This is a genomic window from Pseudomonas sp. SWRI179, from assembly GCF_014268705.1.
GTDB lineage: Bacteria > Pseudomonadota > Gammaproteobacteria > Pseudomonadales > Pseudomonadaceae > Aquipseudomonas > Aquipseudomonas zanjanensis.
On record NZ_JABWRA010000029.1, the window covers coordinates 1 to 57,671 of the forward strand.

48 protein-coding genes (1 of these 48 running past the window's edge) are annotated in these 57,671 nt (G+C 62.2%); 28 read left to right on the forward strand and 20 right to left on the reverse strand.

What is annotated here, in order from left to right; translation table 11 throughout:
* The first annotated feature begins 373 nt into the window (after window positions 1–373).
* Window positions 374–718 carry a DUF6124 family protein gene (locus tag HU767_RS17130; RefSeq protein ID WP_186730063.1) on the forward strand — a complete coding sequence of 115 codons (345 nt, stop codon included), beginning with the start codon at window positions 374–376 and terminating at the stop codon, window positions 716–718.
* Window positions 719–940: 222 nt separating this feature from the next.
* Here HU767_RS17130 and HU767_RS17135 read toward each other — a convergent pair whose 3' ends face one another.
* A complete protein-coding gene (locus tag HU767_RS17135; RefSeq protein ID WP_186730064.1) occupies window positions 941–2,179 on the reverse strand; it encodes a M20/M25/M40 family metallo-hydrolase in 1,239 nt (412 codons plus the stop codon).
* An 85-nt stretch (window positions 2,180–2,264) separates the two neighbouring features.
* A complete protein-coding gene (locus HU767_RS17140) occupies window positions 2,265–3,350 on the reverse strand; it encodes a diguanylate cyclase (protein ID WP_186730065.1) in 1,086 nt (361 codons plus the stop codon).
* A gap of 268 nt (window positions 3,351–3,618) precedes the next feature.
* On the opposite strand from HU767_RS17140, the gene HU767_RS17145 reads away from it, so the two are divergent.
* The 3 genes from HU767_RS17145 (at window position 3,619) to HU767_RS17155 (ending at window position 6,898) form a co-directional block, all read left to right on the forward strand.
* Window positions 3,619–4,548 (forward strand): alpha/beta fold hydrolase, encoded by a 930-nt coding sequence (locus tag HU767_RS17145; protein WP_186708660.1) that lies wholly within the window; start codon window positions 3,619–3,621, stop codon window positions 4,546–4,548.
* A 144-nt stretch (window positions 4,549–4,692) separates the two neighbouring features.
* Window positions 4,693–6,081, forward strand: coding sequence for a VOC family protein (locus HU767_RS17150; RefSeq protein ID WP_186730066.1), 1,389 nt, complete (start codon window positions 4,693–4,695; stop codon window positions 6,079–6,081).
* A gap of 298 nt (window positions 6,082–6,379) precedes the next feature.
* The gene (locus HU767_RS17155) at window positions 6,380–6,898 is read left to right on the forward strand and encodes an Hcp family type VI secretion system effector (protein WP_186708650.1); all 519 of its coding nucleotides are present in this window, start codon (window positions 6,380–6,382) and stop codon (window positions 6,896–6,898) included.
* Window positions 6,899–7,399: 501 nt separating this feature from the next.
* On the opposite strand, the gene HU767_RS17160 is transcribed toward HU767_RS17155, so the two are convergent.
* The 6 genes from HU767_RS17160 to HU767_RS17185 form a co-directional block, all read right to left on the reverse strand.
* Window positions 7,400–7,573, reverse strand: a complete 174-nt coding sequence (locus HU767_RS17160) for a hypothetical protein (RefSeq protein ID WP_186708648.1) — start codon at window positions 7,571–7,573, stop codon at window positions 7,400–7,402.
* A gap of 26 nt (window positions 7,574–7,599) precedes the next feature.
* The gene (locus HU767_RS17165; protein ID WP_186730067.1) at window positions 7,600–7,842 is read right to left on the reverse strand and encodes a hypothetical protein; all 243 of its coding nucleotides are present in this window, start codon (window positions 7,840–7,842) and stop codon (window positions 7,600–7,602) included.
* A 65-nt stretch (window positions 7,843–7,907) separates the two neighbouring features.
* On the reverse strand, window positions 7,908–8,978 hold the full coding sequence (locus HU767_RS17170) for a lipocalin-like domain-containing protein (RefSeq protein ID WP_186708644.1): 1,071 nt from the start codon (window positions 8,976–8,978) through the stop codon (window positions 7,908–7,910).
* Window positions 8,968–11,436, reverse strand: coding sequence for an FtsX-like permease family protein (locus HU767_RS17175; RefSeq protein WP_186708665.1), 2,469 nt, complete (start codon window positions 11,434–11,436; stop codon window positions 8,968–8,970). The genes HU767_RS17170 and HU767_RS17175 overlap by 11 nt, the downstream gene beginning before the upstream one ends.
* Window positions 11,436–12,104, reverse strand: coding sequence for an ABC transporter ATP-binding protein (locus tag HU767_RS17180; RefSeq protein ID WP_186708642.1), 669 nt, complete (start codon window positions 12,102–12,104; stop codon window positions 11,436–11,438). Before HU767_RS17180 ends, HU767_RS17175 begins: the two co-directional genes overlap by 1 nt.
* A gap of 352 nt (window positions 12,105–12,456) precedes the next feature.
* Window positions 12,457–14,154, reverse strand: a complete 1,698-nt coding sequence (locus tag HU767_RS17185; protein ID WP_186708640.1) for a sulfatase-like hydrolase/transferase — start codon at window positions 14,152–14,154, stop codon at window positions 12,457–12,459.
* A 374-nt stretch (window positions 14,155–14,528) separates the two neighbouring features.
* On the opposite strand from HU767_RS17185, the gene HU767_RS17190 reads away from it, so the two are divergent.
* The 16 genes from HU767_RS17190 (at window position 14,529) to HU767_RS17265 (ending at window position 32,700) form a co-directional block, all read left to right on the forward strand.
* Window positions 14,529–15,893 carry a UDP-glucose/GDP-mannose dehydrogenase family protein gene (locus HU767_RS17190; protein ID WP_186708632.1) on the forward strand — a complete coding sequence of 455 codons (1,365 nt, stop codon included), beginning with the start codon at window positions 14,529–14,531 and terminating at the stop codon, window positions 15,891–15,893.
* Window positions 15,890–16,945, forward strand: a complete 1,056-nt coding sequence (locus HU767_RS17195) for an NAD-dependent epimerase (RefSeq protein WP_186730068.1) — start codon at window positions 15,890–15,892, stop codon at window positions 16,943–16,945. The genes HU767_RS17190 and HU767_RS17195 overlap by 4 nt, the downstream gene beginning before the upstream one ends.
* Window positions 16,942–17,688 (forward strand): sugar transferase, encoded by a 747-nt coding sequence (locus HU767_RS17200; protein WP_186708628.1) that lies wholly within the window; start codon window positions 16,942–16,944, stop codon window positions 17,686–17,688. The genes HU767_RS17195 and HU767_RS17200 overlap by 4 nt, the downstream gene beginning before the upstream one ends.
* Window positions 17,689–18,333 carry a CpsD/CapB family tyrosine-protein kinase gene (locus HU767_RS17205; protein WP_186708626.1) on the forward strand — a complete coding sequence of 215 codons (645 nt, stop codon included), beginning with the start codon at window positions 17,689–17,691 and terminating at the stop codon, window positions 18,331–18,333.
* A gap of 20 nt (window positions 18,334–18,353) precedes the next feature.
* A complete protein-coding gene (locus HU767_RS17210) occupies window positions 18,354–19,376 on the forward strand; it encodes a polysaccharide biosynthesis/export family protein (RefSeq protein WP_186708624.1) in 1,023 nt (340 codons plus the stop codon).
* 15 nt (window positions 19,377–19,391) lie between these two features.
* Entirely contained in the window at window positions 19,392–20,984 is a 1,593-nt protein-coding gene (locus tag HU767_RS17215) for a Wzz/FepE/Etk N-terminal domain-containing protein (RefSeq protein WP_186708622.1), read from the forward strand.
* Window positions 20,981–22,084 (forward strand): glycosyltransferase family 4 protein, encoded by a 1,104-nt coding sequence (locus tag HU767_RS17220; protein WP_186708620.1) that lies wholly within the window; start codon window positions 20,981–20,983, stop codon window positions 22,082–22,084. The genes HU767_RS17215 and HU767_RS17220 overlap by 4 nt, the downstream gene beginning before the upstream one ends.
* Window positions 22,081–23,451 carry an O-antigen ligase family protein gene (locus HU767_RS17225; RefSeq protein ID WP_186730069.1) on the forward strand — a complete coding sequence of 457 codons (1,371 nt, stop codon included), beginning with the start codon at window positions 22,081–22,083 and terminating at the stop codon, window positions 23,449–23,451. The genes HU767_RS17220 and HU767_RS17225 overlap by 4 nt, the downstream gene beginning before the upstream one ends.
* Complete coding sequence (locus tag HU767_RS17230) at window positions 23,448–24,407, forward strand: glycosyltransferase (protein WP_186730070.1); 960 nt, start codon at window positions 23,448–23,450, stop codon at window positions 24,405–24,407. The genes HU767_RS17225 and HU767_RS17230 overlap by 4 nt, the downstream gene beginning before the upstream one ends.
* Window positions 24,400–25,536: a glycosyltransferase gene (locus HU767_RS17235; RefSeq protein ID WP_186730071.1), complete on the forward strand. Its 1,137-nt coding sequence runs from the start codon at window positions 24,400–24,402 to the stop codon at window positions 25,534–25,536. The genes HU767_RS17230 and HU767_RS17235 overlap by 8 nt, the downstream gene beginning before the upstream one ends.
* A gap of 12 nt (window positions 25,537–25,548) precedes the next feature.
* Complete coding sequence (locus HU767_RS17240; protein WP_186708612.1) at window positions 25,549–26,553, forward strand: polysaccharide deacetylase family protein; 1,005 nt, start codon at window positions 25,549–25,551, stop codon at window positions 26,551–26,553.
* The gene (locus HU767_RS17245) at window positions 26,550–27,854 is read left to right on the forward strand and encodes an oligosaccharide flippase family protein (RefSeq protein ID WP_186708605.1); all 1,305 of its coding nucleotides are present in this window, start codon (window positions 26,550–26,552) and stop codon (window positions 27,852–27,854) included. The genes HU767_RS17240 and HU767_RS17245 overlap by 4 nt, the downstream gene beginning before the upstream one ends.
* 263 nt (window positions 27,855–28,117) lie before the next feature.
* Window positions 28,118–30,067 (forward strand): hypothetical protein, encoded by a 1,950-nt coding sequence (locus HU767_RS17250; protein WP_186730096.1) that lies wholly within the window; start codon window positions 28,118–28,120, stop codon window positions 30,065–30,067.
* Window positions 30,064–30,753, forward strand: a complete 690-nt coding sequence (locus tag HU767_RS17255; RefSeq protein WP_186708603.1) for an N-acetyltransferase — start codon at window positions 30,064–30,066, stop codon at window positions 30,751–30,753. The genes HU767_RS17250 and HU767_RS17255 overlap by 4 nt, the downstream gene beginning before the upstream one ends.
* Window positions 30,754–30,758: 5 nt before the next feature.
* A complete protein-coding gene (locus tag HU767_RS17260) occupies window positions 30,759–31,934 on the forward strand; it encodes a GNAT family N-acetyltransferase (protein ID WP_186730072.1) in 1,176 nt (391 codons plus the stop codon).
* Window positions 31,906–32,700, forward strand: a complete 795-nt coding sequence (locus HU767_RS17265) for a ChbG/HpnK family deacetylase (RefSeq protein WP_186730073.1) — start codon at window positions 31,906–31,908, stop codon at window positions 32,698–32,700. The genes HU767_RS17260 and HU767_RS17265 overlap by 29 nt, the downstream gene beginning before the upstream one ends.
* 139 nt (window positions 32,701–32,839) lie before the next feature.
* Here the strand turns inward: HU767_RS17265 and HU767_RS17270 are convergent, their stop codons facing one another.
* Window positions 32,840–33,382 (reverse strand): hypothetical protein, encoded by a 543-nt coding sequence (locus HU767_RS17270; protein ID WP_186730074.1) that lies wholly within the window; start codon window positions 33,380–33,382, stop codon window positions 32,840–32,842.
* A 161-nt stretch (window positions 33,383–33,543) separates the two neighbouring features.
* On the opposite strand from HU767_RS17270, the gene HU767_RS17275 reads away from it, so the two are divergent.
* Entirely contained in the window at window positions 33,544–34,482 is a 939-nt protein-coding gene (locus tag HU767_RS17275; protein ID WP_186730075.1) for an alpha/beta hydrolase, read from the forward strand.
* A gap of 324 nt (window positions 34,483–34,806) precedes the next feature.
* On the opposite strand, the gene HU767_RS17280 is transcribed toward HU767_RS17275, so the two are convergent.
* Window positions 34,807–35,520, reverse strand: a complete 714-nt coding sequence (locus tag HU767_RS17280) for a FadR/GntR family transcriptional regulator (RefSeq protein ID WP_186708587.1) — start codon at window positions 35,518–35,520, stop codon at window positions 34,807–34,809.
* Between the two features lie 300 nt (window positions 35,521–35,820).
* Here HU767_RS17280 and gudD point away from each other — a divergent pair, with 300 nt between their 5' ends.
* A complete protein-coding gene (gene gudD, locus HU767_RS17285; RefSeq protein WP_186708585.1) occupies window positions 35,821–37,164 on the forward strand; it encodes a glucarate dehydratase in 1,344 nt (447 codons plus the stop codon).
* Between the two features lie 134 nt (window positions 37,165–37,298).
* Here gudD and glgB read toward each other — a convergent pair whose 3' ends face one another.
* From glgB to HU767_RS17300, 3 genes are all read right to left on the reverse strand, one after another.
* Window positions 37,299–39,533 carry a 1,4-alpha-glucan branching protein GlgB gene (glgB, locus tag HU767_RS17290; RefSeq protein ID WP_186708576.1) on the reverse strand — a complete coding sequence of 745 codons (2,235 nt, stop codon included), beginning with the start codon at window positions 39,531–39,533 and terminating at the stop codon, window positions 37,299–37,301.
* An 11-nt stretch (window positions 39,534–39,544) separates the two neighbouring features.
* A complete protein-coding gene (gene treS, locus HU767_RS17295; protein ID WP_186730076.1) occupies window positions 39,545–42,889 on the reverse strand; it encodes a maltose alpha-D-glucosyltransferase in 3,345 nt (1,114 codons plus the stop codon).
* Between the two features lie 229 nt (window positions 42,890–43,118).
* Window positions 43,119–45,116, reverse strand: a complete 1,998-nt coding sequence (locus HU767_RS17300) for an alpha-1,4-glucan--maltose-1-phosphate maltosyltransferase (protein ID WP_186730077.1) — start codon at window positions 45,114–45,116, stop codon at window positions 43,119–43,121.
* A 212-nt stretch (window positions 45,117–45,328) separates the two neighbouring features.
* Here HU767_RS17300 and HU767_RS17305 point away from each other — a divergent pair, with 212 nt between their 5' ends.
* The gene (locus HU767_RS17305) at window positions 45,329–45,493 is read left to right on the forward strand and encodes a hypothetical protein (RefSeq protein WP_186730078.1); all 165 of its coding nucleotides are present in this window, start codon (window positions 45,329–45,331) and stop codon (window positions 45,491–45,493) included.
* 160 nt (window positions 45,494–45,653) lie between these two features.
* Here the strand turns inward: HU767_RS17305 and HU767_RS17310 are convergent, their stop codons facing one another.
* A complete protein-coding gene (locus HU767_RS17310; RefSeq protein WP_186708554.1) occupies window positions 45,654–46,154 on the reverse strand; it encodes an MgtC/SapB family protein in 501 nt (166 codons plus the stop codon).
* Window positions 46,155–46,289: 135 nt separating this feature from the next.
* Here HU767_RS17310 and HU767_RS17315 point away from each other — a divergent pair, with 135 nt between their 5' ends.
* The 3 genes from HU767_RS17315 to mapR all read left to right on the forward strand — a co-directional run bounded on the left by HU767_RS17315 (window position 46,290) and on the right by mapR (window position 49,967).
* A complete protein-coding gene (locus HU767_RS17315; protein ID WP_186730079.1) occupies window positions 46,290–46,526 on the forward strand; it encodes a DUF3203 family protein in 237 nt (78 codons plus the stop codon).
* Window positions 46,527–46,946: 420 nt separating this feature from the next.
* The gene (gene ccoG, locus HU767_RS17320) at window positions 46,947–48,359 is read left to right on the forward strand and encodes a cytochrome c oxidase accessory protein CcoG (RefSeq protein WP_186708550.1); all 1,413 of its coding nucleotides are present in this window, start codon (window positions 46,947–46,949) and stop codon (window positions 48,357–48,359) included.
* Window positions 48,360–48,557: 198 nt separating this feature from the next.
* Window positions 48,558–49,967 carry a GntR family transcriptional regulator MpaR gene (gene mapR, locus HU767_RS17325; RefSeq protein WP_186730080.1) on the forward strand — a complete coding sequence of 470 codons (1,410 nt, stop codon included), beginning with the start codon at window positions 48,558–48,560 and terminating at the stop codon, window positions 49,965–49,967.
* Window positions 49,968–50,116: 149 nt separating this feature from the next.
* Here mapR and HU767_RS17330 read toward each other — a convergent pair whose 3' ends face one another.
* On the reverse strand, window positions 50,117–50,863 hold the full coding sequence (locus HU767_RS17330; protein WP_186708540.1) for an SDR family oxidoreductase: 747 nt from the start codon (window positions 50,861–50,863) through the stop codon (window positions 50,117–50,119).
* 78 nt (window positions 50,864–50,941) lie between these two features.
* Window positions 50,942–51,820 (reverse strand): Dyp-type peroxidase, encoded by an 879-nt coding sequence (locus HU767_RS17335; RefSeq protein ID WP_186708538.1) that lies wholly within the window; start codon window positions 51,818–51,820, stop codon window positions 50,942–50,944.
* Between the two features lie 226 nt (window positions 51,821–52,046).
* Here HU767_RS17335 and ampC point away from each other — a divergent pair, with 226 nt between their 5' ends.
* Window positions 52,047–53,195: a class C beta-lactamase gene (gene ampC, locus HU767_RS17340; protein WP_186730081.1), complete on the forward strand. Its 1,149-nt coding sequence runs from the start codon at window positions 52,047–52,049 to the stop codon at window positions 53,193–53,195.
* Between the two features lie 177 nt (window positions 53,196–53,372).
* On the opposite strand, the gene HU767_RS17345 is transcribed toward ampC, so the two are convergent.
* The 4 genes from HU767_RS17345 to HU767_RS17360 all read right to left on the reverse strand — a co-directional run bounded on the left by HU767_RS17345 (window position 53,373) and on the right by HU767_RS17360 (window position 57,082).
* Entirely contained in the window at window positions 53,373–53,921 is a 549-nt protein-coding gene (locus HU767_RS17345; protein ID WP_186730082.1) for a DUF4174 domain-containing protein, read from the reverse strand.
* Window positions 53,922–54,057: 136 nt separating this feature from the next.
* Entirely contained in the window at window positions 54,058–55,416 is a 1,359-nt protein-coding gene (locus HU767_RS17350; protein WP_186730083.1) for an erythromycin esterase family protein, read from the reverse strand.
* Between the two features lie 69 nt (window positions 55,417–55,485).
* Window positions 55,486–56,271, reverse strand: coding sequence for a sulfite exporter TauE/SafE family protein (locus HU767_RS17355; RefSeq protein ID WP_186708523.1), 786 nt, complete (start codon window positions 56,269–56,271; stop codon window positions 55,486–55,488).
* A gap of 106 nt (window positions 56,272–56,377) precedes the next feature.
* Entirely contained in the window at window positions 56,378–57,082 is a 705-nt protein-coding gene (locus tag HU767_RS17360; RefSeq protein WP_238349492.1) for a hypothetical protein, read from the reverse strand.
* A gap of 341 nt (window positions 57,083–57,423) precedes the next feature.
* Here HU767_RS17360 and HU767_RS17365 point away from each other — a divergent pair, with 341 nt between their 5' ends.
* A protein-coding gene (locus HU767_RS17365; protein WP_186730085.1) for an aldose epimerase family protein crosses the window boundary here: on the forward strand, window positions 57,424–57,671 show its beginning. The gene runs 901 nt beyond the window's last position; the window shows 248 of its 1,149 coding nt (coding positions 1–248); it begins with the start codon at window positions 57,424–57,426; its stop codon lies off the right edge, out of view.

Consider the following 57,671-nt stretch of genomic DNA (forward strand, 5'->3'; position numbering starts at 1 on the left):
CCAGCGGGAGCAAGCTCCCTCGCCACAAAAGCCTTATGTTTATCGCATTAATCTCGGCGTAAGACCGAACGACCTCACCTTGCGCCATTGCCTACAACTACGCCAGAATCCGCCGGCTTGTGCGCCTTGAGGGCGGGCTTTACTGTTTCCGGGTCGCTGAAAATCAGCGATCGGGTTTGGTAGCCCGGTTTCCTGGCGCACGTGCATCCTGATGCAAGGGACTTCTACGTCCTCTGTTTTATGGTGGTCATGCGCAGGGCGTTCTCGGACGCGCCGGGTTGCCAGGTAACCGGTCTACCAACCTTCGTATGGCCACCACCCTTCGTTTGGTAGCGAGAGTGATGGCTCCAATTTCTTATCTGGAGTTTCATCTATGTTCAAACCAACACCCAACCCGCCGGACACCGATCCAGCCCACTCAAAAGCGTTCGACAAAGCCGCCGACCGCGCCCTCGACTACTACCTCAAGCCCAAACCCAGCAAACCCGAGGCTGATGAAGGCCAACTCTTCACGGTCGCCAACGGTGTCGACACCGAAACCCTGCTCGCCAACCTCAGCGAAAACCTGGCCTCGGCCAACGCCATGCTCAACGACCTGGCCTTCGACCTGGAAGGCTCAAGGCGCCACATTGCCCTGGGCATCCACCAATTGATCGAATTGAGTGGACAGCTGGCAGACCGAGCGCTGGACAACGTCGAAGCCCGTCCCTCGACATAGCGCATCCCCCCGTGGCGAGGGAGCTTGCTCCCGCTGGGTCTGTAGGAGCTGTGTAGGAGCTGTCGAGTGCAACGAGGCTGCGATCTTCCCCCAAACACTTGAGTCTCAAGCGAAAGATCAAAAGATCGCAGCCTCGCTCCGCTCGACAGCTCCTACAGCGCCGAGCGGGAGCAAGCTCCCTCGCCACAAGAGCATGTGTGTCATGACTGAACGAGCGGCCTGTTACCGCCCCGCCAACTCCATGATCATCCGCGACAACAGATAAATCCTTGGCACCACGCTCTCGACTTCGGCGTACTCCTCCGGCGTGTGGATATTGCCACCCACGATGCCAAACCCATCCAGCGTCGGCGTACCGACCCCGGCTGACAGACTGGCGTCCGCCGCGCCGCCACTGCCTTCTTCGGTCAGTTTGCGCCCCAGTTCGCCATAGATGCCCTGGGCCATGGCCATCAATCGGTCCGACTCCGCCGTCTGCGGCATTGGCGGCAGGCCGCGCTTGAGGCTGGTGGTGACTTCGGTATCGGCGATCAGCTTGTCCTGTGAAACACGGGCCAGGTCTTTTTCGATACGGTCGAATTCTTCCGGTACCGCCGCGCGTACATCGGCCTTGGCGCTCGCCTGGTCGGGGATCACGTTGGTCCGGTCACCGGCCTTGAGTACCGTGAAGTTGATGGTGGTTTTCTTTTCCGCGTCGCCGAGCTTGCCCAATTGCAGAATCTGGTGCGCGGCTTCCATCGCCGCATTGCGCCCCAGTTCCGGCGCGACACCGGCGTGGGACGCCTTGCCCTTGACCTCCACCAGCGCCGTGGCACTGCCCTTGCGCCACACCACCAGGCCGTCGGCCGGGCGACCCGGCTCGAGGTTGAGGGTCACGTCGTGGGCCTTGGCGGTTTTCTTGATCAGGTCGGTGGCCACGTCCGAGCCGGTTTCCTCGCTGGCGTCGAGCAGGAAGGTGATTTGCGCGTAATTCTTGAAATCGAGATTCTTGAGCACTTTCAAGGCGTAGATCCCGGCGACGATGCCGCCCTTGTCATCCATCACCCCCGGCCCGTAGGCGCGGCCATCCTTGATGTGGAACGGGCGTTCGGCCGCCGAGCCCTCCTTGAACACCGTGTCCATGTGGGCCATGAGCAGGATTTTTGCTTTACCGGTGCCCTTGAGGGTCGCCAGGATGTGCTGACTACCGTCCGAATTGGGCACCTTCTCGATGGTGGCGCCCAACTGCTTCAATTCATCGATGGCAATGTCACCGACCTGGGTCAGCCCCGGTACATAGCCGGAGCCGGAATCGATGTTCACCAGCCGCTCCAGCAGCTTCAGGGCCTCGCCCTTGTACTGCTGCGCATCGGTCAGGATTTGTTGATGGGGTTGCGCCAAGGCCATGGAGGTAAAGGCGCCAAGGGCCAGGCTCAGGCCGAGGCTGACGGCCAGGCGGGAGCGAACAGCGGTCATCGTCATGATTTCATCCTTGTTCCGTATCGAAAGAGTGCCATAGGCACCCTACCCGACAATGAACCAAGGCTCTAGACAGCAGGTGGCCATCTCAAAGGGAAACGGCCGACGTTTCCAGCACCGGCCGATGCCGGTGGCAAGTGACCCGGTTGCGCCCGCTGGTCTTGGCTTCATACAACGCCTGGTCTGCATCGTTGAGCCAAAGCGTTGCGTCGCCATACGCCGGGTTGAACACCGCCAGGCCAATACTCAGGCTCACTTTAAGCGCCGGATCCTGCTCGTAGCTGAGGGTCGCGAAGCGCTCACGCAAACCATCCATTGCCTGCACAGCGTTATGCAGGGTCAGGTCCGGCAAGACGACGCAAAACTCGTCGCCACCATAACGCCCGACAATGTCGGCTGCGCGCAGGTTCTGCCTGAGCAGCTTGCCGAGCCGGCGCAGCACGACGTCGCCGGCGCCGTGGCCATAGGTGTCATTGATGGCTTTGAAATGGTCGATGTCGATCAGCGCAATCGCGCCATGGATCGTCCCGTCCGCAGGATGGCGCCCGCAACGCTGGAACTCCTCGTTGAGGCGGTCTTTCCAGGCGCCATGGTTGAGCAACCCGGTCAGGCTGTCGGTACGACTCAGGGCCAGCAACTCACGTTTCTGCCGCCCCAGGGTGTAGGCCTGGCGAAAGCAGATCCAACCCAGTGCCATCGGATACAGGCACAGCAGCGGCAGACAAGCATAGATCTGCGTCGGGCTGGTCATGGGCACGCCGGTCAACGGGAAGATCACCATGCCCACGGCGATGCCCGCCACTTGGGCCACAACCCCGACGAGCAGGAAACGCAGACCACCGATGGCGACGTTGTTCATCGCCATCATCGCCAGCGTGACGGCCGTGGGCAGCGGGTTGAATTGCATCGCCACGACCCAGAAGCCGCCGAGAAAGGCATCGATCAGCAAATTGCGGTGTTCAGCGTGGTACGGCACCGCGCATCGGCGGGCCCACCAATAGGACAGGTGCGGCCAGAGCAGGCCATTGAACAGCATGAAGCCCCAGACCCAGGGCGGCGGATCGAGGGGATAAAGCGCGGCGCTGACCAGCAGCAACCCCAGCGTCAGGCCCAGGATGCGCGATACGTAGAGCCTCCTGGCCAACGACAGTCCCTTTTTTCCCGTCTTTTGCATAGACGCCTCTGCACCGCGGGTTTCCCGAATCATCGGGATGGGCTTGCCTGGAGTCTATCAGGGCGGCATCAAATAGCCACCACTGAATGCAGGGGTATTTTCTTCGTCAAAATGCGGGGCTCTGCTCGGATTTTGGCTATATATGACAAGGAAGTCCGTGACACCTCGCAAAGCAGGTTCCTGGGCAACGATGTTCCCGGGTTAAGCTTCACTGAACACCGCCTGATCCGTTTGATTACATTCTGTCGCAGCCCATGGAGGGCAAAACATGCTGGTGTTGTTCGTGGTTATTGCTGTACTTATCGCCTGGAGTTGGTTGACCTATCCCGGCATTGGCCATGTGATCTACGACATGAGCATGGCCTTGGAAGCACGCCTTTACCGGTTGCGCAAAATCACCGTGCCCATCAGTGAAATGACCGTGTCGACCTGGCAGGGCGGGCCTTATGAAGCGTCCGCCAGCATTCTGATGCTGCACGGCTACAGCGGCGACAAGAATCTCTGGCTGCGGGTTGCCCGACATTTTGTCGGTGATTACCGAGTGGTGATCCCCGACCTCCCCGGCCATGGCGAAACCGGCTTCAAGGCCGGCGGCGGCTACGACATCCCGACCCAGGCCCGGCGAATCATCGAATTGCTCGACGCCTGCGGCCTGGACAAGGTCCATGTGATCGGCAATTCCATGGGTGGGCATCTCGCCGCGTGGCTGGCAGCCACTTCGCCTGACCGCGTGCTGACCCTGGCGCTGCTCAATCCGGCCGGTGTCACCTCCCCCCAGCCCAGCGACATGGACCGCCAATTGGCCGCCGGTCACAACCCGTCCCTCGTGCATTCGCGGGAGGAGTTCATGCCGTTCTACGCAATGACCATGGCCTCGCCGCCCTGGGTACCCGGCATGGTCATGGCCGCGGTGGCCGAGCGTTATGTACAGCAACGCGAAGAACTGGCGGAGATCTACACCGACTTTCGCGCCAGCCCGCCAATGGAGCCCCACTTGGCCGCCATTCGTGCCCCTTCGCTGCTGCTCTGGGGTCGCCAGGACCGGGTGATCGACGTCAGCAGCGTACCCGCATGGAGCAAGGGCATCGCGGACTTGCGTGTGGAAATCTGGGACGGGATCGGCCACCTGCCCATGATCGAACAACCAGGGAAAACCGCGGCGCTGTACCGTGACTTTCTCAAGGGATTGGGGCAGTGATCATGATGCAAGCAACGCCCGGTGGTGAATCGGTGGGTCAGTCCCTGGCAGAATGAAGTCCTGAAGATTCTTCGTTTGCCGGGACCGGCGAAGGCTGCGATCTTTCGTCCAACTTTCCCACAGCCCTCGCCAGGAATTCCCACGATGAGCTTCGTCAGCCCCGACCTGATCCGCCAACGCTTCTCCAAAGCGATGTCCGACATGTACCGCGACGAGGTGCCGTTGTATGGCGCACTGATGGAGCTGGTGGAAGCCACCAACGCCCAGGTCCTGAGCGAACAGCCGGAACTGGCCGCCCACCTGCGCAACACGGGCGAACTCGAGCGCCTGGACCTGGAACGCCACGGCGCGATCCGCGTCGGCACCGCCGCCGAGCTGGCGACCCTGGGGCGACTGTTCGCGGTCATGGGCATGCAGCCGGTGGGCTACTACGACCTCACGCCAGCCGGTGTACCGGTGCATTCCACCGCGTTTCGCGCCGTGCATGAAAGCGCCTTGCAGGTCAGCCCGTTCCGGGTGTTTACCTCGCTGCTGCGCCTGGAACTGATCGAGAATGCCGAGCTTCGGGCCTTTGCCGAATCGGTGTTGGCCAAACGGCAGATCTTCACCCCCGGCGCCCTTGAGCTCATTGACCTGGCCGAACGCCAGGGCGGCCTGAGCGAAACCCAAGCCGAGGACTTTGTCCTACAGGCCCTGGAAACCTTTCGCTGGCACCACAGCGCCACCGTCACGGCCGAACAGTATCGGCAACTGAGTGCCCAGCATCGCCTGATCGCCGACGTGGTGGCGTTCAAGGGCCCGCACATCAACCACCTGACGCCGCGCACCCTGGACATCGACATCGTCCAGGCGCGGATGCCCACGCATGGCATCACGCCCAAGGCTGTGATCGAAGGCCCACCCCGTCGCCAATGCCCGATCCTGCTGCGCCAGACCAGTTTCAAGGCGCTCGATGAACCCGTTGCCTTCACCGACCAGCCCCAAACCCGGACACAGCCCCAAGGCAGCCATAGCGCCCGCTTCGGCGAAATCGAACAACGCGGCGCCGCGCTCACACCCAAAGGCCGTGCGCTTTATGACCAATTGCTGAACGCCGCGCGCGATGCGCTGGGGGAATTCCCCAACGAAGCCAACGCCGGGCGCTACAACGTGCTGATGGCCGAACACTTCGGCGCATTCCCGGATAACCACGATGAGCTGCGCCAACAGGCGTTGGCGTATTTCCGTTATGTCCCGACGCCCAAGGGCCTCGCCGCCAAGGGCACCCTCGAGGCAGCGACCACCCTGGAACACTTGCTCGAACAGCAATACCTGCGGGCCGAGCCCTTGGTGTACGAAGACTTCCTACCCGTCAGCGCCGCCGGCATCTTCCAGTCGAACCTCGGCGACGCCGCCCAGAGCCATTACGCCGGGCAATCCAACCGCCAGGCTTTCGAGGCGGCGCTGGGGCGAGGGACCATCGACGAGTTGGGGCTGTATGCCCAGACGCAACAGCGCTCCATCGATGAGTGCAGGGCTGCGTTGGGCGTCTAGGAACATGCTGAAGGATCAAATGGCAAGAAGTTGCCTGACAGGCGCGCAGTATGGCGCGCCTTCCTTGGTGATTCTGCTTGGGTAGCACGGCGTCCGGGTGGGCCGCGAATATCTGCGATGTACTGGGCAAGGGTTTGTGCGTTTTGTTGCTTGCCTGAAGGGAGCAGTTGCCTTACATCAAATCAACTTATTGATATATATAGTTTTTTTGAAAGTGGCACAGCTCTTGATAACCGTCAGGCCACCTCGGGGCGATTCCCGTCCCAGGCCCTTAGTTATCCAGGAAGGAGAGCATCCCTTGGCTACCCCCGCATATATGGCCATCGTCGGCAGCAAACAAGGCCTGATTACCTCCGGTGCGTTTACCGCCGACTCGGTGGGCAATACCTATCAGGAAGGTCACGAAGACCAGATCATGGTGCAGGGATTCCAGCACCAAGTGATCATCCCGCGCGACGCTCAATCCGGCCAGCCAACCGGCCAGCGCATACACAAACCCTTGGTCATCACCAAGGTGTTCGACAAAGCCTCACCGCTGTTGCTGGCCGCCCTGACCAGCGGTGAGCTCATGGAAGAGGTTTCGATCCAATGGTTCCGCACTTCGAAGCTAGGCGCTCAGGAGCACTACTTCACGACCACGTTGTACGACGCGATCATCGTGGAAATCAAGGACTACATGTTCAACTGCCAGGACCCGGCGAACGCGCACTTCACCCATCTGGAAGACGTGCATTTCACGTACCGCAAAATCACTTGGACCCACGAAGTCAGTGGCACTTCGGGTTCCGATGACTGGCGTTCACCCATAGTCGGCTAATGTTCGAGCGCAACCACTCACGCATGGGCCACCGCTGTTGGCCAATGTGCAAACAAATAATTGAAAGTCATTGATTCAGGACGGTGTTCGCCCAGTGCGACGGCCTCGGCAATCCATGCACTGGTAAAGAGCCTGACACTGGGCGAACGGGGACAATAATAATGGAACTTTCAGACTATGTCCGGGAGACTGTTTAAATAATTGTTTATCTTTGATCGTAACTGCCGCCGATTGATCATGACTCGCACAGTTACATTGTGACCGAACCGCGGAACCTGTGGCGAGGGAGCTTGCTCCCGCTCGGGCGCGCAGCGGCCGCTTTTGGGGCTGCCTCGCATCCCAGCGGGAGCAAGCTCCCTCGCCACAGTATTGAATGGCAACTCCTGCACTAGCCGTACAACCGGTTATACAAGACATGGACAAATACAAAAAAGTTATCCATGAATAAAAATTAAACAACCATTAAAAACTCTTTTTTAATACCCGTCGGCATGACGCACTTCATCCACGCCGTCCGGTTTTTTGCGCATCGGTATCCCCCGCATCAGGGTCACCGTGTTGCTGTTTGCGCTTGGCCGGGTCATTGGGCCGCAAGGCATCGTTATCGCGTTCCACTTCGCCGGGCAATGCTGGCGCGTCCGGGTTGGGCCGGGTTTGATCGGGGCTGTGGTTCATGGCGAACTCCTGGGGTCATTCGGGATTCAGGCATCGGGGTCGGCGACTTCTTCGGCGACATTGGCATCCGGGGAGCGCTGGTGCAGTTGCTCGGCCTGGGTCTTCAAATCCTGCCAGCGTGCCAGATCGATGGCGCCGCGGCCGAACAGGTCATTGGCCACCTGCATCAACTCAGTGAAATGAGCATCGGGGGACTGCTGCCGGTAGGCCTTGTCGTCGAACAGTCGCTGCCAATCGGCCAGCGACGGAAGCTTGAGGTCATCGCCCATGACGGACTCCTGCGAGACATTCATTGGTTATGAGGGTCGGCGTTCGCGGGGAGTTCCAGTGATTTTCAGTAGCCGGTCATTTCCAGGTATCCCGTGCCGCCCTGGTTGCCACTCAGACGCACCGGGCCTTCCCAATAGGGAATGCGCAAGTCCATCCAGGCCTTGGGATTGAGTGCCTGGGTGATGATGTCGAGTTGCTTGCCGGGGATCTTGATGGCCCAGCGTACCGGCATCGAGCGCCCGGCGACCTTGGCCGTGTCCAATGGCGCGAGACTGATCTCCTCGGCGCGCAGGGTTTGCGCCCGGCCCTGGGCATCGATCCAGGTGCCCGTGAGGTAAGGCGCGCCGTGCTTGTGGCGCATGCGATAGAGCATCAGGTGCTGGCCATTGTCCAGATGCAGGGAGAACCAGTCCCAGCCGGTCTGGTTGGCGGTCAGGGGCTGGCTGCTCCATTCGCGATCGAGCCAGGCCGGGCCACTGACCGTGTAGCGCTGGCCGTCGATTTCCAGTTCACCGTCGGCCTGGAAAAACGGCTGGCTGTAGTAGTACGACGCCTGGCCCTGTTCGGATTTCTGGCTGAAACCTTGATCGCCCTGCAACACCAACGGACGGTTCGACGTCAGCCGTAAGGCATAGCTGAAGCGTCGGTCGCGAGCCTTCAATTGCATGTCCGCCAACGGCTCGGCCGCTGAGGCCTGGGTGCCGAATTGCCAGTCGTCGATCCAGGCCTCGAAGGGCTGCACTTGCACCCCGGCCTGCCCCACCCCACCTCGCGCATAACGCTCGGCGGCATAGTGCACGCTGTCGGAAGTGACCGCCGCATGACCGAGCCAGATTGCCTGGTTGCGCCAACCGCTGGCTTGGGGTGCGGCATCCAAGGCGCTGCGAAACAGCGTCCATTGCACGCCGAACTCCCGGCCTTGGGAATCCTTGAGGTTGGCGGTGACGTACCACCATTCGATGCGAAAACCGTCATGCATACCGTGGTCGGCCGGGAAACTGAACACCCGCCCAGGCACGACCGGCGTGAACGCGACAGCCTGGTCACCGAGGCCGGCGAAGCCCTTTTGCGTCGGCGCCGAGTCATCACAGCCGCTGAGCAACGCCAGCAGCAACAGGCCGGCTTTAATCTTCATGGGCAAAGGTCCTCAGCAAATCCGCCGGCTGCGAGCGGTACAACGCATACAGCGGCCAGGCCGATGCCAGGAGCGTGGCGAGCATCGCCAGGGCCAGCAGTTGCGCCAACTGCAATGGGAACACCCGCAACGGCAGGCGCCAGCCGAAAGCCTGCACATTGATCACCGCGTCCAGGCACCAGGCCAGGGCAATGCCCAGCGGCAAGGCCAGGACCAGGGTCAGCAGCGCCAGTAGCCAGGTCTGGCCGAGGTTGAGCAACATCAACTGCCGACGCGTCACCCCCAGCGCCCACAGCGGCGCCAACTGGCCGAGACGACTCTGGCTCTGGGTCAGCAGGCTGATGAACAACGCCACCCCGGCTACCGCCAGGGTCAGGCTGTTGAGGGCGGCGGTGGCGGCGAAGGTACGTTCGAACACCTGGGTCGACCAGCCCTTGAGCCGGGCCTGGTCGACGATGCGGCTGTCATCCAGGCCGAACCGGTCCTGCAATGCCGTCACCAGCGCCGGAATCGCCGGCGGTTCAATGCGCAAGTTGAAACGGTTCGGCGTCAGGTTCGGCCAGTGCGCCAGCAAGTGCTCGACGTTGACCAGCACATGGCCCTTGGGATTGCCATAGTCGGCGTAGATGCCGACGATGCGTAGTGCCCAAGGTCCCTGCGGCGTCGGCAAGGTCAACTGATCGCCGATCCTCACCTTGAGGCGTCGGGCCAGTTGTTCGCTGAGCATGAGGGTGTCGGCGGCGGCCAACTGCTCCCACGGCTTGTCGCCGGACGATTCCAGCAGCGGCCAATGCTGGCGATAGTGAGGGTGATCGAGGATGCCGTGGATATCCGTCGGCCAGCCCTGCAACGGGAGCGAGACTTGCCAGAGGGGCACAACGGCAGTGATCGCTGGTTGCTGCTTGAGCCAGGTATGCAGTTCTTCGGCCTGGGCCGGGGTTTGCGGGTTGATATACAACTCGGCGCTCAGCCGTTGTTCGAGCCAGTTGCTGAACGTCTGGCGAAAGCCGGCGGTCATGCTGCCGGCGCCGATGTTCGCCGCCAATGCCAACAGCAGGGCCATCAGCGCGAGGCTCAGGGTCGGCAGTTGTTGGCGACAATCGGCGAGAAACCATTGCCCGAGCACCGAGCGGCTGCGGCGCAACAACCACGTCAGCATGCCGCTGAGCAACACCGGCAAGGCCAGCGCCGCGCCCAGCAACAAGGCGGTCATCAGGACAAAACCGCTGACCAGGCTGTCGCCCCAGACCAACGCCGATGCGGCAATCAACGCCGCCACCGTCGCCACCCAACCCTGGCGTCGCAGCCAACGCCCATGGGCTTGATGCCAGGCTTGGGAATTGGCCAGCGCCAGCAAGGGCAGGCGCGCCGCCCGCAACAGGCTGTCGGCGCCGGCCAGCAGCGCGCCAAGCAAGCTCAGGCCGACACCGCTGAGCCACCACGCCGGGCTGAGGTTCAAGTGCCCGGCCACCTCGGCGCCGTACAAACCCCGCAGGCTCGCCGCGACATCGGGCAATAACAGGCTCGCCAGCCAATAGCCGCTGAGCACCCCGGCGATCCCACCGAGCAAGGCCAACCCGCCCAGCTCAACCACCAGGCTGGTGACCAGTACCCGCGCACTGACGCCACAGGCCCGCAGGGTTCGCAACAGACTGCGGCGCTGTTCGAGCGCCAGGCCGATGGCCGCGTGAACGATGAACAGCCCCACCACGAAGGATAAAATGCCCAGGGCGTCGAGGTTCAGGTGGAAACTTTCGGTCAGGCGCGAGAGGTTGTTTTCTTCATCGGCGCGCTTGAATTGCAGTCGATCGCCGAACGCCTCCGGCAGCGCGGCGCTGAACGTCGCGGGCAACAGCAGCCGCGACAGCTGGTCCGGCATTCCGAGTACCGCTTGGGCAAACCCGATGTCCATCAACAGCATGCCCGGCGCCATGTCCATTTGGACATGCAGCGGCGGCAGGGGTCGTCCATCGGCGGTTTGGGGCTGGTCGCCCTCACCCAGCCCCAGGGCCTGCAAAGTCTGCGGGGCGATCCAGGTACGACCGGGACTGGTAAAGAACTCCACCACCTCGCCCATCTCCCGCGCCTGTCCCGCCAACGCCGCACCGGGCGGCATCGACACCGGGTCGATGCCCATCAGTTGCAGACGCTGGTCCTCGTGCCCCTTGAGCACCACCCGGGCCTGCAACACCGGCGACACCGGCCAGCCCTGGCGCCGCAAATCGACAAACCATTGTTGAGGGAAGGTGCCGCCGCCGGGTGCAGTGAGGCTGGCCTGGGGTTCGCCGCCGATCAGTTGGCTGGCGCGGGCGTAGCTGTCCCGGGCCTGACTGTTCAGCGCTTGCACGCCGGTGAGCAGGCTGGTGGCGAGCCAGAGGCCAGTCAACACGCTGAAGAACTGCACCGGGTGCTGGCGCCAATGGCTGAGCAGGGCCTTGAGGGCCTGGCGGAAAATCATCACCCCTGGGCCACCTGCGCCAACCGTCCGCCATGCAATACCACGCGTTGGGCCAGGCGAGCCGCTACCCGGGGACTGTGGGTCACCATCAACAGGCTGGTGGGGCTGCCCTCCAGCAGTTCCAGCAACAGTTGCAGCACTTCGTCACTGGTGGCTTCGTCGAGGCTGCCGGTGGGTTCGTCAGCCAGCAACAAGGGCGGTCGAGAAGCCAGCGCCCGACCCAGCGCCACCCGTTGCTGCTGGCCGCCGGAAAGCTGCTCGGGGTAACGCCGCAGCAACCCTGAAAGCCCGAGCCGCTGCACCAGATGGGCTTGCCAGGCCGCGTCATAGCGACCGCACAAGCGGGCCTGGAACGCCAGGTTATCTTCCACCGACAAGCTGCTGATGAGGTTGAACTGCTGGAACACCAGGCCGATTTCCGTGCGCCGCCAATTCGCCAGCTGGCTTTCACTCATGCCGTCGAGTCGATATTCGCCACTGCGAATGCTCCCGCGATCGACCTTGTCCAGCCCGGCAACCAAATGCAGCAAGGTACTCTTGCCGCTGCCAGATTCCCCCATCAGCGCCAGGCTGCTGCCGGGCATCAGGGTCAGGTCGACACCCTGCAGCACCGGCAACGGGCCTTGGGGCGTGGGGTAGCTTTTGAACACTTGGCGGACTTCCAGCATGGGCAGCCTCGACGGGTGGGCGTGAGGCTCAGGATAGCGGAGGTTGGGCGCACTCAACACCTCCCACCCACTCACCCACCGCCATCGCGAGCAGGCTCGCTCCCACAGGGCTTACCGTTGATCAATCCGTGGCGTGATGGCTGGGTCGCTTTTGTGGCGAGGGAGCTTGCTCCCGCTTGAGTGCGCAGCGCTCATCGCTTTTTTGGGGCCGCTGCGCGACCCAGCGGGAGCAAGCTCCCTCGCCACAGGGTCGTGCAAGACCTTGTGGGTATCCAACATCATCGCAAACTGACCCTCCGACATCGCGAGCAGGCTCGCTCCCACAAAGAGCCCAGCGCATGGGGGCCTTCAATCAATGCCCCGCCGCCATTTCGGCCTGGCCAGGCTGCGGCGTCACGATATGGTCCAGGTCAATATGCTTCCAAGCCGGTTTCGCCCCCAACCGCGCGTTGAAACGATAGTTGAACGTAAACTCATCCTCCGTCGGCTGGCTCAACGACCTGCCATAAACCGATTCAACCCCAACCGGGTCATACCCCATCAACTGCAACAGCGTCGGAAAGATGTTGTAGTGACTCGAACGATCCTTGTTCCGCGCCCAGGCGCCACGCCAATCAAGACTATCCAACTGACGGCCCTGGATCACCACCAACGGCACCAACCCCTCTTCGGGCATCGGGTCGCCACCACAATGAGTGTTGAGCCCAGGATTGCCACGCTCGTGCAGATCCTGGCCATGATCGGAGGTGTAAATCAGCACCGCTCGGCTCAAATCGGCCTGCTGGAAGACTCGCTTGAAGAACTCGCCAACATTCCACAGCAAGGTGTTCTGGTACGCGTTGCGGTACAGCAACCAGTCATCTTTCTGCCCATCGAAGCCGTCGCGGCTGCCGGTATCGGCCACTTCCTGGAACTGCCCGCGCGGCAAGGTCGGGCGGTAGTTCATGAAGTCGTCGGGGTATTTGTCGTGTACCGGAAAATGCGCCCCCACCTTGTTGATCACCACCAGTTCAGCCTGGTGATCGTCCAGCAGTTCGATCAACTTCGCCGCCGCCGCCATGTCGCGGTCGCGCACGCTGGTCTGGTCGAATTGGACGAACTCATCGATGTCCTGTTTTTCCAACTCGGTCATCAGGTTCTGCAAGTTGCCGCCGGTGCGCTGGGCGTCGATGTAGACGGTACGCAAGCCGGCCTTTTTGGCGTACTGCCAGATCGACGGCCGAGTGCTGTTGATGCGTATGTAGTCGGTCCGCGTCCCCCCGTAGCGCAAGGTGACATTGGTATCGGCGCTGCAGTTGGCAATGGACGCCGCGTAGCCGAAATTGAACATATCCACGCCCTCGGGCGGCGTTTTCAGGCCGCTGCGCACGCCAAACGGCGTGTTGATATCCAGGTAATTGCCGCCGACGCTTTCATCGATGATCAGCACTATGTCCTGTTCGATCAAGGATGATCGCCGCGTTAGGGTGACCGGCTCCCGGGGACCGATCGTGCTGTGCAAGGACTCATAGGCAAGGAGATTCAAATAGGCCAACGGCGTGTACATCACCGGCAGGCCGCGCGCACCTTCGCCCGCCCGCACGAACAACACGCCACTGAGCAACATCACCCCCAGCACGGGCGCGACCACAGGCAGATAACCGGGCACTCGCAGCGTTCGTCGAGGTTTGAGAGCGATGCCGAACAACAGTAACAAGCCCCCGATCACCGCGTTGATGATCACCTCGCGGTACTGATAGGCCGCCTCCTGGATAAAGCCTCCCGAGTACACCAGCGAAACGAACTGGCTGTAGGTCAGGTAACTGTCCGTGACTCGGGTGTACACCTCGAAAAACACCGCCGAAACAAACAACGCCAAGGCAAACACATGCCTCACCAACGTCTGGCGAATGTAGGCGCTCATCCACAGCGCCAGCACCAACACCACGAACATGGCGCCGAACAGCACGGTCGCCAAGCCCAGGCCCAACGCGTCGAGACGCTCGAGGTAAGCGTCGTACCCCTTGAGCAGGTACAAAAACAGCAGCAATTCCTTGAGGTAGCGGGTCATGTTTTCCTCGCCCGGATCGCGGTGTCGAAAGCGCTTCGTTCCTGCACGTTAGCAGCCGATTTGCAAAGCGCAAGAAACGTCCCCCACAACACGCGTCAAAAAAAAGTTACCCCAAAAACGACACGAAAACAGGTAACAAAATATAAAAATCTATGGATAACGACCGTCTATCGCTTTGTTAAATGCCGGCCATCCCCAGCAAAACAGCCACTTTGCTAGGACAGTCAATGACTTGATATCAAAAGGCCCGATTTCACATGAATTGCCAACACTGACAACTGTCATTTTGCTGACACGCTTTTCTGAAGCTGCGCTATACCCCTCTAAACAGTTTCATCCGAGTTACATCATTCGGTTTGCGAGGCGCGCCAAAAATGGACGTGAGCGTATTTGGTACGGGGTATGTCGGGCTGATCCAGGCGGCTGCAATGGCCGACGTCGGACACCGCGTTTTGTGCATCGATATCGACCCGAACAAGATCCGGCAACTGCAACAGGCTGTGCCAACCATCAGCGAGCCGGGGCTGTCCAATCTGCTCGAAGACAACATCAAGGCCGGACGCTTGTCGTTCAGCTCCCAGGCCAGCGACGCGGTCAATCATGGCGAGTTGATCTTCATCGCCGTCGGCACGCCCGCCGATGAAGACGGCTCGGCCGACCTCAGCCATGTGCTGGCCGTCACCCGGCAGATCGCCGATTTCATGGACAGCGACCGCACCCTGGTCATCAAGTCCACCGTGCCGGTGGGCACCGCCGACAAGGTGGCCGAATGCGCCCGCCAGGCATTGGCCCGGCGCGGCCTGAAACAGCTGAACGTACGCGTCGTGTCCAATCCCGAGTTTCTCAAGGAAGGCAGCGCCCTGGCCGATTGCATGCGTCCGGACCGGATCATCGTCGGCACCGCCGATCCAGTGGCCCGCGACCAGATGACCGAGCTCTACGCGCCCTTCTGCCGCAACCACGAAAAACTGATGTTCATGGACAACCGCAGCGCCGAACTGACCAAGTACGCCGCCAACGCCATGCTCGCCACCCGCATCAGTTTCATGAACGAACTGGCCAACCTCACCGAACGGTTGGGCGCCGACATCGAAGCGGTGCGCAAAGGCATCGGCTCGGACCCGCGCATCGGTTATCACTTCATCTACCCTGGCTGCGGTTTCGGCGGTTCGTGCTTTCCCAAGGACCTGCGGGCCCTGCTGCACACCGCCGAACAAAGCGGCATGCCGCTGCGCCTGCTGCGCAGCGTCACCGACGTCAACGACAGCCAGCGGCACATCCTCTTCGAAAAACTGGCCAAGCAGTTCCAGGATGGCTTGGCCGGCAAGTCGATTGCCATCTGGGGCCTGGCGTTCAAGCCCAACACCGATGACATGCGCGAAGCCCCCAGCCGCTACCTGATGGAAGCCCTGTGGCGCGAAGGCGCACGGGTCCAGGCCTACGATCCGGAAGCCATGTCCGAATGCCGTCGCCTCTACGGCTATCGCAAAGACCTCAACCTCTGCGCGACCCGCGATGACACCTTGGAAGACGCCGATGCCCTGGTGATCTGCACTGAGTGGAAGAACTTTCGCGTGGTGGATTTCGACCTGCTGGCCAGCAAGTTGCGCGCCCGGGTGATCATCGATGGCCGCAACCTGTACAACCCCGAACACCTGGCCGCCGCCGGGCTGTTGTATCGCGGTATCGGGCTGCGCCACACCGTGCCCAGCCCCCTGGCACCAAGGCCACAAGCATGAACATCCTGGTCACCGGCGCAGCCGGTTTCATCGGCGCCCACGTCGTGCTGCGGCTGCTGCGCGACGGCCATCGGGTGTGCGGGCTGGACAATTTCAACGACTACTACGACCCGCAACTCAAGCACGACCGCATGGCCTGGGTGAACGGCCAGGTCGGCAGCTTCCCCTTGGCGCGGCTCGACCTGGCCGACGCGCCGGCCATTGATGAACTGTTCCAAACCCGGCGCCCGGACGTGGTGATTCATCTCGCGGCCCAGGCCGGCGTGCGCTACTCCCTGGAAAACCCCCAGGCCTATGTCGACAGCAACATCACCGGGTTCCTGAACATCCTGGAAAACTGCCGCCGGTATCCCGTCAAGCATTTGATCTACGCCTCCTCGAGCTCGGTGTACGGCGCCAACACGCGCATTCCCTATTCAGTCCAGGACAATGTCGACCACCCGTTATCGCTGTATGCGGCGAGTAAAAAAGCCAACGAACTGATGGCCCACAGCTACAGCCACCTGTTTGGCATTCCCTGCACCGGCCTGCGGTTCTTTACGGTGTACGGCCCTTGGGGCCGGCCGGACATGTCGCCGATCCAGTTTGCCCGCGCCATCGCCGAAGACCGGGGGCTGCAACTGTTCAACCACGGCGAGCACCAGCGGGATTTCACCTACATCGACGACATCGTCGAAAGCATCGCCCGCCTGATCGACCGTGCGCCCCAGGTCACGCCCTTGCTGGATCACGAACAACCGGACCCGGCCACCAGCCGCGCGCCCTGGCGGATCTACAACATCGGCGGCCAGCACCCGGTGGCGCTGCGCACCTATGTCGCGCTGCTGGAAAAACACCTGGGACGAACCGCTCGCATCGAACTGCTGCCCCTGCAAGCCGGCGATGTACTCAACACCTGCGCCGATGCCAGCGACCTGGCACGGGCCACCGGTTTCCGGCCGTGCATCGCACTGGACGACGGCCTGGGTCGTTTCATCCAGTGGTTCCTCGATTACTACCCACTGCCTGCCCACGCGCCGCTCGCGGCCCAACCTCAGCGGAGGAGTCTATGACCCGACATGAACAAGCCATCGAGATCAACGCCCCCGGGCGCGACAAACGTGTCGATCCCGACCACCGCAGGCGCCTGGACGCGGCCATCCACCGCCAGGGCCGTGGATGGTTGACCGGTCGCGACGGCGGCCGGCCCTGGACGGTCTCGCGCACCAACCGTGTCGTGGCCTGCCTCGGCGCACTGGCGATCCTGGTGGTGTTCTGCCCGCTGTTGCTGGGCCTGGCACTGCTGGTCAAATTTTCCAGCCCGGGCCCGGTGCTATTCGTACAGAAGCGCACCGGTTATCGCGGGCGGGTGTTCGGCATGTACAAGTTCCGCACCATGGTCGCCGACGCCGAGGCCCTCAAGGAGTCGCTGCGCCACCTCAACAAACACGGCGCCGATGCCATCGATTTCAAGATCGACAACGACCCGCGCATCACGCCCATCGGCCGGTTCCTGCGTCGCAGCAGCCTCGACGAACTGCCGAACCTGATCAACGTAGTGACCGGCGACATGCGCCTGGTGGGCCCGCGGCCGACCTCGTTCAACGCCTATCGCTACAAGGACAACCATCTTGTGCGCCTGAGCATCTACCCCGGCATGACCGGCCTGTGGCAGATCTCCGGGCGCAGCAATATCGACTTCGACCAGCGCGTGGAATTGGACCTCAGCTATATCGCTGAACAAAGCCTGTGGCTGGATTTGAAGATCCTGATGCTAACCCCCTTCAAAGTTTTCAGCGGCCACGGAGCGAGTTAAATGGACGGTTCAACGAATATCCTGACCATAGCCAGCCCGAGCGAGACCAACCTGACCTCGACCGTGCTCGACCCTTCCCTGCGGATCCTGCTCTTGACGTCCGCCAACACCGGCACTGGCACCAGCACCAGCGCCATGGCACTCGCCGCGCAACTGGCGCAGATGAGCAACGGTCGCGTCCTGCTGGTGGATGCCAGCCAGTCACCGCGCAACCTCAGCCAACAGCTGTCGTTGCACAAGGAGCGCGGCTTCACCGACCTGTTGTTCAACAGCCTTGCCCCGCCCCTGTTGCAGGATTGCGTGGTGCAGGCGTCCAGCCTGCCCTTCGACGTGCTGCCCCACGGTCGCCTCGGCCGCAATGCCGACCACCTGAGCCCCGAGCGCCTGCGTCCGTTGTTCAGGCAACTGGCGGCGCAATACCGCTTTGTGGTGATCGACGGCGACGCGGTGTATTCGGCCAGCGACACCCTGGTGCTCAGCACCCAGGTGGATGGCGTGGTGCTGGTGGTGCGCGGTGAAGACACCCGCTGGGAAGTGGCCCAGGCCACCCGCCAGCGCCTGTCCCAAGCCGGCGCGAAAGTGGTCGGCAGCGTGTTCAACCGCCGCAAGTACTACATGCCCAAGTGGCTCTACAACAACCTGTAAGCCTGCAAAAGGATGACGAGATGAACGCCAAGATGCTTGTCCTGCTGTTGCTGCCGCTTGCCGGTTGCTCCAGCACCACCGATACCCGCTCGATGCCGGTGCAGATCCTCACGGCCGCGCCGGCCAACGCCCAGGCCACCGACATGCCCAGGGTCGAACAAACCCTGAGGCCCCAGGATGTGCTGGATGTGATTTTTCACATCGACACCACCTCGTCCCAGGCTTATCGAGTACAACCTGGCGATCAGGTTGCCTTGAACTTCACCGCCGCCAGCCAGCTCAACGGCACGCAACAGGTGATGCCCGACGGCAGCATCGAACTGCCGGGCGCCAACACCTCGGTGAAAGTCGCCGGCCTGACCACCGACGAAGCCCGTCTGGCGGTGCAGCGTGCCTACAACCAGAAGATGCTGTTCCAACCCAACCGCAACCAATTGACCGTTTTGGTGACGAGCCCGCTGTCCGGCGAGACGAACTTGCGCAACACCCTGACCCACCCGGCCACGGGCATGAGCCGGGAAATCATCGTGGGCCGGGATGGCTACGCCAGCTTCCCGGAAATCGGCTCGGTGCCGTTGCAAGGCATGACCGTCACCCAACTGGAAACCTTCCTCAACGAGCGCTACGCGCAGCTGCCCGGCCACATGACGGTGGATGTGCTGCTCAAGTCCACCGCCGGCAACGAGATCTATGTCCTCGGCGAAGTGGCGCAGCCGGGTTCCTACCCAATCCGCCGGCCGATCTCGGTCCTCGAGGCCCTGACCCTGGCTCGTGGCACCAACGTCAAGGCAAGGCTCGACTCGGTGGTGATCATGCGTCGCAACGGCAATCAGGTTGAAGCCCGCCACTACGACGTGGAGAAGGCCCTGAGCGGTGACGCCTCGCAGATCGCCTACCTGCAACCGGAAGACATGCTGTATGTGCCCAAGACCGGCTTGGCCAAAGCCGGTGAAATGGCCAGGCAACTGGCCGACGTGGTGCTGTTCCAGGGCGTTGGCGTCAGCTTCGGCTACGACCTCGACAACGACAGCAGCGGCAACTGACCCAGGTGAATGATCATGAACCCCAAGGAAAACTATCTGCACGAGTTCTTCAGGATCTTCTTTGCCAACAAGCAGTGGGTGAAGCGCGTCTTCCTGATTTTCGCCATGATCGCCCTGGTGCTGCCGTTGATGCTCAAGCAGAGCTTCGACATCACCGCCCAGGTGATCGTCCAGTCGAAAAAGCTCTCCCAGGGCGACGCCACCACGTCGCTGAACCAGGAAAACGCCACCTTCATCCCGCCGTCCCTGGCGGACATGGAAACCGAGAGCAACATCCTGCGCTCGCCGGCGCTGATCCGGCAGACCATCAGTGTCCTGCGCGAACAGGGTGAATACACCCCAAGCCCCGGCATTCTCAACAAATGGGTGAGTGAACCGCTCAAGCGCTACATCACCCAGCCCCTGCGCGAGTACGTCGTCAATCCGCTGCGCGATGGCCTGGGGCTTGAGGTCGATCCGGTGCGCGACACCGTGCTCGATACCCTGACCGACGAGGCCATCGAGAACCTGAAGATCGAGACCCTGCCCGGCTCCAACGTCATCTCCATCGTCTACAGCTTCGGCGATCCGGCCCAAGGCACCCGGTTCGTGGCGCAACTGCTGCAGAACTACCTCAGCAACCGCCAGGACCTGCAGTCGATCGAACTGCCGCAGACCTTCTACGAGCAGAAGAAAGCCCAATACCAGACGCGCCTTGACGGCTTGGAAGGCAACCGCCTGACGCTGCTTGAAGGCGTCGGCTCTTCCGATCCCAAGGAAGAAATCACGTTCCGCTTGAATGCGATCAACACCGAGGAACAGGCCTTGAACCTGTACCAGGATCGCTTGCTGCAAAGCCAACGCTGGCTCGATTACCTCAAGACCAGCCTGGCGGCGGCGAACAGCTCGCGGTTCAACGACTACACCTTCCCGTTCACCTTCACCACCACCGTGGACAACATTGCCTTCGAAGACCGGGAAATCCGGCAAATGGGCGAGCAATTGACCAGCCAGGTGAGCCGCTACATGAACGACCTGGCGATCTTCCAACCCAGCAGCGAACCGATGCTGCTGGCCCGGGAGCAGATCGTGCGCACTCGCCAGCAATTCCTCAAAGTGGTGAACAACCGCATCCAGGAACGCACCACCGACCTGGCGGTGGTCAGCTCGGTGATCAACCAGAAAGTCGAACGCATCGCAGCCTTCAAGGAACGCATCCACCAGTTGCAGGAAACCCAGAGCAAGCTGCGGCAGATGGACACCGAGATCAACGCCCTGCATGCGGCCTTCTCGACGTATGCCCAACGCTTCGCCGAGGCCAGCACCGCGCGTTCGCTGGACAACGACCTGTCCAACGCCCGGGTCCTGAGCCCGCCGTTCGAACCCACCGCCGCGGCCTTTCCCAAGCCGATGCTGATCATTGTCTTCGGCATGTTCAGTGGCCTGCTGCTGGCGATCGCCCTGGTCTACGTGCGTGAGTTCTTCGACCATCGCTTCAAGCACCCAGCGCAAATCAGCCAGCAACTGGATCTGCCGGTCTTGCTGGTGATCAACGAGCAGTCACCCGAGCAGATCAATCCACACCGCAACTGGAGCCTGCCCAGCCTTGTCCATTGGGTGAGAAATTGAACGCGCCGTTCGGCCCGTCCCGCCATGACAGCCCCTTGTCGATCATTCATCTGCTCGACAGCGGCGGCTTCTATGGGGCCGAGCGGATGCTGCTCGATCATTGCCTGGCGACACCCGGCCAACATCAGGTGGTGTTTCTGGCGGCGCCGCCGACCTTGATCACGCGGTTCCGCCAGGCCGGAGTCGATTGCCACCACTGCGCCAGTTGGGCCGAGTTGTTGCAACATTTGCGGCAACGGCGCGCCGAGCGACCACTGATCAATACCCACAACTTCAAGGGTCTGTTGTTCGGCTGGTCGGCGGCCACGATGCTGCGCCTGCCGCTGGTGATTACCCAGCACGGCTTCACGCCGCGCAGTCCAAAGCAGCGGTTCTATACGTGGCTGAGCCTGCAACTGTGCCGTACCGCGCCGGTCAAGCGTGTGGTTTGCGTGGCCGAAAGCATCGCGGCGCTGCACCGCCAGGCCAGCGTGCGGGCGGAAAAACTCGATGTGATCCCCAACGGCCTGCCCGCCGTCACGACGCCGCTGCCCCACCACGCCGACAGGCAGCGCTGGCGGGTCGGCTACGTCGGTCGGTTGAGCAGCGAGAAGGGCCCGGACCTGTTCCTCGACGCGATGATCCCGCTGTGCCAGCGCCATGCGTCGCTGCACGCGGTGATGCTTGGCGACGGCCCGGAACGCCAGTCCTTGCTCAAACGCATCACCGATGCCGGGCTGCCCACGCGCATCGAACTGCCTGGTTATCAGACAGACATGAACGGCTGGTGGAGCCGCCTCGATGCGCTGGTGATCAGTTCACGCACCGAAGGCACGCCGATGATCCTGCTCGAAGCCATGCAGGCCGGCGTGCCGGTGGTGGCGTTCGGCGTCGGCGGCATTCCCGATATCCTGCAAGACCGCCACAACGGCCTGCTCGCTACACCGGCCGACAGCGAGGCGCTGGCCAGCCAGATCGAAACGCTGTTCAGCGAACCGCCCCTGGCGCAGATCCTCGCCGACAACGCGCGGTGCACCCAACGCGACCGCTACGACCTGCGCACGCTGGCCGAACGCTGGTCACAACTCTATATCCGCACGGCACGGGAGGCTCGGCCATGATCGTCCCGCTCTCGATCGTCAGTCTGCTGGGGCTGGTCTGCCTGGCATTGTTGGCCAGTCCTTATCCGTTCCTGGCACCGGGCGCAGTGTTCGGCCTGGTGGGCGTCGCCATGCTGTACCGCAAGCCCAGCTGGGGTTTGCTAGGCATTGCCGCGCTGCTGCCGTTCGAAGGCCTGTTCAAGGACAACGCGTTTTCCGGCAGCAAATTCCTCGGCGTGGCGCTGATCCTGATCCTGATGCTGCAGTTGGCCTTGCACCAGATCCCTGGGACGCGCTTGCGCAGCAATATCTGGAAGCCGTTACTCGGCTTCATGGCGTTGTATGGCCTGAGCCTGTTGATCTCGGAAAACATCGGCGTGTCCCTGACGCATCTGCGAGAACTCGCCGTCGGGCTGATTCTGTTTGTGATCGCGCTGCTGATCGGCCGCGAGCTGAACCTGGATATGTTCGCCCGGCTGATGACGGTGAGCGTCGCCACGGCCTGCGTGCTCGCGATGTTTTCAGCCCGGTACCAGGATCAGGGCCGCGCCTCGGGTTTGCTGGAAGACCCGAACGCCTTTGCCCTGTTGATTGCCTTTACCGTACCGCTGGCATTGCTGCTGACCCTACGCAGCCAGAACCTGTTGCACCGGTTGTTCTGGGGTGGCGCTTTCATCCTGTTGTTGGGCGGGATGACGAAGACAGAATCGCGTTCAGGGCTGGTTGTGCTGTTGCTCAGTCTGATGATCGGCTTGTATCACTATCGGGCGCAGCTACCTCGCATACGTCCTCGGCACCTGGGGTTCGCGATGCTCGGCCTGGCACTCATGGTTCCGGTGACAGTCGCCGTGATGCCGGCTGGCTACGTGGCGCGCATCCAGTCGTTGAGCATCCTCAGTTCCGGCACCAATGCCCACAAGGACGGTTCCTTGGGTCGTCGCGCCTCCTACATTGTGGTGGGCAGCCAGATGATCCGAGAGAACCCGATTCTCGGTTCCGGCCCCGGGACGTTTCCGCAGCACTACGCCCCCACCGGCTACGCGAAAGCATTCTCGGCCAATCGCAAAATGGGCGATCTGTACCGCCAGGCCCATAACACCTACCTGGAAATCTTCAGCGAAATCGGCGTACCAGGCGGCTTGATGTTTGTCGCTACGATTGGGCTGGGCCTCTATAACCTGATGCGCGCGCGCCAACTCTGGCTCCAGCGTAGGGACTGGGCCCAGGCGGACCTGCTGACGCACTTGGGCATGAGTTTCCTGTCGCTGGCGTTGTTCCTGATGTTCCTCAGCGCGCCGAACCACAAGTTGCTGTGGATCATGCTCGCCTTGACCAGCATTTTGCGCTACGACGCCGAACAGGCCGAGCCGCGGGAGGCCCGTTCATGAGCCGCGTAAGCATCATTATCCCGATGTACAACGAGGCCCGGCACATCGGCCGCACACTGCTGGCGGCGCAGGAAGCGGCTCGCCAGGCGCGGCAGGATTGCGAGTTGATCGTGGTGGACAACGGCTCCGACGACCATGGCCCGCGCATCGCCAACGAGCTGGGCGCGCGGGTGTTGATCGTACCTGGCGTGCACATCGGTGCCCTGCGCAACCGTGGCGCGGCGGTCGCCAGTGGGGAATGGCTGGCGTTCATCGACGCCGACATGGAAATGCCGGCCGACTGGCTCAAGTCACTGCTCGAAATGGAAGGCCGCCAGGGCGATGTGCTGGGGCTTGACCTGGACACGCCCGGCCAAGCGCCGTGGTTCGCACAGGCTTGGCAGCGCCGCAGTCAGCGTCCGGGCTCCCGCCCCTTGCATCGCGTCCAATGGTTACCCAGCGCCAATCTGTTGATGCGTCGCGCCTGGTTCGAACGGGTCGACGGTTTCGACGAGACCCTGCGCACGGGTGAAGACAAGGATTTCTCCCTGCGCCTGCGCCAGGCCGGTGCGCAGTTGTTGCTGGTCAACGAAAGCGTGGCCCTGCACTGGGGCTATGAAGGCAGCTGGCGCGAATGGATGAGCAAGGAGCTGTGGCGCCAGGGCAGTCACTGGCAGTTGTTGCGCAGCCACGGGCCGAGCCTGCGCCTGCTGCGCTTCCCCGCGCTGTCCATTGGCACCTGGGGCATGGATTTGCTGGCACTGATCGCCCTGCTTCAGGGCCAGGCGCGCCTGGGGCTGATGCTGTTGTTCATCAGCACATTGCCGGCCTTGGTGCTGAGCCTGCGCCAGAGCCAACGCGACCCGCGCCTGGCCTTGCAACTGTGGACCTTGCACGGGGTGCGCCTGCACCTGACCGGTGCCGCGCTGCTGCTCAATCTTTTCCAACGGAACGTCAGGAGACCTGCCCGTGGCTGAATATCTGTATTGGTCTTGCCTGTTGCTACCGGTGTACGCCTACCTCGGCTACCCCGTGCTGTTGACCTTGCTCACTCCGCTGTTTCCGGTACGCCGCTACATCACGGCAGTGCCCATGGACGTCAGCATCATCATTGCTGCCCATAACGAGGCGCGGCACATCGAGGCGAAATTGCGCACGCTGCTGGCCCAGGATTACCCGGCGCGCTCGCTGCAAATCATCCTTGCCAGTGACGGTTCCACGGACGACACGGTGGCCTGCGCGCGCAACGTCATCGACCCGCGAATTACCGTGCTCGACCTGCCACGCCAGGGCAAGGCGGCCGCCCTCAATACCGGCGTGGCCCACAGCAGCGGCGAGATCCTGGTGTTCACCGATGCCGACAATCAATGGTTTCCCGACACCCTCGGCCATCTGCTGGCACCGCTAGGGGATCCTGAGGTTGGCGCCTGTGCCGGCCATATGGAGATTCCCGTGCCGGGCAAGGGCCTGAGCCTGGGCGATAGCCTGTATCGGCACTACGAAGGCTGGTTGCGGCGGGTGGAGAGCCGCACCGATTGCATGGTTTCGGCCGACGGTGCCCTGTTGGCGCTGCGCCGGGTTTTGTTCCAACCGATACCGGCGCAAGTCAACGATGATTTTTTCCTCAGCACCTGCGCGCCGGCCGCCGGCAAATCCATCGTCTATGTGCCCCGGGCCCGGGTGACCGACCAGGGCGTGGACGAAGCCGACAAGCAGTTTCGCCGGCGCCAGCGGGTCACCGTGGGCGGGTTGCAGAGCCTGGCCCAGCGCCGGGAGCTACTTAACCCGCTGCGTCACGGTCTCTACGCCATCGGGTTGATCAGCCACAAATTGATCCGCCGCCTCGCGCCAGTGTTGCTCTTGCCGCTGTTGCTGAGCAACGCCTGGCTGTGGGACGACCATCCGTTCTATCGCCTGAGCCTGGTGGCGCAGTTGCTCGGCTACGCCATGGCACTGATCGGCTTGATGGACGCCGGCCACCGGTTGCCCCGGCCCTTTCGCCTGGCGGCGTTCGTGCTGGTGACGCTGGCGGGCATGAGCATCGGGCTCTGGCAGTTCCTGCGGGGCCAGCGCTACAGCCAATGGAACCCCGAGCAGAATCGCTAAGGAGAAGGGCCGATGTCGATCAAACACGTCTTCAAGCGCACCGGCGGCTGGCTGTACCTGAACACGTCCCTGGGCCGCCACCCACTGCGTGGCGCCGGCGTGATCCTGATGCTGCATCGCGTGTTGAACAACGACCGCGCCGCCGAATTGCCCCATCGCAACGAGTTGTGCGTGGGGCCCGATGCGTTTGAACATTTGCTGATCTGGCTGCAACGGCATTTCGAATGTGTGCCGCTGATGAGCTTGCTGCTGGCCGACCCTGAGAGTGTCCCGAATCGCCCACGGGTGGCCCTGACCTTCGACGACGGCTGGCGCGACAACGCCATGAATGCCTTTCCGTTGCTGCGCCAATACCAGGTGCCGGCGAGTATTTTCCTGTCCACCGACTTCGTCGGCAGTCGCCAGCACTTCTGGTGGGAAAGCATCGGCGAAACCCTGTGGGGCAGCCACGGACAGGTGGCACGGCAGTCGCTGATCGAGCAGTTGCATCACGTCGGGCGGCCGTTGCCGGTGCTGCTCGACGATATCGACGATGAGCGCCGCAGCCTGGCGCTGCTGCATTATCTGCAAAGCCTCAAGACCCTCGATCCACGCACCTTGAGCGACCTCACGCAGGCCTGCCCGCACGGCTCGCAACCCCAGGCCCTGGACTGGCCCCAGGTGCGCCTGCTCGAAGATTCCGGCCTGGTCCGCTTCGGCCCCCATGGCGCCAGCCACGCGATCCTGACCGGGCTGGACGACCAGCGCCTGCATGAAGAACTGACCCGCAGCTGGACAGCCCTGGAAAACGGCTGCGCCCAACCCTTGCCGGTGTATTGCTATCCCAATGGGGATAACGATACCCGCGTGCGCCAACAGGTGGCGGCCCACGGTTTTGCCTTCGCCCTGGGCACCGAGGCCGGGCTGTATCGCAACGATGGCGACCCTTTGAACCTGCCGCGTTTCGGCGTCAGCCAGCGCAACGCCTGCCACCCTGAATTGTTGGCCTGGCGCATTCGCCAAGGAGCCCGTTCATGAATCGCGCACATTACATCAGGCTTTTGGTGTTGAGCATGGGCACAAGCCTGGCGATGATCGGCCTGCGCCTGCTGCGCAACGTGTTGCTGGCACGGATCCTGGGGCCCAGTGAACGCGGGCTGTTGGCGCTACTGAGCACCCTGCCGGACCTGATCAGCGCCACCACCAGCGGGGGCCTGAATTCCGCCGTGGGGTATCAGGCGGCGCAGCATCGCTCGATGAGCCTGTTGCTCAGCCATGTGCTGGTCTTCGGCTGCCTGCTGGCGGGGTTGCTGACGCTGCTGGTGGTGGCGCTGGTGCGCGGGTTCGGCGCCGAACTGGACATCACCCTGCAGCTGGGACTGCTGGCCTGGCTGCTGTTGCTGGCCGTGCCGCTGGCGGTACTCAAGAGCGGCCTGCTGACGCTGCACAACGCCTCCGGCGGCGTCGGTGTGTTCAATGCCTTGCGGCTGATGGAATCCCTGGTCCCGCTGTTGCTGTTCGTGGCGCTGTTCTGGATGTGGAAAGACACGGCGCTGGAAGCGGCGCTGATCAGCTGGCTGGCGGGCCTGAGCCTGGTCGTACTGGCGGGCTGGATGTGGTTGCGCCGAGATCATGCGTTCACGCTGCGCTGGGATCGCACCGGCCAGAACGAACTGCTGCGTTACGGTGTCCGCAGTCATCCGGACCTGTTGTTCCAGCAACTGATGATGCGCTCGGATTACCTGTTCATCGGTGCACTGCTGGGCAGCACGGCGCTGGGGCACTACGCCATGGCCAGCGCCGCGGCTGAACTGCTGCATATCGTGCCGGAAGCGGTCACCACGCCACTGATGAAACGCCTGCTGCAGCAAGACACAGACATGAAGCGCCTGACCCCGCTGGCCTTGCGCCTGACCGCCACGGCCATGCTCGCCGCCTGCCTGGGCATGGTACTGGTCGGCGAATGGCTGATCGTCACCATGTTCGGCATCGCCTATCAACCGGCGTACCCGGCCCTGCTGGCGCTGCTGCCTGGGGTGTTCGGGTTGTGCTACGCGAGCATCCTGCGCCTGGACCTGCTGGGCAAGGGCCGCCCCGGTAGCGTTTCGTTATTGATGGGCGTGGGGGCGCTATTGAACCTGGCGCTGAACCTGATCCTGATTCCGAGCTACGGCATCGTCGGCGCCGCCGCCGCTTCGTCCATCGCCTACTTGGGTGTGACCGTTGCCATGCTGGTGATGTATTGCCGCCTGAGCGGCGTGGCGCCGTGGCAGACGCTGATTATCCTGCCCAGTGATTTGTTGCCGATGCGTCAGATGCTGCTGGGGAAATCCGCGTGAGCACCGTGGCCAGCAAAACCGCCATCGCGAGCAAGCTCGCTCCCACAGGGTCCGGTATGTGCAAGCACCACAAATCCCTTGTGGGAGCGGGCTTGCTCGCGAAGGCGGTGGGGCAGCTTGCGATGATGTTGAAAGTGACGGCCTCTTCGCGAGCAAGCCCGCTCCCACAAAAACCTGGCGCCGAGCACAATTTTCATGACCACCACAAATCAACTGTGGGAGCGAGCCTGCTCGCGATGAGGCCAGTGCGGCGCATGCTCAAAATGAGCGGTTGCCTGTGTTTCCTGCTTTTGGCCACTTCGGCCCAAGCCGCGTCCATGCAGTGGACCGGTATCCGTGACGGCAGCCTGTACCTGCAAACCGACCGTCCGGATGCTGTCACCGTACGCTGGGTGCCCGCCTGGCAGGCCGATGCCAATGCCGAACACGTGTATCTGCTCGACGGCCACGGGCGGTTGGCGGGCGAACGCCTGGTCAAGGCCGACCAGGTGCGCGGAGAGCAACAATGGCCCTTGCTGCCCGGCGCCGCCAGTTATCGGTTGGAGATTCCCGGCTACAGTTTCCGGCGCTATAGCGTCGAACACGACGCCCGCACCCGTGCCCTGTTTGCTCCGGCCAAGGTGCATTTCAGTGCTGAAGCCCACGATGGCGACGAGCTGTATTTCAAAGTGGCGGCTGGCGAACAGGCGGTGCTGGCGGGCAAGTTCCACGGCGGCGCGCGGGCATTGCAAGCCCGGCGCGTCGCCGATGGCAAACAGCTGCAACTGAACCTCAAGCCGTACCGCGCCTATTGGCAGTTCGACCAAGTGGCCCTGCCGGTGACGGATGTTGAACAAGTCTGGCGCCTGCATGTACAGGGCAATGGCAAGCTGGCGTTCTGGCTGGACGGCACGGCCAACCTGTTCGCCCAAGACCCGGCGCACTTGCAACCGGTGCGCCAGGATCCGGGGCAGACCCACCTGACGCTCCACGACGAGGCGCTCGGCACGACCCCGAAACTGGGCATATACCTGCCCTACGAATTACTGCCGCCCTCCAGCTACGCGATGCTCGATGCGCTCAAACCCCAGGCGGCAAGCCTCTACAGTTTTGTCGATGTCATGGCGGCCAAGGTCAATCATGAAGACGCCTTCCGACGTTTGTATCAGGGCCGCTTCGGCATCAGCCAGGACATCACCCTGCTGGCCGCTACCCAGCGCCGGGCGGATCTGCAGGCCGACCGGACCAGTCTCAGCGGTTTGCAAGCCTGGCTCATGTCGACCCGGGCTTCGGGCGGCAACGGTATCCATTACCTCAGTTTTGCCGATGAGCCAAACCTGAACTACCCAGACTTCGCCAGTTTCCAGCAACTGTTCCAGAGCATGGCGGCCCAGGTCCGCGCCGATCCTGCCAACGCACGCGCCGGTGTCCGCATCGCCATACCCGCCAGTTCCCGGTTCACCAACGGCCCCTTCACCGACAATGCGGCTGACAAGCGCGGGATCGACTGGGCACGGCGCCTGCTCGCGACGTCCGACGACCAGATCGACGCCTTGGCCTGGCACGAATGGATGATCCGCGACCTGCTGGCGACCCGGGTCTACCGCGACAGCGTCCGTCAGGCCGCCAACCTGGTGGGGCTGGACAGCCAGGGCCGGCCCCGCAAGGCGTTGCTGTTGGACCAGACCAACATGTCCAGCGGCTCGAGCCTCAGCCCTTACGACCAGGAAACCCACTACGCCGCCTTGTGGTGGACATCGGTGGCAATCAACGCCTCCGCGGATGGTTGGCTCGACATGCTCAACTGGTTCATGCTCGCCGACGAACCCGAATACCCCAAAGGCATGGTGCGGGTGCTGGACAATCAGCGCTTCGAGCTCAAGCCCGTGGGCCTGGCCCAGCAGTTCATCCAACAGCACTGGCTCGACCAGGTGCTGCGCCTGGACAACGACGCGTTTGAAGTCGACGTACTGGCCATGGCCACCGGAAAACAACGCAATCTGCTGGGCGTGAACAAAAGCACGCGAGCCCATCAGGTCAGCCTCGACGGCACGGCCTGCCCTCAACCTGGCATGACCTTGATGTATTTCGGCCCGGACAACCGCAGCCACAGCGCTGTGCTTGATTGCAAGGCCGGCCAGGTCGGGTTCCTCCTGCCAGGGGAAACCGTGTTCGCCCTCAGTTGGACAGCTCCCCTTCCCCCCAACCCTGCCACCCGTCAGGAGGCACCATGAACGCTCTGCAAACATTGCGAGATCGCATCCAGAAAAAAGGTCTGCGCGCCGTTCTAAAGCAGCTGTGCAGACGCTACGTATTTGCCCACACCCGACTGGTGTGGCTGGAGCATGACATACGGACCCCGCTCCCCCCCCATAACCTCAAGCCCTACCCACCGATGCGCCTGGAGTTCATCACGGTCAGCAATGCCGATGCGTTTGCCCGACACTTCGGCGACCGCGTCGAAACCATGCGCGAATTGGCGGCCGAAGGCTACACCGGCTTGATGTATCTGGATGATCAGGGCGACAGCGTGGGCTTCGCCTGGGCCAGTACACGGGACTATTTCGACCGCCATTTCTACCGCTGCAACTTTCCGATCAAGCCTGGCGAGTACTTTCAGTTCGGTGGCGAGGCGATTCGTCAATACTGGGGTACCAGTATCTCGGCGGACATGCAGTTGGAGGTGTGGAAAGTCATGGCGGACCAGGGTTGCAGCACGATGGTCGATGTCTGCGATCTGCAAAACATCCAGGCGATCAAGATGCACATCCGCATGGGCTTCCAGGAGCGCGGGCAGATCACCCACCTCTACCGTTTGTTCGGTCTTTGGCGATTCCTGCGCAATACGTCTTACGCCGGCACGGCACTGGACGCGTTCCGTAAACCGGCGCAGCCGGCTGCCTCGACGTCGGCGGCCTGATCCCCATGGCGATCCGGTTCCAATGGTGTCGCTCCCTGGGCGCAGCGGATTTTCCTGTATCAGCTTATGAACAGCTGCTGACCCAGGTGGCCGACGCAACACCGTTCAACAGCCTGGCCTGGCTGCAAGCGGCGGAATTCGCCCTGTTGCCCGAGCAGCAGTTGCATGTACTGCTGGGCTGGCAAGACCAGGCCTTGTGCCTTTGCCTGCCTCTGATATCAGGACGTGAACGTATCGGCGGGCTTCGGTTCCGAGTGTTGCATCACTTGGGTTTTCCAATGACCGACCGCATCGCCCTGCTGGCGCGCCTGGACGCCGAAGACATGGGTCAGGCGCTGATGCAGATCCGTCAGCACTTGCCTCACGCGTTGCTGCAATTGAATGAAGTGATCGAGCCGATCGGTGAGCAAAGCGTCCTCAGCGCCTGGATGGCGCTGAGTTCAACCGGAGAACGGCGGCTCAGTTGCCGGGTTCCGGTGCATTTGATCAATGACAGTGACCGTCAAGAGATATCCGGCGATCCACGTTACAAATTGCGCCGGGCGCGCAAGCGGATCGCCGCCTGTGGCGCCGAGATCCGCCGGGTGACACCCGATGCCATCAGCATGGGGCAATTGCTGCGGACCCTCGCCGATGTCGAGGCGGTCAGCTGGAAAGGCGAAGAAGGTGTCGGCATTTTCGCCGACCCCAGGCGCCACCAATGGATGAACCACGCCTTCACCGCCCTCGCCGCCCAAGGCCTGGTGCGGGTGGTGCTGCTGGAGCTGAACGGCGAGTGCATCAGCTATCGCCTCGGCCTGCTGGACCAGGGCCGGCTGTACGATTACAACCTGGCGTTCCTGCCGCAGCATGCCGACCTGGGCAGCGGCCGGGTATTGCTTGAAGAGTGGATCCGCTGGGGGCTGGACGAAAACTGGCGCTGGATCGATGCGTCGCGGGTCAGTCTCAATAACTCCAATCATCAATTGCACGAGCGCATGACCGGCCTGCTGGAACACTGGCGTTGGAGTTTTTATTCCTGGCAGCCTGATGGTTTGCTCCTGGGTTTCGCCTTGCGGCTTTGGAAGAGCCTGAAACCATGGCTTGGCCAGCGCAAGACGAAACTAACCGCGGCGACGTCATCGTCTTCCTTCAAGCCCCAGGAGAACACCCATGCCTCGCCGAGCGATCATCAACGCTGACGACTTCGGGCTCAGCCTCAGCGCAAACGCATTGATCCTGCGGGCCTTCGAGACCGGCGTGATCAGTTCCGCCTCGGCCATGGCCAACATGCCGGGTTTCGAGCAAGCCTGTGAATTGGCCCGGCAACCACTGCTCAACGGCCACGTCGGCCTGCACTTCAATCTCAGCCACGGCCCGTCGCTGGGCCAGGCAATCGCATCGCGCCGGCTTTTTTGCGACGCCAATGGCCAGTTCGACCTGAACCTGTCGCGGTATTGCCTGCGCCTGGGTACGAAGGACCTGGCGGCGGTGGAAGACGAGCTCCACGCGCAATGGCAACATTGTCTGGATCATGGCCTGAGCCCCAGCCACCTCGACTCTCATCAACACGTGCACAATATCTGGCCCATCGGCGAACTGGTGGCCCGCTTCGCCGCCCGGCAAGGCGTGCCCATGCGCCTGGCGCGCAACCTGGGGGTGAACTTGAACCTGCCCAAGCGCATTTTCAAGACCCTGCTCAACTGGCGCTTGCGCAGCCTGTGCGGGGCGACAGCGGATTACGTCTGCACGCCAGCCGACCTGGACCACGCCGCGCCGCCAGAACACGGCTCGCTCGAGGTCATCGTTCATCCGCTGCAATTGGACGGGGATTTTGGCGATGCCAGCCTGATGCCAGGAGACTCGTTGACCCACGTACTGCACAAGCGCCTGGCGGGCGTGCCCAAGGTCGCGCATGACCGGACCACCCAGGTGTTGAAGCTGGTTGAGCGTGGGGACAGGCACTGACAGGGACGCGTATACCTGTGGCGAGGGAGCTTGCTCCCGCTGGGTCGCGTAGCGGCCCCTCAGGCTTCAATGGTGACTTGTCGGGGACTGCTTCGCAGTCCAGCGGGAGCAAGCTCCCTCGCCACAAGTCATCATTGTTTCAACTACCGAAGCTCAGCCGCGCCAGCGAGGCACGCCGGTCGATGGCCTCACGCAACCGGCGCTTCTGCGCCTCCCAGACATTGGCATCCACCCGGGGTGAACGCATCAGCGCCAACATCGCTTCCTTGGCGTTGAGGTATTCGGCCCACGCATCCCGCGCCTTGAGACTGCGCCGCTCTTCCTCGCTCATGTCCATGCGCCGCAGGGCCAGGGCACATTCGTCCTGGATCAACGGGCCGAGGGTCGCCTGGATCTTGTGGGGTGCCTTGAAACACGCCGTACCGGCGACGATCTCCCGCGCCCGGTCCAGGCCCCATTCCAACGCCTGGGCCAGTGGTTCATGCAAGGTGCGGTCGTAGAACTCTTCGACCCAAACAGATCCATTCGGACGATAAACACAGACGAAGACTTGCGTCATGCCCTGCTGATTGATTCTTGCTTGAACCTCGACCTGGGTACCGTCCTCCAGGATCTCTTCGTGGTTGCGCGCCGGCAACCGGCTGTTTACCCAAAGCCAATACTGTGCGCTTCTACGTCGCATCGCGTTGCCCTCCCCCTAAGGAATAGGGAGTAAGACACAGGGTTTGGGGATTTTCCAGCGCCGACAAGCGCGCTTCAGACGAATGACAGCCCGAAATCCCTGCGTCGATTTCGGAGAATCTGCTACAAGGCATCTTCGGTTTCGAGTAGCGAATGGCATCGATGTCTTCACTCTTACTTTCTGGCCTGAAACGCCGCTGGTTGGCCTGGCTGTGCATGAGCGCATTGGTGATCGGCCTGCCGGTGGGCTGCGGGGTGTTGCAGCACAAGGAACGAGAACTGGTCTTTCGCATCGAGCCGGGGACGGCGAGCTGGTTCAGTGGGTTGCCCAGCGGTGTGCAGGAGTTCGACCTCAAGCCCAAAAGCTTCAAGGCCGGGGAAAATATCCACGGCTGGTGGTGGCCGGCCGAACGCAAGAACGCGCCGGCCATTTTGTATTTGCACGGCGTACGCTGGAATTTGACTGGCCAATTGTTTCGTATCCAACAACTGCGGGCGCTGGGCTATTCGGTACTGGCCATCGACTACCGAGGCTTTGGCAAAAGCCATGGGGAGCTGCCGTCGGAGGCCAGCGTCTATGAGGATGCACGCATCGCCTGGGAGCGTCTCGAAGTCTTGCAACCGGACCCAAGCCTGCGGCTGATCTATGGCCATTCCCTGGGAGGCGCCGTCGCGGTGGACCTCGCTGCGCAACTCGGCCAGCAGGTGGCGAAGGATGGCAAAGCCCGGGTCCGGGGCCTGGTCATCGAATCCACCTTTACTTCGCTGGGGGATGTCGCCACCGCGATGGCGAATACGTCCCTGCCGGTGCGTTGGTTGCTGTCGCAGAAGTTCGACTCCATCGACAAGATCGGCGAGATCAACATGCCGCTGCTGATTGTCCATGGCGCCGCCGACCGCTACGTGCCGCCACGGTTCAGCGAACAACTGTTCAACGCTGCCCGGGAACCCAAGCGCCTGCTGCTGGTGCCTGGGGCGACGCATAACAACAGCATGAGCCTGGCGGGCAAAAACTACCGGCAGGCCTTGGATGTACTGATGAAAAGCTCGCCATCGCCTGTGGCCGGAAACACCCCCGCTGCCCCGGCCAAAGCGGGTTGAGCCACTGAATCCCCATGCCTCCTGTGGGAAGCGGTGGGTCAGTTAGTAGCGATGTTGGCTGTGCCGCCGCCATCGCGAGCAGGCTCGACCCCACCGTTTGTCCGAGGGGTTCGCAAATATTGCATACACCAAAAACCCTGTGGGAGCGGGCTTGCTCGCGAAAGCGGTGGGTCAGTTGGTAAAGATATTGACTGTACCGCCATCTTCGCGAGCAAGCCCGCTCCCACAGGGTTCCGAGGCGTTCAAGAAATCGGCGTCCGCCGCTGATTCCCTTGTGGGAGCGAGCCTGCTCGCGATGGCGGTGGGTCAGGCGACGATGAGCCGTCAGGATCCCGCGCCGAACCGGTCACGGCTGTTGGTCAGGTGCAGCCACATGGCGGCGCGGGCGGCGTCCGGGTCCTGGCGCTTGATGGCGTTGAAGATCGCCTCATGCTCAAGGCTGGCAAACTGCGCCAGCTTGCTCAGGTCCGCCTGGCCGCGCTCGGCCACGTTCACACGGGTCCTGGGAATCATCGCGTTGCCCAGGTGCTGCATGATCTCGACAAAACAGGCGTTGTCCGTCGCTTCGGCGATGAGCAGATGGAAACGCCGGTCAGCTTCGACACAGCTGTCGTTGTTGTTGGACAACCGCTGGTAATCCTCCAACGCCTGGCGCATCCGCTGCAGTTGATGTTCGCTGCGACGCTGGGCCGCCAAGGCGACGGCCTGGGTTTCCAGGCCCAGGCGCAGTTCCAGCATCGCCCGCACCCCCGCAGCGGTGTCGACATTCAGCCGCAGCCCCTGCTCGCCGGTTTGCGCCAGCACAAAGGTGCCGATGCCGTGGCGGGTCTCCACCAGCCCCGAGGCCTGCAATTTGGAAATCGCCTCGCGCACCACCGTACGACTGACGCCATGGGCCTGCACGATGGCACCTTCCGACGGCAACTTCTCGCCCGGTTTCAACTGCCCCAGCAGGATGCTCTGGCTCAGCTTCGCCACCAGGTCATGGGCCAGGTTGTGGGTGCGCTTGCGCAGGGGGGCGTGGGTGTCTGGCGGCATGAACCGTTGTTCCTTGATACGGGCAGGCTGATCGTCGGATGAAACCTCGTCGCGCCCTGAACTTGTATGACAAGCTAGATCATCGCAGCCTACACAAGGTTGCGCCAGTACAAACGCAACCCTGCCTGAATTTTTTATTTTTTTACCAACCCCCGTGAACAAAGGAGCCCAGAGAGATTTTCAAGTGATCGCAATCAAAAAGCGACAAAGCTCACTTGTAAGACAAAAAAATCAAGTTGTATGATGTCTATCAACATCGCCCCGTCGCGATGCCCCATAAAAACAACGAGTGGGAAAGACATGCAGATTCAAGAAGCCACCAAAGCCCCGATCATTACCAGCATGCAGGTCGTACCCGTGGCCGGCCACGACGGCATGCTGCTGAACCTCAGCGGCGCCCACGGTCCGTTCTTCACCCGCAACATCGTCATTCTCAAGGACAACGCCGGCCACACCGGCGTGGGCGAAGTGCCCGGCGGCGAGCGTATTCGCCAGACCCTCGAAGACGCCCGTTCGCTGGTGGTCGGCAGCCCTATCGGCACGTACCAGAAGATCCTCAACACCGTGCGCCATGCCTTCGCCGACCGCGATGCCGGCGGCCGTGGCCTGCAGACCTTCGACCTGCGCATCACCATCCACGCGGTTACCGGCCTGGAAGCGGCCTTGCTGGACCTGCTCGGCCAACACCTGGACGTACCGGTCGCGGCCCTGCTCGGCGAAGGCCAGCAGCGTGATGAAGTGAAGATGCTCGGCTATCTGTTTTACGTCGGTGATCGCCAGCAGACCGACCTGGCCTATCGCAGCGAGCCGGATGCCGACAATGACTGGTTCCGCGTTCGCCACGAAAAAGCCCTGGACGCCGACGCCGTGGTGCGCCTGGCCGAAGCGGCCCAGGCTCGTTATGGCTTCCAGGACTTCAAGCTCAAGGGCGGCGTGCTCCAAGGCGACGCAGAAATCGAGGCAGTCACGGCCCTGGCCGAGCGCTTTCCACAGGCGCGCATCACCCTGGACCCGAACGGCGCCTGGTCACTCAAGGAGGCGATCCGTTTGTGCCGCGACCAGCACAAAGTGCTGGCCTATGCCGAAGACCCTTGCGGTGCCGAGAACGGCTATTCCGGGCGCGAGGTCATGGCTGAATTCCGCCGCGCCACGGGCCTGAAGACCGCCACCAACATGATCGCCACCGATTGGCGCGAAATGGGTCACGCCATCACCTTGCAGTCCGTGGACATTCCCCTGGCCGACCCGCATTTCTGGACGATGCAGGGCTCCGTGCGCGTGGCGCAGATGTGCAATGAGTGGGGCCTGACCTGGGGCTCGCATTCCAACAACCACTTCGATATTTCCCTGGCGATGTTCACGCATGTGGCCGCCGCGGCACCGGGCGACATCACGGCCATCGACACTCACTGGATCTGGCAGGACGGCCAGCGGTTGACCAAGGCGCCGCTGCAGATCCAGGGCGGTTGCGTGCAAGTGCCGAAAAAACCGGGGCTGGGGATCGAGTTGGACACCGACCAGCTGGCCAAGGCCCATGAACTGTACAAAGGCATGGGCCTAGGCGCGCGGGACGATGCGGTGGCGATGCAGTTCCTGATTCCGGGCTGGACGTTCAACAACAAGCAACCGTGCCTGGTTCGCTGAGTCGATGGTGCCCATGAGCTTGAAATGATTCCTTGTGGGAGCGAGCCTGCTCGCGATGATGGCAGCACATCCAACATCGCCTTCTCAGGCAGACCGCATCGCGAGCAGGCTCGCTCCCACAGGAGATTGTGTGATCAACCCTCCGGCCGCAGGATCAACACCGCCAACGGCGGCAGGTTGAGCTCCAGCGACAAGGCCTGGCCATGGCTGGGCACTTCTTCGGTGGAGGCTCCGCCGCCGTTGCCGTAGTTGGAACCGGCGTAGGTGTCGGCATCGCTGTTGAGCAATTCGACCCAACGCCCGCCGAACGGCACGCCGACCCGGTAGGCCTCGCGTGGCACCGGGGTGAAGTTGGCGACCACCAGCACCGGCCGGCCATCCTTGCTCCAGCGCAGCCAGGCGTAGACGCTGTTGAGGGCATCGTCACCGATCAGCCATTGGAAACCCTGGGGCGCGTCATCCTGGTCATGCAGCGCCGGTTCTTCACGGTACAGCCGGTTCAGATCGCTCACCAACTTCTGCACGCCCCGGTGCTCCGGGTATTGCAGCAGGTACCAATCCAACTGCTGGTCGTGGTTCCACTCGCGCCATTGGCCGAACTCACAGCCCATGAACAACAATTTCTTGCCGGGATGGCCCCACATGAAGCTCAGGTAGGCCCTGAGGTTGGCGAACTTCTGCCAGCGGTCACCGGGCATCTTGTCGATCAGCGAGCGTTTGCCATGGACCACTTCGTCGTGGGAAATCGGCAGCACGAAACGCTCGGACCAGGCATACACCAGGCCAAAGCTCAGTTCGTTGTGGTGATGGGCGCGGTACACCGGGTCTTGCTGGATGTAGTGCAGCGAATCGTGCATCCAGCCCATGTTCCACTTGTAGGCGAAACCCAGGCCGCCCTGCTGGGTGCTCTGGCTGACGCCCGGCCACGCGGTGGACTCTTCGGCGATGACCAGCGCCCCGGGGGTTTCCAGCGCCACCACGTCGTTGAGGTGCCGCAGGAAATCGATGGCTTCGAGATTTTCCCGCCCGCCGTGACGGTTGGGCACCCACTCACCGGCCTTGCGCGAATAGTCGCGGTACAACATCGAGGCCACGGCATCCACCCGCAGGCCATCGACGTGAAAATGCTTGAGCCAGTGCAACGCCGACGCCAGCATGAAGCCGTGCACTTCGGTGCGGCCCAGGTTGTAGATCAGCGTGTCCCAATCCTGGTGGAAGCCTTCCAGCGGGTTGCCGTATTCGTACAGAGCGGTGCCGTCGAACTGGGCCAGGCCGTGGGTATCGGTGGGGAAATGCGCCGGCACCCAGTCGAGAATGACGCCGATATTGGCCTGGTGGCAGGCGTTGACGAACGCGGCGAAATCGTCCGGCGAACCGAAGCGTGCCGTCGGCGCGAACTGTGACAACGGCTGATAGCCCCAAGAGCCGCCGAACGGGTGCTCCATGATTGGCATCAGCTCGATGTGGGTGAAGCCCAGGTCCTTGACATACGGAATCAACCGCTCGGCCATTTCATGCCAGTTGTATTGCCGGGCCACCTCCCCCGCCTCGTCGATTTCGCACTGCCAGGAGCCGGCGTGCAATTCATAGATCGACAACGGCGCGCCCGGTAGCTGGCGTTCGCGACGGCTTTGCATCCACTCATCGTCGTGCCATTCGATGTTCAGCGGCGAGGCGACCTTGGAAGCGGTGTCCGGCGGCATCTGCGTGGCCAGCGCCACCGGGTCGGCCTTGAGGGGCAGGATGCCGTGGGCGCCGAGGATTTCATATTTGTAGCCTTCGCCAGCACCGAGCCTCGGGATAAAGATCTCCCACACGCCGGATGGATAACGGATGCGCATCGGATGCCGCCGTCCGTCCCAGACGTTGAAGTCCCCCACCACCGACACCCGTCGCGCGTTCGGCGCCCAGACCGCGAAGCGCACGCCGTCGACGCCATCGACGGTCTTCAACTGCGCCCCCAGGCAGGCGCTGAGATCACGATGGTTACCTTCGGCGAACAGGTAAAGGTCCATCTCCCCCAGCAACGGGCCGAAGCTGTAGGGGTCTTCGGCAACCTGCTCGCCGCCAGCCCAACGGGTGCGCAGCAAGTACGCCTGGGCGCGAGGGAAATGGCCGACGAACAGCCCCGGGGTTTCGGTGACTTGCAGCTCACCCAGTTCTTCGCCGCTGTCCCGGGCCAACACATGTACGCTCAGGGCACCGGGCAGGTAGGCACGGATGAACTGGCCGCCGGCGCCGTCGCCATGGGGCCCAAGGATGGAAAACGGGTCGTGATGTTCGGCACGCACCAGCGCGTCGATGTCATGGGGCGCCGGCAACAAGGACTCCTTGGCCTGCCCCTGGGGTTCTTTATTCGAGACACTCATGATTCTCTCCACTAAATCGGTCCGGCTACGTCGGAAAAGGGTTGCAGCCCCTTCAACAACCCGACCAGGCCGTGCAGCGGCACGGGCAGCCAGGTGGGGCGATTCTCGGCTTCATAGGCCACTTCATAGGCCGCCTTCTCCAGGCCGAACAACGCCAGCGCGGCGTCTTCGCCTTCAGCATCCTTCCACTCATGGGCAAGACTAGCTGCCGCCAGCCGATATGCCTCGACAAATGCCTGGCGAGCCTCTTTCAAATAACGCTCGGCGACCCGTTGCCGCGCCGCATCGGCATCGGCCGTGCTGTCGACGGTGTGCAGGTGAATCGCCATGGCCGCCGCATAATCGAAGGAACGCAACACGCCACTGACATCCTTGTACGGGCTGTGCTTGCCCCGTCGCTCATGCAATGGCCGCGCCGGCTCACCTTCGAAGTCGATCAGGTAAGCATCGCCCTTGATCACCAGGACTTGGCCCAGGTGCAGGTCGCCATGGACGCGAATGCGCAAGCCACCGGCTGCCTTGCCGGCCAGTTCCTGGACATGGGCCAGGACGGTTTTCTTGTGCTCCAGCAAGCGTGCGACCATGGCCTGGTCGGCGGGGTTCAATTGGCCTTGGTTCTGCTTGAGCAGGCGCAAGGCGTTTTCCACCTGGGCGGCCACGTCCTTGCCGATGGACTGTGCTTCCTTGGCGTTGGTGGTTTGCGGTGTAAAGTCCGGGTCGTCGGTGGCCTGGGCCAATACCTGGTGCATTTCCCCCAGGCGTTGGCCGAGCATGCCGGCGAAATCCTTCAGCTCGCCCAAGGCGTTGTAATGCTGCTCCTGCTCGGACACCGCGTCCGCCAGCTCATCGCGCAAGGCGCGTTCGAGGTTGTTCTGGGTCCATTCCCAGGCGTCGCCCTGGTTGCTCAGGTAGCCTTGGGCGATCATCAGCAACGCATCTTCGCCTTGGGCGTCGCGGCGAATCACCGAACCCAGCAGCGGTGAAATATTGCTGAAGCCGGCAGCGGTCAGGTAGGCACTCATTTCCAGTTCCGGGTGCACACCCGAGGCGACCTTGCGGATCAGCTTGAGGACGAGGCTGCCCCCCACCACCACCGAACTGTTGGATTGTTCGGCGGACAGGTAGCGCACCTCCGGCTCGTCTCCCAGGTTCAACGCGGCCAGGCCTTCGGTCGGCTCGAAACGCAACTCACCTTCGGCGAACGGCAGCACCGTGGCGGCCTGCATGCTGTGCAGTACGGCGCGCACGAAGCTTTCCAGGCTGAAGGCATCGGTGATCAAGCCCACCTGACGCACCCGACGAACCCGGGACAAAGCCAGCTGCTGCGGCAATGCCGCACCGACCTGGTCCTCGGCAAGCAGGCCGAACGGCAATTGGTAACGCAGGGTCTGGCCGCCACTGGTGACATCGATTTCACTGAGCAGCACCGGATGCTGTGGATCGCCGAAGCGCACGCCATAGACAATATCGACCTTCTCGATCGCGCTGTCCTTGCCGGCGAACCAGCGCCGGTTCTGCAACCAGGTCGGCAGGATGGTTTGCTCCAACGTGGTGCGCGATGGCGCTTCGAGCAATTCTTCCAGGCGTTTTTTCAGCACCAACGTGGTGAAGTCCGGCAGGCTCTGGGCCGGTTCCACGTGCCAGCTCGGCATTTGGTTTTCTGCCGCCAGGGCGAACCAATAGAAGCCGTACGGCGCCAGGGTCAGGAGGAAGTTCAACTGGCCGATGGGCGGGAAGGCATTGCCGCCGAGCATCTCCACCGGGACCATGCCGGCGTAGGCCGACAGGTCCAGCTCGGCGGCCTGGGCGCTGCGGGACACGTTGGCCACGCACAGGATGATTTCGTGCTTGCCGTCAGGCCCGGTGTATTCGCGGGTATAGGCCAGGATCCGGCGGTTGCTCGGCGAGAGCATCTTCAGCGTGCCCCGGCCGAAGGCCTTGGATTGCTTGCGCACCGCCAGCATGCGGCGGTTCCAGTTGAGCAGCGAGTGCGGGTCGCCGGCCTGGGTCTCGACGTTGACCGACTGGTAGCCGTACAGCGGGTCCATGATCGGCGGCAGCACCAGGCTGGCCGGGTCGGCGCGGGAGAAACCACCGTTGCGGTCGATGGACCACTGCATCGGCGTACGCACGCCATCGCGGTCGCCCAGGTAGATGTTGTCGCCCATGCCGATTTCATCGCCGTAGTACAACGTCGGCGTACCAGGCATCGACAGCAGCAGGCTGTTGAGCAACTCGACGCGACGACGATCGCGCTCCAGCAGTGGCGCCAGGCGCCGGCGAATGCCCAGATTGATACGCGCCCGACGGTCGGCCGCATAGTAATTCCACAGGTAGTCGCGCTCCTTGTCGGTGACCATCTCCAGGGTCAGCTCATCGTGGTTGCGCAGGAAAATTGCCCACTGGCAATTGGCGGGAATCTCCGGGGTCTGGCGCAAAATGTCGGTGATCGGGAAACGGTCTTCCTGGGCCAGGGCCATGTACATGCGTGGCATCAGCGGGAAGTGGAAAGCCATGTGGCATTCATCACCGTTCAGCCCTTGGGCGTCGACATCGCCGAAGTACAACTGGGTGTCTTCCGGCCATTGGTTGGCCTCGGCCAGCAACATGCGGTCGGGGTAGTTGGCGTCGATCTCGGCGCGGATCAGCTTCAGGACGTCATGGGTCTCGGGCAGGTTTTCGTTATTGGTGCCGTCGCGCTCGATCAGGTACGGGATGGCGTCCAGGCGCAGGCCGTCGATGCCCATGTCCAGCCAGTAGCGCATCACCGACAACACGGCCTTGATGACCTGCGGGTTGTCGAAATTGAGGTCGGGCTGGTGGGAGTAGAAGCGGTGCCAGAAGTACTGGCCCGCCACCGGGTCCCAGGTCCAGTTGGACTTCTCGGTGTCGAGGAAAATGATGCGCGTGCCGTCGTACTTGTGGTCGTCATCGGACCAGACGTAGAAGTCCCGCGCCTTCGAACCTTTCTTGGCTTTGCGCGCGCGCTGGAACCAGGGGTGCTGGTCGGAGGTGTGGTTGATGACGAGCTCGGTGATCACCCGCAGGTTGCGTTTGTGGGCTTCGGCAATGAACCGCCGGGCATCGGCCATGGTGCCGTAGTCGGGGCTGACGCCGCGGTATTCGGCGATGTCATAACCGTCGTCGCGCCGGGGGGAAGGATAGAACGGCAGCAGCCAGATGGTGTTGACGCCCAGGTCGGCGATGTAGTCGAGTTTTTCGATCAGGCCGGGAAAGTCTCCGATCCCGTCGTTATTGGAGTCGTAATAGGATTTAACGTGAACCTGATAAATCACCGCATCCTTGTACCAGAGCGGATCCTTGATGAAGGTGGCAGACCGGGGTTTCTTCGCCATGTGCAACTCCTGATAATTCAATAAAGCCGCGGGATACAGGCTTGTGAGGTCTTGTTATGCGGCGGGGCCTTGTTCTGTGATGAGGTCTTGTTCTGTGATGAGGTCTTTTGTGGCGAGGGAGCTTGCTCCCGCTGGGCGCGAAGCGCCCCCCCTGAAATCACGACTGCTTCGCAGCCGAGCGGGAGCAAGCTCCCTCGCCACAACAGCCCTCACTCAACATCCCACGGCATCACGCCACGCTGATCCGCCAAATCCCGAACGGCTGGTACGCCGGGTCGATCCGCATGAACTGGTACTTGCCGTACCAGGTCCAGCGATGTCCGTTCATCAGGTCCTCGCCCTGGGTCTGGGCATCGTCGGGCAGGCCCATTTCCCACAGCGGCAGTTCGAAATTGGCTTCCTGTGGGTTGTGCGGGTCGAGGCTCACCGCCACCAGGATGAAATTGCTGCCATCGGCCGTGCGCTTGCCGAAATAGAGAATGTTGTCGTTCCAGGCGTTGTAGATCTTCAGGCCCAGATGGGTATGCAGCGCCGGGTTCTGCCGGCGGATGCGGTTGAGCTGGGCAATCTCGGCAATGATGTTGCCCGGCGCGGTGAAGTCCCGGGGACGGATCTCGTACTTCTCCGAGTCGAGGTATTCCTCCTTGCCAGGTACCGGGGCCGACTCGCACAGTTCGAAGCCCGAATACATGCCCCACAGGCCTGAGCCCATGGTCGCCAGCGCCGCGCGGATCAAGAAGCCCGGGCGCCCCGACTCATGGAGGAAGGCCGGGTTGATGTCGGGTGTATTCACGAAGAAATTCGGCCGGTAGCACTCGCGCAACGGCGACTCGTTGAGCTCGCTGAAGTAGGTCGCCAGTTCGGCCTTGGTATTGCGCCAGGTGAAATAGGTGTAGCTCTGGGAATACCCGACCTTGCCCAGCCGCGCCATCATCGCCGGCGTGGTGAACGCTTCAGCCAGGAAGATCACCTCAGGGTATTGGGCCCGGACATCGGCGATCAGCCATTGCCAGAACGGCAATGGCTTGGTGTGTGGATTGTCGACCCGGAAGATCTTCACGCCTTCCTCGACCCAGCCCACCACGATGTCCCGCAGTTCTTCCCACAGGCTGGGAATCGCATCGGCCGCGTAGAAATCGACGTTGACGATGTCCTGGTATTTCTTCGGCGGGTTTTCCGCATATTTGATCGTGCCGTCCGGCCGCCAGCTGAACCAGCCGGGATGCTGCTTGAGCCAGGGGTGGTCCTGGGAACACTGGATGGCGAAGTCGAGGGCGATCTCAAGGCCGTGCTCAGCGGCCGCCACCACCAGGCGCCGGAAGTCCTCGCGACTGCCCAATTGCGGATGAATGGCCTCGTGCCCGCCCTCCTCGCTGCCGATGGCATAGGGACTGCCCGGGTCGTCGGGGCCGGCGGTGAGGGAGTTGTTCGGGCCTTTGCGGAAACTGCGGCCGATGGGGTGGATTGGCGGGAAGTACAGCACATCGAAGCCCATGTCCTGGATCACCGCCAAGCGCGAATGCACGTCGTTGAAGGTGCCGTGGCGCTGGGGATCGTCGGTGATCGAACGGGGAAACAGTTCATACCAGCTGGCAAATTCGGCCAGTTTTCGCTCCACATCCAACGGGTATTCGGGGCTGATGCTCAAGTAGGGTCGATGATCGGCCAGGGACATCAGGTCGGCACTGCGTGGGGCCAGGAACAGCGCCACCTGTTCGTTCGGCAACAGGCCGGAGAGTTCGTGGTGCAAGGCCGCCAGTTGCTCGCTCAGTTCACCGCTGCTGCGCTCGGCAGCCATGTGCACTTGATTGCGCCCTTCCTGCAACTCCAGGCTGATGGGCACCCCGGCAGCGAACTTCTTCTCCAGCTCGTAGCGAAAACTGGCGAACTGGTCGATCCAGGCCTCAATGCAGAACACATAGCGGCCTTGCTCCGGCACGGTGAACTGGCCGCGCCAGCCGTTATTGCCCAGGTCGCTCATGACCTCGCTGTTCCATACGTCATCCTGAAGCGAGCGCCAGCGGATGCGCACCGCCAGCTTGTCGTGACCGTCGGCGAACACTTTGCTGGTCACCGTCACGTCCTGCCCGGCCACGGCCTTGGCGGCGAATTGCCCGCCGTCGATCACCGGCATGGTGTTTTCAATCGCGATACGCGGCAACAACAAGGCCTGAGACAACGGCAAATGCGGGTTGTAGACCAGGTCAGACGGGTGTTCGGCAGTCATCGAGCATCGCTCCTTTTACGCCCCATGGACGCGCTTGTGGCGGTAAAGGCCCAACGGGTCCCTGAAAAAACTCACTTAAACTCCGAACCGGAACGACGGCTAAAAGTTCAGCGGGATTTGCCCCCTGGACGCATCCGGGATCAAACCCGGCGCTGGGTGGTCAACAACCATAAGCACGACTCAAGCCATGTGCGTTACGGAGACCCGTCCCGATGAGTATTCCTATCCCGGCCGAAACACCCGATCCGAACATCGACAACCCCACCTTGCCCCCGCCCAGCCCTGATCCCGAGCCGATTCCCGAGGAAGACCCGCCGCTGAATCCGCAGCCGCCCAAGGGTGACCCGCCCAGCGAGAAGCCGCCGGCGCGGGTTTGATTCAAGCGTAGTAATAAAGGAACTGGATGACGAAAAAACCTGTGGGAGCGGGCTTGCTCGCGAAGGCGGCGTGACAAGCAATATCTTCATTGACTGACACACCGCCTTCGCGAGCAAGCCCGCTCCCACAGGGTTGTGTGTGTTCAGGCTGGTTCTCGTGTCACAGCTTGTCGTCCTTTTCCAGCGCCCGGACGATCATCGGCATCACACTGAAGATCGCCAGGGCCAGCACTGTGCTGAGGACTGCCGTGGCTTCCCGCCCCAGCCCAGCCGCAACGCCGATGGCGGCTGTCATCCAGAGGCCGGCCGCCGTGGTCAGGCCCTTGACGTGACTTTCGTCGCCGTCGTTGTTTTTCAGGATGGTGCCGGCGCCGAGAAAACCGATGCCGGCGACCACACCCTGTATCACCCGGCTCATGGCATCGGCCTGGGACCCGGACATCTGTGGCACCAGGACGAACAGCGCCGCCCCCAGGGCCACGAGCATGTGGGTACGCACACCGGCCGCCTTGCCCTTGTGTTCGCGCTCGAAACCCAGGATGCCGCCCAGCAGCGCGGCCATGACCAGCCGCACCGTGACCCGGGTCATCTGCTGGGCATCGGTGATGTCGGCGAATTCCGCCTGCAGGGTTATCCAGACTTCATGCCACCAGGCGTTCATGGACCGTCCTCTTTTGCGTTGGATAAACGATGGACCGCAAGCGAAGCCAGAGGTGCAGCCGACCGCTGATCAGGCGCGACGAACCCTGGCTTGGCCGAGGGACCTAACATTCATGATCCCAGAAGGAGGAACGCCATGACTGTCCGTATCGATGACAACCAGACCTGCCAATTCGAAACCCCCAACGGCACCGAACAGCGCTCCGCCAGCGAGCTGACCATCATCACCGACCCGGACAAAGCCATGTCGGTCGTGGAACTCAATGGCGACCGGGTCTACATCACCGAGGCTGAAGCCGATGCCCTGACCGTGGCCGGTGCGGTCGATGAGCGCAAGCACCTCAAGGCCACGGACAGCGGCTCGGCGATCTGAGCCCATCTACCAGAGCAATAAAATCCCAGTGGTCAGAGCAATGTAGCCCTTGTGGCGAGGGAGCTTGCTCCCGCTGGGCTGCGAAGCAGCCCCAACACATCGCGCCCGGGGTATCAGGACGACCGCGTTGCGACTCTTGGGGTCGCTTCGCAACCCAGCGGGAGCAAGCTCCCTCGCCACAAAATGTTATTCGCCCAACCACCGGTTTATCAGCCAGAAGATGTGGTTCTCCCAACTGTCCCAGCTGCGGACACATCAGTCATAAGGTGTTGTTCGCTTGTCCCCGGGTGCATCAAAGTGTCGCAGCGCCTGGGCTTCGCGGCATCTGATCCGGTTTTTATCGAAACACCTGAGTCTGTTATGCAAACAGTTCCATGGTCATAGTGCGCCGGCCAGATAGAGGCTGATGAGCGACCGACCATGAGCGATAGAATCCCCGTCCAGTTGATACAGACGTTCGAACCTGCGCCAACCAAGATCAAGGCCAGGACCACCGACGCCCTGATCCACACCCGCAGCTTCACCGGCTTGTTCCGCACCTTGCGCATCAGCGGTGCGGGGGTTCTGTTCCTGCTGTTCTTCGGCACGGTGTGGTTGAACTGGGGCGGCCGCCAGGCGGTGCTCTGGGACCTTTCCGAAAGCAAATTCCATATCTTCGGCGCGACCTTCTGGCCCCAGGATTTCATCCTGCTGTCGGCGCTGTTGATCATCGCTGCCTTCGGCCTGTTCGCGATCACCGTGTTTGCCGGTCGCGTATGGTGCGGCTACACCTGCCCACAGAGTTCCTGGACCTGGCTGTTCATGTGGTGCGAGAAAATCACCGAAGGCGAACGCAACCAGCGGATCAAGCTGCAAGCGGCGCCGTGGGGCCTGAACAAACTGTTGCGCCGCAGCGCCAAGCACACCTTGTGGTTGGCCATCAGCCTGCTCACCGGCCTGACGTTCGTGGGCTACTTCACGCCGATCCGCCCCTTGGCCGAGGAACTGCTGACCCTGCAAATGGCGGGCGTGAGCTTGTTCTGGGTGCTGTTCTTTACCGCCGCCACCTACCTCAACGCCGGCTGGCTGCGTGAGGCGGTGTGCATGCACATGTGCCCTTATGCACGTTTTCAGAGCGTGATGTTCGACAAGGACACCTTGACCATTTCCTACGACACGGCCCGCGGCGAAATCCGCGGCCCGCGCAAACGCGAGGTGAACCCGGCCAATATTGGCCTGGGCGATTGCATCGACTGCCAGATGTGCGTGCAGGTCTGCCCCACCGGCATCGACATCCGTGACGGCTTGCAGATGGAATGCATTGGCTGCGCCGCCTGCATCGATGCCTGCGACTCGATCATGGACAAGATGGGTTACGCCCGTGGCCTGATCAAATACACCTCCGAACATCAATTGCAGGGGGGCAAGACTCACCTGCTGCGCCCGCGACTGATCGGCTATACCGCCGTGCTCCTGGTGATGATCGGCGCGCTGGCCGTGGCGCTGGTGCAACGGCCCATGGTGTCACTGGACGTCAGCAAGGACCGCGGCCTGTTCCGCGAAAACAGCGCCGGCCAGATCGAGAATATCTACAGCCTGAAAATCATCAACAAGACCCAGCAGCGCCAGGACTATCAGCTGTCCCTGGTGGACGGCGACGGCTTCGTCCTGCAGGGCAAGACCCGGTTGAGCCTGGCCCCGGGGGAAATCGTCGATGTGCCGGTGTCGGTGGCGATGCAAAGCGAACGGCCCGGCAAAGGTTCCCTGGAAATGACCTTCAAGGTCGCCGACAGTGACGAGCCGGACAACAACAGCGTGGCCAAGAGCCGTTTTGTCGCACCGATGAATCGTTGAACCCGTAAGATGCCGGGCACCTGTGGGAGCGAGCCTGTGAGGGCAAGCCTGTGGGAGCAAAGCTTGCTCGCGAAGAACGATGACACGACCTTACTGTTGATTTGTGTCGCCTGTATCGCGAGCAAGCTTTGCTCCCACACGCTCGCTCCCACAGTTTAAAAAGCGCAAACCACGCGTCATTCGAGACTGGGCCCCACCATGAAACGCTACGAAAAATTCGCCGACGACATCGCTGAACTGATCCGCTCGGGCATGCTGGGGCCGGGCCAGCGCGTGCCGTCGGTGCGCTACGCCAGCCAGACCTACGGCGTCAGCCCGTCCACGGTGTTCCAGGCCTATTACCTGTTGGAGCGACGCGGCATGATCCGGGCCCGGCCGCGCTCCGGCTACTTCGTCAACACCCATGCACCGAGCCCGTTTTCCGAGCCGGCGATCAGCAGCCAAGTGCACGAGTCCACCGAAGTCGACGTCAGCGAGTTGGTGTTTTCAGTCCTGGATTCGATCAAGGACCCGAACACCGTACCGTTCGGCTCGGCATTCCCCAGCCCGACGCTGTTCCCGTTGCAACGGCTGTCCCGCTCGCTGTCCAGTGCAACACGGGACATGGACCCGCGGATGGTGGTCACGGACATGTCACCGGGCAATCCGCAACTGCGTCGCCAGATCGCCCTGCGCTACATGGTTGGCGGGCTGATGCTGCCCATGGAAGAACTGCTGGTCACCAACGGAGCCCTGGAAGCCTTGAACCTGTGCCTGCAAGCCGTGACCGAGCCCGGCGACCTGGTGGCGATCGAGGCGCCGGCGTTCTATGCCAGCCTGCAGGTCCTGGAACGGCTCAAGCTCAAGGCGGTGGAGATTCCGGTCCACCCACGCGACGGTATCGACCTGGACGTGCTGGAGCAGACACTGGAGCGTCACCCGATCAAGGCCTGCTGGTGCATGACCAGTTTCCAGAACCCCATGGGCGCAACGATGCCCGAGGAACGGAAACAGGCGCTGGTAGAGTTGTTGCGTCGTCATCAGGTGCCGCTGATCGAGGACGACGTCTACGCCGAACTCTATTACGGCCAGCAGGCCCCCAAGCCCGCCAAGGCGTTCGACACCGAAGGGCTGGTGATGCATTGCGGTTCGTTCGCCAAGAGCCTCGCGCCGGGTTATCGCATCGGCTGGGTCGCCGCCGGGCGCTACGCGCAGAAGATCGAACGGCTCAAGCTCATGACCTCGCTGTGCGCCTCGATGCCGGCCCAGGCCGCCATCGCCGACTACCTGCAACACGGTGGCTACGACCGTCACCTGCGCAAGCTGCGCTACGCCCTGGAAGAACAGCAAAACGCGATGCTCGCCGCCATCGCCCGCTATTTCCCGGCCCAGACCCGGGTCAGCCAGCCCGCGGGTGGCTACTTCCTGTGGCTGGAGCTGCCCGAGCAGATGGATTCACTGAAGCTGTTCCAGATGGCCCTGGCCCAAGGCATCAGCATCGCCCCGGGCCCGATCTTTTCACCGACCCGGCGCTTCAGGAATTGCATCCGCTTGAACTATGGCAGCCCGTGGACTGAAGCCTCGGAAAAGGCCATGGAGACGTTGGGGCGGATTATTCGGTCGTTTTGAATACGATGTCGCTCTGAAAGTTGCCTTCGCGAGCAAGCCCGCTCCCACAGTGGATCTACTGCGTACATGAAATATGTGACCGCGGGGGAACAATGTGGGAGCGGGCTTGCTCGCGAAGAGGCCAGTGCAGACAACGAAAAACCCCGAGGTCAGCGCCCGCCCCCCAAATCCACAAACGTCCCGGTCGCATACGAAGCCTTGTCCGACAGCAGCCAGATAATCGCCTCGGCCACTTCATCCGGACGCCCGCCACGGGCCATGGGAATCGCCGACTCCAGCTTGCTGACCCGATCCGGATCGCCGCTCAGGGCATGAAAGTCGGTGTAGATATAGCCGGGACGCACCGCGTTGACGCGAATGCCTTCGCCGGCCACTTCCTTGGACAGGCCGACAGTGAAGGTGTCCAGCGCGCCCTTGGAGGCCGCGTAGTCGACGTATTCTCCCGGCGAGCCCAGGCGGGCGGCCACCGACGAGACGTTGACGATGCTGCCGCCCTGCCCGCCATGTTTGGGCGACATGCGCAGCACCGCGTGCTTGGCGCACAGGATCGGCCCCAGCACGTTGGTCTTCAGTATCTTGAGGATGCGGAATTCGGACATTTCATCGAGTCGGGACTTATGGGCAACCGTACCGGCGTTATTCACCAGGGCGGTGACACGTCCCAGTTCGGCATCGACCCGATTGAACAGGCCGATGACTTCATCTTCGATGCTCACGTCGGCCCGCACGGCAATTGCCTGTGCGCCCTTGGCCCGAACCTGTTCGAGCACCTCTTGCGCGGCACTTTCATCAGACTGGTAATTGATGCAGATCCGATAGCCCGCTTCGGCAGCCAACAGCGCCGTGGCCGCCCCGATTCCGCGGCCGCCACCGGTGATGACGATGACTTTATCCACGCTTGCTTCTCCCCATTCCACGGATAGACGTGCGGCCCAAGAATAGCGTTCACGTCACGCTTTGCAAAACCGCTGCGCTTACCGGGCCAGGGCGCGCAGATCCAGGCGTCCATCCAACAGCGGCGGGCACCAGTAGTAACCACCGGTGATCGGCCGGCTCATGCGATACAGGCCATCGGTGATGCCGTCTTCCAGGCCACTCATGCGCCGCAATTGCGCCTCGAAGGCATCGAGGGAGAAACCAAACGCCAGGAACATCAGCCCAGCACGGTCGCCTTCGATCCAAGGCATGGAACGCCGGACCACGAAGGCCTCCGGGGCGAAGCTCTCCTGGGCGGTGCGCTTGACGTGAGCCGATTCCGGCGCGTCGTCGAGTTCTTCGTTGTCGCTCAGGCGCCGGCCCATGATGTTGTCGCGCTCATGGGGCTGCATCGCCGCGAAACCGTCCAGGTCGTGCTGCCACTGCTGGATCGCGGCGAAACTGCCTCCGCGCAACCCATCGGCGCCCTGGGCCAGGGCGGCAGCGATGGCCGCTTCGTCGTGAGGGTTTTCGGTGCCGTCTTCATAGCCGGTCAAATCGTGGCCGGTCATGTGGCGGAAGGTTTCGTTCATCTGCACCAGGCGCAGTGCCGGGGCCAGCGCCGCTTCGATGGCGCGACTGCGGTGCATCAGCTCGCCGCGGTCTTCACCGTGCAACCAGCACCACAGGGCATGCTGGGTCGAGGGGTTGTCCACGCCGACGCCGGCCAACGCCGGAAAAGCCCGCAGGCCATCGACCTGGGCGCCCAGCGCCTGGACCAACGATTCGCCGAAGCCAACCACGGCCCGGCCATCGAGCAGCAACAGGAGTTTGTCTAGCGCAGCCGGCAGTGCCTCGACCGATTCCAAGGCAAAAAACAAATGACGGGCCTGAGGCGGAACAGGGGTGGCGAGAATGCCGGGCTGGTAGTAACTCATGTGAACTCCTTTAGAAAGAGCGCAAGTTTACCCGGCAGCCGCCGCTTTGTGTGGTTTGGCTTGAAGCCTGGCCGCGTCGGGCAACCGGCGATTTTGTAGGAAGGTTCCCCCCGCCCTATAGGAAGACTCAGAAACATGCCTCAGCCTTGATAGCCTCGGATTGCCGGGCAGCCAGAAACGCCCTAGATTGTCCCCCCTCCAGGAAGGCCAACGAGAGCGCTGCACCATGCACATTGCCAGATCGATACTCGCCGGGACTCTTCTCCTGGCCTGCGGGACGTCCACAGGGTTTGCCCAGGAGCGCATTGAAGACACGGTCAATGCCGTCATCCAGCCACTGATGAAACAACAGGCCATCGCCGGCTTGGCCGTGGCGATCACCTACAACGGCCAACGCCATTATTTCAACTACGGCGTGGCCGCCAAGGACACGAAAAAGCCGGTCACCGACCAGACCCTTTTCGAAATCGGCTCGGTCAGCAAGACCTTCACCGCCACCCTCGGTGCCTATGCCCAGGCCCGGGGAAAACTGGCCCTGACGGATCCGGCCAGTCGCTTTGCCCCTGAGCTGCGCGGCAGCGCCTTGGAGGGCAGCCGCCTGCTCGATCTCGTTACCTACACCGCTGGCGGCCTGCCCTTGCAGTTTCCCGACGAGGCGGATCATCCGGACCGGATGTTCAGTTATTACAAGACCTGGAAGCCGCTCTACCCGGCCGGCACCCAGCGACTTTATTCAAACCCGAGCATCGGCCTGTTCGGCTATCTGGCGGCCCGCAGCCTGGGGCAACCTTTTGACGACGTGATGGAGCGCACGCTGATGCCGGGGTTGGGCCTCAAGCACAGCTATGTCCGGGTACCGCAGGATCAAATGGACCGATACGCCCAAGGCTATGCAAAGGACGGCAAGCCCGTGCGGGTCGGCCCTGGCGCCCTGGACGCCGAGGCTTACGGGGTGAAAACCAGCTCGTCGGACCTGCTTCGTTTCATCGAGGCCAACCTGCGACCTGACAAACTGGACGCGGATTTGAAGCAGGCCATCGCCACGACCCATACCGGTTTCTACAGGGTTGGCGGGATGAACCAGGGACTGGGCTGGGAGTTCTACCCCGCGCCGTTCAGCTTGGATGACCTGCTCGCCGGCAACACACCGCAGATGGCCCTGACGCCTCAAAAAGTCGAAGCTTTGAACCCACCCCTTCCAGCACCGGACGGCGCCTGGATCAACAAGACCGGCTCCACCAACGGTTTTGGCGCGTACGCGGCGTTCGTGCCTGGCAAGGACATGGGGATCGTCATGCTTGCCAACAAGAACTACCCGATCGAGGAACGGGTGAAGGCGGCGCATCGGATCCTGATGGCGTTGGAACAGCAATAACTCATGACGCCTCGGGGTGATGAGTTTCTCTGTGGCGAGGGAGCTTGCTCCCGCTGGGTCGCGCAGCGGTCCCAAACCAGTCATTCGATAATCCATTGAAAAAAAGCAGAGGGCTGCTGCGCAGCCCAGCGGGAGCAAGCTCCCTCGCCACAAAAGCGGCCTCGGCGCTAGCGGGAGTCAATCTTCCAAGGGCTTCGGCGCCGCCGCCGGCTTGGCGGCCTTGCCAGGCTTGGTGCCTTTCGCATCCTTGGCCGGTGCAGGCTCGGGCGTGGGAGGGGGCGCTGGTGGCGTTGCTTCTTTTTCCGCGGCGGGGAGTTTATCGACGGTGTCGAAGAGGTCCTTCAATTCAATCGCGCCGGAATGCTCGAGTTTCTTTTCCCCGTCCTTGCCCACCAGGATGATCTTGGTCTGGGCACCGGCGCCCAGCTTGAGGGAGCGAATCAGTGCCATGGTGCTTTGCGGGTCCAGGTCCTTGCCATCGCGCTGGCCGATGGTATTGAGCACGGTGTAGAGCACCATGTTGCGCTCGGAAAAACCCTGCTTGCCCGCTGGTTCATCCAAGGCCTTTTTCAGGCTGACCCAGGCCGGGTCGACCGTGCTGGGCGCAATGACGATCAGGGAACGCGACTTGCCGACTTCCGCCACCAGAGGGGAGTCGCCATCGGCAGCGAACAGAGGGCCGGCGATGGCCAGCAAGGTAGCGAAGGTCAACGACCGAATGAGCATGCGCCTCTCCTTTTGATAGTTACGCTGTACTGATTGCACAGGGCGGTGATTGTTCCGCGAGCGTCGCCCGATACTGCGCCTGCCTGCCTTGAAGCTTAGGCGAGCACGTTCATTGCGCAACCGCCCTGCACAGCGTTCAGAGGCCAAACGGGAACGTATCCTCCTCGTGTTCCAGGACCTGCGGCGCCGGCAATGGCGTAACGGCTTCGCTCTGTTCGAACCAGAGCCAGGCGTCGAACTGCTCGGCCAGCACCGCTTCGAAATAATGGCTCTGACGCTCGGTTTCAGGGCGGTAGATCACACCAATCGCGCGTTCGAGCAGTGGTTCGGACAGCGCGTCCAGGAGCGCCTCGTCAGGATGGGTGCGCCATTGCGTCAACGAGGCACGCACACCGGCCTGGAGGAACTGGTGCTCCCAACTGCCGGGCAACGCTGGCCGCACCTGTTTGATCTTCATCGGCGCATCCCAGTCGTCCGCCGCCGCGACGCTGCCATGATCGGTGCCCATGCCCAGCAACACCACATCGCGGCCATAAGCCATGCGGCATAGCTGGCCAATATTGAACTCCCCTTCCCAGCCCATGCGTGTCGCGGCGGCATTGCCGATGTGGGAGTTATGCGCCCAGACCAACGCCTTCGCATCAGGGCCCCGATGCTCCAACAAGGTTTGCAGGGTGTCGAACATGTGCCGGTCCCGCAGGTTCCACGATGACTTGCCCCCGCGGTACATGGCTCGGTAGTACTGTTCGGCGGCGCGCACGACCCGGGCGTTCTGGGTGGCGCTGAAGAAGGCCTCATCATCACTGATCATCGGATCCAGGCGTTTGGCCAACAAGCTGTTGAGCTGCTCGACCACGGCGTCTTCACACGTTGCCAGGTTGCCGCGCTCGGTGAAATGACCATACAGCGCCGGGTCATCGTGCCACGGCGTGAGGCAGCCATAACGATGACGGGCATCACGGGCCATGTCCGGATGGCTGGTATCCAGATAGTTCAGCACCTCATCGATGGAGTGACGCAGGCTGTAGACGTCCAGGCCGCGAAATTCCACCCTTTGCCCCATGGGCTGCTCCAGATTGTAATCGCGCAACCAACGGACGAAGCCTTGGACTTCGCAGTTGCGCCACATCCAGGTTGGGAATCGGGCGAATGCCTGCTGCTTCCACGCCGACGGCCCCAAGTCGCGTACACAGCGGTCGATTTGCCCGGCATCGGGCCAGTCCGCTTCGACGGCAACGATATTGAAACCGTGATGCTCTATCAGGTGTCGGGTAATGGCGGCACGGGCCCGATAGAACTCATGGGTGCCGTGGCTGGCCTCGCCAATCAACACGACCTTGGCATCAGCGAAGCGATCGAACATCTCACCAAAGGCCGGGCTGTCCTCGGCAGGCAATGGCTCGGCGTGGTGACGCAGGATATCGGCAATGTCGGTGCGAGGCTCGGCGCCACGCCGGCGTAGACGTTGCAGCAGATCTCTGGCTGGGCTGTTCATGGGTCTTGGCCTCATCAGTACCTGGTTTACAGGTATGACTGTGGCTATGGACCCATGACTCCGATCAAATCAGAACGCGAGTTTGAAGCCGATCATCGCCAGCATCACCGCCAGGCAAGGCCGTAGGACCTCATCGGAGATGCGTCCCGACAAATGGCTGCCCAGGTAGATCCCCGGCAACGAACCGATCAGCAGGAAACCCAGGATATGCCAATCCATGTTGCCCATGCTCGCATGGCCCAGGCCAGCCACCAGGGTCAGCGGCACGGCGTGGGCAATCTCGGTGCCCACCAGGCGCTTGGTGACCAAGAACGGATAAAGAATGAACAGCGCCACAGTGCCCAGGGCGCCAGCACCGATGGAGGTCAACGCGACCATCGTGCCCAGCACCAGGCCGGTGATGACCGTCAGCACATTGAGTCGTGAACCGGAGGGGTTGTAATGACCGCCAGCACGATCATGGGCGAATTGCAGCAGGCGCTTCTTGAACAGGATCGCCAGGGCGGTGGCGAACAACACAAAACCCAAGGCTTGTTTGATCACCGCGTTCATAGCGTCGGGCGAGCTGTGCAGGCTGCTGAGAAACCACAGCGTCAAGCCGACCGCCGGCACGCTGCCCAGGGTCAACCAGCCGGTGATTGCCCAATCGATATTGCGGTTTTTTGCGTGAACCAGGACGCCGCCAGATTTGGTAATGGCCGCGTACAGCAGGTCGGTGCCCACCGCTGTCGCGGGGTTGATACCAAACCACAACAGGATCGGGGTCATCAGTGAACCACCGCCAACGCCGGTCATTCCAACGATGAAGCCGACCACCAGGCCCGCAACGACTAAACCGACATTACCGAAATCCATTGAACCCGTCTCGACACGACCGCGTGAAAAATCTGGCCGCGAGCATAGCGATTTTTCTTATAACCCCCTATATCGATGTGATCTATCTTTATTCCTTTTTCTCAGCTCACTGGACCGGCAGAAAGTTGAGGAACAGCAGGCTCTGGGCGTAGTTCAAGCCGATGCGCCGGTAACGCTCATCGAGCATCTGGGTCAGCAGGTCCAATCGCGCGACGATTTTGCCGAACTCCACGGCGAAACTCAGGTTACTGCCCTCCTCCGAAATCTCATTGGAAAACAGCAACGGCGTGCCGTCCTTATTCTGCCGCTGACTGAGCAGCCAAGTGGCTTTTTCGATGTTGCGCGCCGCGTTGCTGACAAAACGCGGGTCGATGGTATCGGTCATGTAGAACTCGAGGCGATTGCCGTGAGCGGTGACCAGCATGCTGCCGATGGCATAGATGAACGCCCCGACCCGATCACCGAGAAATTCCGGGCTCATGGCATAGCTCAGGGCGGCCAAGTCCTTCTTGCCCCCCAACGTCGGCAAGGGTTGTTGCTGCTCGATGGCCAAGCGCACCTGTTTTTCCGCGGTGCGGGCGTCGAGAAAGCCGGACTTGCGCAGTTCCTCGGGGTTGCGCAGGTACAGCTTGCTCATCAGCAGGTAAAGGCTTTGCAAATTGTCGTGCATCGACAACGTCGCCATGCGGTCGACGCTGGTCTGCAAGAACTCCTGGGGCCGGGCTTCGCTGAACTGCGTGACCATGTCCTGCCCCTGCTGATGGCTGCAGCCGCCGCTGAACAGCATCGACACGCCAACCAATCCGGCCATGCAGGCCTGGCGCAACCTCGTCACAGAAGAAAAAACACCGGCCATCGAGTCTCAATCTAGGCATGGGGAAGCGATGGGGGTCGCCGCTTCCAGGCCAAGGATAGAGCTGTAAAAACCGCAAAAGTGCGACGCCCGAGGTGAAAGCGTTCGCTTGGGCAAGCCTCGTTTCGCTCAATTAGTCTTACTTTTTAATTGATAAATCCCGATTTATAGCTATAAATCCCTTTCCTACCCGCAAATAGAAAGACTACTGAACAGAAAAACCTTCATCGCTGTCCGACCAAGTAACGGACTCGACCGCGTTAAAACAACAACAAAACAACAGGAAGGAAGGTCACACCATGCTTGAATCCAGACATCTGCTCACGGCCCTCGGAGTCTCTCTGATGATTGCCACCTCCTCACAGGCCGCCGGCCTGACCAATGAACGCGTTGCCTTCGGCAAGACCGACGACGGCACCGCGATTGAGAAATTCGTCCTGCGCAACAGCCACGGCATCGAGGCGACCGTCATCACCTATGGCGGGATCCTCCAGTCGCTGATCGTGCCGGACAAAAACGGCATGACCGCTGATGTCGTGCTCGGCTT

Coding starts and splice junctions, on each gene's coding strand:
- mapR (WP_186730080.1), top strand. CDS start 48,558: ATGAAACGCTACGAAAAATTCGCCGACGACATCGCTGAACTGATCCGC.
- glgB (WP_186708576.1), bottom strand. CDS start 39,533: ATGAGTGTCTCGAATAAAGAACCCCAGGGGCAGGCCAAGGAGTCCTTG.
- HU767_RS17315 (WP_186730079.1), top strand. CDS start 46,290: ATGACTGTCCGTATCGATGACAACCAGACCTGCCAATTCGAAACCCCC.
- HU767_RS17350 (WP_186730083.1), bottom strand. CDS start 55,416: ATGAACAGCCCAGCCAGAGATCTGCTGCAACGTCTACGCCGGCGTGGC.
- HU767_RS17160 (WP_186708648.1), bottom strand. CDS start 7,573: ATGAACCACAGCCCCGATCAAACCCGGCCCAACCCGGACGCGCCAGCA.
- HU767_RS17195 (WP_186730068.1), top strand. CDS start 15,890: ATGAACATCCTGGTCACCGGCGCAGCCGGTTTCATCGGCGCCCACGTC.
- HU767_RS17185 (WP_186708640.1), bottom strand. CDS start 14,154: ATGACCCGCTACCTCAAGGAATTGCTGCTGTTTTTGTACCTGCTCAAG.
- HU767_RS17335 (WP_186708538.1), bottom strand. CDS start 51,820: ATGAGTTACTACCAGCCCGGCATTCTCGCCACCCCTGTTCCGCCTCAG.
- HU767_RS17215 (WP_186708622.1), top strand. CDS start 19,392: ATGAACCCCAAGGAAAACTATCTGCACGAGTTCTTCAGGATCTTCTTT.
- HU767_RS17265 (WP_186730073.1), top strand. CDS start 31,906: ATGCCTCGCCGAGCGATCATCAACGCTGACGACTTCGGGCTCAGCCTC.
- ccoG (WP_186708550.1), top strand. CDS start 46,947: ATGAGCGATAGAATCCCCGTCCAGTTGATACAGACGTTCGAACCTGCG.
- treS (WP_186730076.1), bottom strand. CDS start 42,889: ATGGCGAAGAAACCCCGGTCTGCCACCTTCATCAAGGATCCGCTCTGG.
- HU767_RS17240 (WP_186708612.1), top strand. CDS start 25,549: ATGTCGATCAAACACGTCTTCAAGCGCACCGGCGGCTGGCTGTACCTG.
- HU767_RS17260 (WP_186730072.1), top strand. CDS start 30,759: ATGGCGATCCGGTTCCAATGGTGTCGCTCCCTGGGCGCAGCGGATTTT.
- HU767_RS17360 (WP_238349492.1), bottom strand. CDS start 57,082: ATGGCCGGATTGGTTGGCGTGTCGATGCTGTTCAGCGGCGGCTGCAGC.
- HU767_RS17230 (WP_186730070.1), top strand. CDS start 23,448: ATGAGCCGCGTAAGCATCATTATCCCGATGTACAACGAGGCCCGGCAC.
- HU767_RS17225 (WP_186730069.1), top strand. CDS start 22,081: ATGATCGTCCCGCTCTCGATCGTCAGTCTGCTGGGGCTGGTCTGCCTG.
- HU767_RS17145 (WP_186708660.1), top strand. CDS start 3,619: ATGCTGGTGTTGTTCGTGGTTATTGCTGTACTTATCGCCTGGAGTTGG.
- ampC (WP_186730081.1), top strand. CDS start 52,047: ATGCACATTGCCAGATCGATACTCGCCGGGACTCTTCTCCTGGCCTGC.
- HU767_RS17355 (WP_186708523.1), bottom strand. CDS start 56,271: ATGGATTTCGGTAATGTCGGTTTAGTCGTTGCGGGCCTGGTGGTCGGC.
- HU767_RS17300 (WP_186730077.1), bottom strand. CDS start 45,116: ATGACTGCCGAACACCCGTCTGACCTGGTCTACAACCCGCATTTGCCG.
- HU767_RS17280 (WP_186708587.1), bottom strand. CDS start 35,520: ATGCCGCCAGACACCCACGCCCCCCTGCGCAAGCGCACCCACAACCTG.
- HU767_RS17190 (WP_186708632.1), top strand. CDS start 14,529: ATGGACGTGAGCGTATTTGGTACGGGGTATGTCGGGCTGATCCAGGCG.
- HU767_RS17180 (WP_186708642.1), bottom strand. CDS start 12,104: ATGCTGGAAGTCCGCCAAGTGTTCAAAAGCTACCCCACGCCCCAAGGC.
- HU767_RS17310 (WP_186708554.1), bottom strand. CDS start 46,154: ATGAACGCCTGGTGGCATGAAGTCTGGATAACCCTGCAGGCGGAATTC.
- HU767_RS17140 (WP_186730065.1), bottom strand. CDS start 3,350: ATGCAAAAGACGGGAAAAAAGGGACTGTCGTTGGCCAGGAGGCTCTAC.
- HU767_RS17175 (WP_186708665.1), bottom strand. CDS start 11,436: ATGATTTTCCGCCAGGCCCTCAAGGCCCTGCTCAGCCATTGGCGCCAG.
- HU767_RS17130 (WP_186730063.1), top strand. CDS start 374: ATGTTCAAACCAACACCCAACCCGCCGGACACCGATCCAGCCCACTCA.
- gudD (WP_186708585.1), top strand. CDS start 35,821: ATGCAGATTCAAGAAGCCACCAAAGCCCCGATCATTACCAGCATGCAG.
- HU767_RS17305 (WP_186730078.1), top strand. CDS start 45,329: ATGAGTATTCCTATCCCGGCCGAAACACCCGATCCGAACATCGACAAC.
- HU767_RS17245 (WP_186708605.1), top strand. CDS start 26,550: ATGAATCGCGCACATTACATCAGGCTTTTGGTGTTGAGCATGGGCACA.
- HU767_RS17135 (WP_186730064.1), bottom strand. CDS start 2,179: ATGACGATGACCGCTGTTCGCTCCCGCCTGGCCGTCAGCCTCGGCCTG.
- HU767_RS17200 (WP_186708628.1), top strand. CDS start 16,942: ATGACCCGACATGAACAAGCCATCGAGATCAACGCCCCCGGGCGCGAC.
- HU767_RS17210 (WP_186708624.1), top strand. CDS start 18,354: ATGAACGCCAAGATGCTTGTCCTGCTGTTGCTGCCGCTTGCCGGTTGC.
- HU767_RS17270 (WP_186730074.1), bottom strand. CDS start 33,382: ATGCGACGTAGAAGCGCACAGTATTGGCTTTGGGTAAACAGCCGGTTG.
- HU767_RS17165 (WP_186730067.1), bottom strand. CDS start 7,842: ATGGGCGATGACCTCAAGCTTCCGTCGCTGGCCGATTGGCAGCGACTG.
- HU767_RS17150 (WP_186730066.1), top strand. CDS start 4,693: ATGAGCTTCGTCAGCCCCGACCTGATCCGCCAACGCTTCTCCAAAGCG.
- HU767_RS17275 (WP_186730075.1), top strand. CDS start 33,544: ATGTCTTCACTCTTACTTTCTGGCCTGAAACGCCGCTGGTTGGCCTGG.
- HU767_RS17345 (WP_186730082.1), bottom strand. CDS start 53,921: ATGCTCATTCGGTCGTTGACCTTCGCTACCTTGCTGGCCATCGCCGGC.
- HU767_RS17205 (WP_186708626.1), top strand. CDS start 17,689: ATGGACGGTTCAACGAATATCCTGACCATAGCCAGCCCGAGCGAGACC.
- HU767_RS17255 (WP_186708603.1), top strand. CDS start 30,064: ATGAACGCTCTGCAAACATTGCGAGATCGCATCCAGAAAAAAGGTCTG.
- HU767_RS17170 (WP_186708644.1), bottom strand. CDS start 8,978: ATGAAGATTAAAGCCGGCCTGTTGCTGCTGGCGTTGCTCAGCGGCTGT.
- HU767_RS17250 (WP_186730096.1), top strand. CDS start 28,118: ATGAGCGGTTGCCTGTGTTTCCTGCTTTTGGCCACTTCGGCCCAAGCC.